At 69.7% G+C, this 54,949-nt stretch carries 54 protein-coding genes and 1 tRNA gene (1 of these 55 cut by a window edge); 23 read left to right on the forward strand and 32 right to left on the reverse strand.

From position 1 onward, the window contains the following. Positions 1–3: 3 nt before the first annotated feature. The 5 genes from N787_RS01830 to N787_RS01850 form a co-directional block, all read right to left on the reverse strand. Positions 4–1,932 carry an AsmA family protein gene (locus N787_RS01830; RefSeq protein WP_052575034.1) on the reverse strand — a complete coding sequence of 643 codons (1,929 nt, stop codon included), beginning with the start codon at positions 1,930–1,932 and terminating at the stop codon, positions 4–6. Positions 1,933–2,039: 107 nt separating this feature from the next. Continuing rightward, on the reverse strand, positions 2,040–3,830 hold the full coding sequence (locus tag N787_RS01835) for an acyl-CoA dehydrogenase C-terminal domain-containing protein (RefSeq protein ID WP_034210363.1): 1,791 nt from the start codon (positions 3,828–3,830) through the stop codon (positions 2,040–2,042). A gap of 19 nt (positions 3,831–3,849) precedes the next feature. Continuing rightward, on the reverse strand, positions 3,850–4,314 hold the full coding sequence (locus tag N787_RS01840; protein ID WP_052575035.1) for a hypothetical protein: 465 nt from the start codon (positions 4,312–4,314) through the stop codon (positions 3,850–3,852). Between the two features lie 57 nt (positions 4,315–4,371). Continuing rightward, the gene (locus N787_RS01845; RefSeq protein WP_034210366.1) at positions 4,372–4,917 is read right to left on the reverse strand and encodes a lipocalin family protein; all 546 of its coding nucleotides are present in this window, start codon (positions 4,915–4,917) and stop codon (positions 4,372–4,374) included. Positions 4,918–4,984: 67 nt separating this feature from the next. Continuing rightward, positions 4,985–5,320: a hypothetical protein gene (locus N787_RS01850; protein ID WP_052575036.1), complete on the reverse strand. Its 336-nt coding sequence runs from the start codon at positions 5,318–5,320 to the stop codon at positions 4,985–4,987. Positions 5,321–5,410: 90 nt separating this feature from the next. Here N787_RS01850 and N787_RS01855 point away from each other — a divergent pair, with 90 nt between their 5' ends. Further along, positions 5,411–6,151: a class I SAM-dependent methyltransferase gene (locus N787_RS01855; RefSeq protein ID WP_169742270.1), complete on the forward strand. Its 741-nt coding sequence runs from the start codon at positions 5,411–5,413 to the stop codon at positions 6,149–6,151. 69 nt (positions 6,152–6,220) lie between these two features. On the opposite strand, the gene N787_RS01860 is transcribed toward N787_RS01855, so the two are convergent. The 5 genes from N787_RS01860 to N787_RS01880 all read right to left on the reverse strand — a co-directional run bounded on the left by N787_RS01860 (position 6,221) and on the right by N787_RS01880 (position 12,531). Then, a complete protein-coding gene (locus N787_RS01860) occupies positions 6,221–6,880 on the reverse strand; it encodes a response regulator (protein ID WP_034210368.1) in 660 nt (219 codons plus the stop codon). Beyond that, a complete protein-coding gene (locus N787_RS01865; protein ID WP_052575037.1) occupies positions 6,877–7,638 on the reverse strand; it encodes a sensor histidine kinase in 762 nt (253 codons plus the stop codon). The genes N787_RS01860 and N787_RS01865 overlap by 4 nt, the downstream gene beginning before the upstream one ends. After that, the gene (locus tag N787_RS01870) at positions 7,635–10,784 is read right to left on the reverse strand and encodes a protein kinase domain-containing protein (protein ID WP_052575038.1); all 3,150 of its coding nucleotides are present in this window, start codon (positions 10,782–10,784) and stop codon (positions 7,635–7,637) included. Before N787_RS01870 ends, N787_RS01865 begins: the two co-directional genes overlap by 4 nt. Continuing rightward, positions 10,781–11,638 carry a GAF domain-containing protein gene (locus N787_RS01875; protein ID WP_052575039.1) on the reverse strand — a complete coding sequence of 286 codons (858 nt, stop codon included), beginning with the start codon at positions 11,636–11,638 and terminating at the stop codon, positions 10,781–10,783. The genes N787_RS01870 and N787_RS01875 overlap by 4 nt, the downstream gene beginning before the upstream one ends. A 62-nt stretch (positions 11,639–11,700) precedes the next feature. Next, entirely contained in the window at positions 11,701–12,531 is an 831-nt protein-coding gene (locus N787_RS01880; protein WP_034210369.1) for a DUF6689 family protein, read from the reverse strand. A gap of 221 nt (positions 12,532–12,752) precedes the next feature. On the opposite strand from N787_RS01880, the gene N787_RS01885 reads away from it, so the two are divergent. Beyond that, positions 12,753–15,260 carry a S8 family peptidase gene (locus N787_RS01885; RefSeq protein ID WP_034210370.1) on the forward strand — a complete coding sequence of 836 codons (2,508 nt, stop codon included), beginning with the start codon at positions 12,753–12,755 and terminating at the stop codon, positions 15,258–15,260. 95 nt (positions 15,261–15,355) lie between these two features. Here the strand turns inward: N787_RS01885 and N787_RS14585 are convergent, their stop codons facing one another. Then, complete coding sequence (locus N787_RS14585; protein WP_084590570.1) at positions 15,356–15,709, reverse strand: excalibur calcium-binding domain-containing protein; 354 nt, start codon at positions 15,707–15,709, stop codon at positions 15,356–15,358. A gap of 571 nt (positions 15,710–16,280) precedes the next feature. Between N787_RS14585 and N787_RS14590 the strand changes: the two genes are divergently transcribed. Beyond that, entirely contained in the window at positions 16,281–16,580 is a 300-nt protein-coding gene (locus N787_RS14590; protein ID WP_156968873.1) for an HNH endonuclease, read from the forward strand. Positions 16,581–17,391: 811 nt separating this feature from the next. Then, complete coding sequence (locus tag N787_RS14850; RefSeq protein WP_156968871.1) at positions 17,392–18,024, forward strand: hypothetical protein; 633 nt, start codon at positions 17,392–17,394, stop codon at positions 18,022–18,024. A 192-nt stretch (positions 18,025–18,216) separates the two neighbouring features. On the opposite strand, the gene N787_RS01895 is transcribed toward N787_RS14850, so the two are convergent. Genes N787_RS01895 through N787_RS01905 form a run of 3 tightly spaced genes read right to left on the reverse strand, consistent with a single transcriptional unit; the run spans position 18,217 to position 22,183 of the window. Beyond that, entirely contained in the window at positions 18,217–20,607 is a 2,391-nt protein-coding gene (locus N787_RS01895; RefSeq protein ID WP_034210372.1) for a TOTE conflict system archaeo-eukaryotic primase domain-containing protein, read from the reverse strand. Beyond that, a complete protein-coding gene (locus N787_RS01900) occupies positions 20,597–21,931 on the reverse strand; it encodes a type II toxin-antitoxin system HipA family toxin (RefSeq protein WP_034210373.1) in 1,335 nt (444 codons plus the stop codon). Before N787_RS01900 ends, N787_RS01895 begins: the two co-directional genes overlap by 11 nt. Before the next feature lie 3 nt (positions 21,932–21,934). Beyond that, positions 21,935–22,183 carry a helix-turn-helix domain-containing protein gene (locus N787_RS01905; protein WP_084590572.1) on the reverse strand — a complete coding sequence of 83 codons (249 nt, stop codon included), beginning with the start codon at positions 22,181–22,183 and terminating at the stop codon, positions 21,935–21,937. Positions 22,184–22,486: 303 nt separating this feature from the next. On the opposite strand from N787_RS01905, the gene N787_RS01910 reads away from it, so the two are divergent. Next, positions 22,487–23,551 (forward strand): hypothetical protein, encoded by a 1,065-nt coding sequence (locus N787_RS01910; RefSeq protein WP_034210374.1) that lies wholly within the window; start codon positions 22,487–22,489, stop codon positions 23,549–23,551. 169 nt (positions 23,552–23,720) lie between these two features. Here the strand turns inward: N787_RS01910 and N787_RS01915 are convergent. Next, positions 23,721–23,796: transfer RNA gene (locus N787_RS01915), tRNA-Phe, on the reverse strand. Positions 23,797–23,990: 194 nt separating this feature from the next. Here N787_RS01915 and N787_RS01920 point away from each other — a divergent pair. Continuing rightward, positions 23,991–24,446 (forward strand): DUF6491 family protein, encoded by a 456-nt coding sequence (locus tag N787_RS01920; RefSeq protein ID WP_156968872.1) that lies wholly within the window; start codon positions 23,991–23,993, stop codon positions 24,444–24,446. A gap of 58 nt (positions 24,447–24,504) precedes the next feature. Here the strand turns inward: N787_RS01920 and N787_RS01925 are convergent, their stop codons facing one another. Genes N787_RS01925 through ftsY form a run of 4 tightly spaced genes read right to left on the reverse strand, consistent with a single transcriptional unit; the run spans position 24,505 to position 28,091 of the window. Continuing rightward, positions 24,505–24,777 (reverse strand): oxidative damage protection protein, encoded by a 273-nt coding sequence (locus N787_RS01925; RefSeq protein WP_034210377.1) that lies wholly within the window; start codon positions 24,775–24,777, stop codon positions 24,505–24,507. Continuing rightward, entirely contained in the window at positions 24,774–25,814 is a 1,041-nt protein-coding gene (gene mutY / locus N787_RS01930; protein ID WP_245593938.1) for an A/G-specific adenine glycosylase, read from the reverse strand. Before mutY ends, N787_RS01925 begins: the two co-directional genes overlap by 4 nt. Continuing rightward, positions 25,807–27,018: an AsmA family protein gene (locus N787_RS01935; protein ID WP_034210379.1), complete on the reverse strand. Its 1,212-nt coding sequence runs from the start codon at positions 27,016–27,018 to the stop codon at positions 25,807–25,809. Before N787_RS01935 ends, mutY begins: the two co-directional genes overlap by 8 nt. Next, complete coding sequence (gene ftsY, locus N787_RS01940; RefSeq protein ID WP_245593939.1) at positions 27,018–28,091, reverse strand: signal recognition particle-docking protein FtsY; 1,074 nt, start codon at positions 28,089–28,091, stop codon at positions 27,018–27,020. The genes N787_RS01935 and ftsY overlap by 1 nt, the downstream gene beginning before the upstream one ends. Positions 28,092–28,147: 56 nt before the next feature. Between ftsY and rsmD the strand changes: the two genes are divergently transcribed. From rsmD to N787_RS01985, 9 genes are all read left to right on the forward strand, one after another. Then, positions 28,148–28,774 carry a 16S rRNA (guanine(966)-N(2))-methyltransferase RsmD gene (gene rsmD / locus N787_RS01945; RefSeq protein WP_034210381.1) on the forward strand — a complete coding sequence of 209 codons (627 nt, stop codon included), beginning with the start codon at positions 28,148–28,150 and terminating at the stop codon, positions 28,772–28,774. Further along, positions 28,771–29,268 carry a pantetheine-phosphate adenylyltransferase gene (coaD, locus tag N787_RS01950; protein ID WP_034210382.1) on the forward strand — a complete coding sequence of 166 codons (498 nt, stop codon included), beginning with the start codon at positions 28,771–28,773 and terminating at the stop codon, positions 29,266–29,268. Before rsmD ends, coaD begins: the two co-directional genes overlap by 4 nt. Positions 29,269–29,293: 25 nt before the next feature. Continuing rightward, complete coding sequence (locus N787_RS01955; RefSeq protein ID WP_034210383.1) at positions 29,294–29,797, forward strand: hypothetical protein; 504 nt, start codon at positions 29,294–29,296, stop codon at positions 29,795–29,797. Between the two features lie 46 nt (positions 29,798–29,843). Next, the gene (locus N787_RS01960; protein ID WP_034210384.1) at positions 29,844–30,101 is read left to right on the forward strand and encodes a YfhL family 4Fe-4S dicluster ferredoxin; all 258 of its coding nucleotides are present in this window, start codon (positions 29,844–29,846) and stop codon (positions 30,099–30,101) included. Between the two features lie 35 nt (positions 30,102–30,136). Next, the gene (gene ggt, locus N787_RS01965; protein WP_052575049.1) at positions 30,137–31,795 is read left to right on the forward strand and encodes a gamma-glutamyltransferase; all 1,659 of its coding nucleotides are present in this window, start codon (positions 30,137–30,139) and stop codon (positions 31,793–31,795) included. Positions 31,796–31,886: 91 nt separating this feature from the next. Beyond that, on the forward strand, positions 31,887–32,777 hold the full coding sequence (locus tag N787_RS01970; protein ID WP_034210386.1) for an MBL fold metallo-hydrolase: 891 nt from the start codon (positions 31,887–31,889) through the stop codon (positions 32,775–32,777). A 10-nt stretch (positions 32,778–32,787) separates the two neighbouring features. Then, positions 32,788–33,204 (forward strand): DUF4920 domain-containing protein, encoded by a 417-nt coding sequence (locus N787_RS14175; protein WP_052575040.1) that lies wholly within the window; start codon positions 32,788–32,790, stop codon positions 33,202–33,204. Positions 33,205–33,262: 58 nt separating this feature from the next. Then, entirely contained in the window at positions 33,263–34,669 is a 1,407-nt protein-coding gene (locus tag N787_RS01980; RefSeq protein ID WP_052575041.1) for an alkaline phosphatase PhoX, read from the forward strand. A 67-nt stretch (positions 34,670–34,736) separates the two neighbouring features. Beyond that, positions 34,737–35,132: an MAPEG family protein gene (locus N787_RS01985; protein WP_034210389.1), complete on the forward strand. Its 396-nt coding sequence runs from the start codon at positions 34,737–34,739 to the stop codon at positions 35,130–35,132. Between the two features lie 95 nt (positions 35,133–35,227). Here N787_RS01985 and N787_RS01990 read toward each other — a convergent pair whose 3' ends face one another. Genes N787_RS01990 through N787_RS02005 form a run of 4 tightly spaced genes read right to left on the reverse strand, consistent with a single transcriptional unit; the run spans position 35,228 to position 38,881 of the window. Beyond that, positions 35,228–35,548 carry an EF-hand domain-containing protein gene (locus N787_RS01990; protein ID WP_034210391.1) on the reverse strand — a complete coding sequence of 107 codons (321 nt, stop codon included), beginning with the start codon at positions 35,546–35,548 and terminating at the stop codon, positions 35,228–35,230. Then, positions 35,538–36,584 (reverse strand): 23S rRNA (cytidine(2498)-2'-O)-methyltransferase RlmM, encoded by a 1,047-nt coding sequence (rlmM, locus tag N787_RS01995; RefSeq protein ID WP_034210392.1) that lies wholly within the window; start codon positions 36,582–36,584, stop codon positions 35,538–35,540. Before rlmM ends, N787_RS01990 begins: the two co-directional genes overlap by 11 nt. After that, a complete protein-coding gene (locus N787_RS02000; RefSeq protein WP_034210394.1) occupies positions 36,574–37,131 on the reverse strand; it encodes a nucleoside deaminase in 558 nt (185 codons plus the stop codon). Before N787_RS02000 ends, rlmM begins: the two co-directional genes overlap by 11 nt. Before the next feature lies 1 nt (position 37,132). Then, positions 37,133–38,881 (reverse strand): glutamine--tRNA ligase/YqeY domain fusion protein, encoded by a 1,749-nt coding sequence (locus N787_RS02005; protein ID WP_034210396.1) that lies wholly within the window; start codon positions 38,879–38,881, stop codon positions 37,133–37,135. A 138-nt stretch (positions 38,882–39,019) separates the two neighbouring features. Between N787_RS02005 and N787_RS02010 the strand changes: the two genes are divergently transcribed. Genes N787_RS02010 through N787_RS02020 form a run of 3 tightly spaced genes read left to right on the forward strand, consistent with a single transcriptional unit; the run spans position 39,020 to position 42,382 of the window. Next, complete coding sequence (locus N787_RS02010) at positions 39,020–41,200, forward strand: diguanylate cyclase (protein ID WP_169742271.1); 2,181 nt, start codon at positions 39,020–39,022, stop codon at positions 41,198–41,200. Between the two features lie 8 nt (positions 41,201–41,208). Next, a complete protein-coding gene (locus N787_RS02015; protein ID WP_034210443.1) occupies positions 41,209–41,859 on the forward strand; it encodes a glutathione S-transferase family protein in 651 nt (216 codons plus the stop codon). A 4-nt stretch (positions 41,860–41,863) separates the two neighbouring features. Further along, positions 41,864–42,382 (forward strand): adenine phosphoribosyltransferase, encoded by a 519-nt coding sequence (locus N787_RS02020; RefSeq protein ID WP_052575042.1) that lies wholly within the window; start codon positions 41,864–41,866, stop codon positions 42,380–42,382. 1 nt (position 42,383) lies between these two features. Here N787_RS02020 and N787_RS02025 read toward each other — a convergent pair whose 3' ends face one another. The 5 genes from N787_RS02025 to oxyR all read right to left on the reverse strand — a co-directional run bounded on the left by N787_RS02025 (position 42,384) and on the right by oxyR (position 45,571). Further along, positions 42,384–43,022: a hypothetical protein gene (locus tag N787_RS02025; protein WP_052575043.1), complete on the reverse strand. Its 639-nt coding sequence runs from the start codon at positions 43,020–43,022 to the stop codon at positions 42,384–42,386. Continuing rightward, positions 43,022–43,603, reverse strand: coding sequence for a DUF3501 family protein (locus N787_RS02030; RefSeq protein ID WP_034210399.1), 582 nt, complete (start codon positions 43,601–43,603; stop codon positions 43,022–43,024). Before N787_RS02030 ends, N787_RS02025 begins: the two co-directional genes overlap by 1 nt. Before the next feature lie 7 nt (positions 43,604–43,610). Next, complete coding sequence (locus N787_RS02035) at positions 43,611–44,042, reverse strand: rubrerythrin family protein (protein ID WP_034210400.1); 432 nt, start codon at positions 44,040–44,042, stop codon at positions 43,611–43,613. Positions 44,043–44,127: 85 nt separating this feature from the next. Beyond that, positions 44,128–44,526 (reverse strand): nucleoside diphosphate kinase regulator, encoded by a 399-nt coding sequence (rnk, locus tag N787_RS02040; protein ID WP_034210449.1) that lies wholly within the window; start codon positions 44,524–44,526, stop codon positions 44,128–44,130. Between the two features lie 94 nt (positions 44,527–44,620). Continuing rightward, on the reverse strand, positions 44,621–45,571 hold the full coding sequence (oxyR, locus tag N787_RS02045; protein WP_052575044.1) for a DNA-binding transcriptional regulator OxyR: 951 nt from the start codon (positions 45,569–45,571) through the stop codon (positions 44,621–44,623). Positions 45,572–45,752: 181 nt separating this feature from the next. Here oxyR and ahpC point away from each other — a divergent pair, with 181 nt between their 5' ends. From ahpC to prmC, 4 genes are all read left to right on the forward strand, one after another. Next, a complete protein-coding gene (ahpC, locus tag N787_RS02050) occupies positions 45,753–46,316 on the forward strand; it encodes an alkyl hydroperoxide reductase subunit C (RefSeq protein ID WP_034210402.1) in 564 nt (187 codons plus the stop codon). Between the two features lie 77 nt (positions 46,317–46,393). Then, a complete protein-coding gene (ahpF, locus tag N787_RS02055) occupies positions 46,394–47,983 on the forward strand; it encodes an alkyl hydroperoxide reductase subunit F (protein WP_034210404.1) in 1,590 nt (529 codons plus the stop codon). 66 nt (positions 47,984–48,049) lie between these two features. Continuing rightward, the gene (locus N787_RS15285; protein ID WP_052575045.1) at positions 48,050–48,616 is read left to right on the forward strand and encodes a Pycsar system effector family protein; all 567 of its coding nucleotides are present in this window, start codon (positions 48,050–48,052) and stop codon (positions 48,614–48,616) included. A 4-nt stretch (positions 48,617–48,620) separates the two neighbouring features. Continuing rightward, positions 48,621–49,460, forward strand: coding sequence for a peptide chain release factor N(5)-glutamine methyltransferase (gene prmC / locus N787_RS02065; RefSeq protein ID WP_425387838.1), 840 nt, complete (start codon positions 48,621–48,623; stop codon positions 49,458–49,460). On the opposite strand, the gene dxs is transcribed toward prmC, so the two are convergent. The 3 genes from dxs to N787_RS02080 all read right to left on the reverse strand — a co-directional run bounded on the left by dxs (position 49,461) and on the right by N787_RS02080 (position 53,303). After that, the gene (gene dxs, locus N787_RS02070; RefSeq protein WP_034210408.1) at positions 49,461–51,365 is read right to left on the reverse strand and encodes a 1-deoxy-D-xylulose-5-phosphate synthase; all 1,905 of its coding nucleotides are present in this window, start codon (positions 51,363–51,365) and stop codon (positions 49,461–49,463) included. Positions 51,366–51,504: 139 nt separating this feature from the next. Then, the gene (locus N787_RS14180; protein WP_052575046.1) at positions 51,505–52,572 is read right to left on the reverse strand and encodes a hypothetical protein; all 1,068 of its coding nucleotides are present in this window, start codon (positions 52,570–52,572) and stop codon (positions 51,505–51,507) included. A gap of 83 nt (positions 52,573–52,655) precedes the next feature. Continuing rightward, entirely contained in the window at positions 52,656–53,303 is a 648-nt protein-coding gene (locus N787_RS02080; protein WP_084590575.1) for an HNH endonuclease, read from the reverse strand. Between the two features lie 89 nt (positions 53,304–53,392). Here N787_RS02080 and pip point away from each other — a divergent pair, with 89 nt between their 5' ends. After that, positions 53,393–54,334, forward strand: coding sequence for a prolyl aminopeptidase (pip, locus tag N787_RS02085; RefSeq protein ID WP_034210409.1), 942 nt, complete (start codon positions 53,393–53,395; stop codon positions 54,332–54,334). A gap of 89 nt (positions 54,335–54,423) precedes the next feature. Here pip and N787_RS02090 read toward each other — a convergent pair whose 3' ends face one another. Next, positions 54,424–54,949 carry the 3' portion of an NUDIX hydrolase gene (locus tag N787_RS02090; protein ID WP_034210410.1) on the reverse strand. 11 nt of this gene lie beyond the right edge of the window, so 526 of the gene's 537 nt are visible here — the last part of the coding sequence; its start codon lies beyond the right edge, outside the window — the gene reads right to left on this strand; its stop codon occupies positions 54,424–54,426.

The following is a 54,949-nucleotide window of genomic DNA, read 5'->3' on the forward strand; positions in this document are numbered from 1 at the left end:
GTTTCAGGGCTCGGGCGCGGTCTGGTTCAGGCAGTCGGCGTTCTCGCCGGGACCGGTTTCGACCAGGGCGAGCAGGGCGGCGGGCGGGGCCAGCGCATAGAGCGCGGCGGCCGCGGCGCTGCGCAGCAGCAGGGGTCCGCCCTGCGGGCGGATCGTCGGCGACTTGAAGGTGCCGCCGACGCGCAGCGGCGAGCGCAGGGAGAACGGGCTGCGATCCTTCGGCCGCGGTTTCAGCAGCAGGTCCAGCGATTCGTCCCCGAGGTCGGCGGTGCCTTCCGCCAGCAGCAGCGTGTCGGTGGTGTCGAAGGCGAAATTGTCGAGCGTCATCGTGCCGTCCGCCACGGTGAAATCGGCGAAGCCGCAGCGCACCGGCACCACCCGGTCCTTGCCGAGCAGGAAGCGCAGCGCCTCGGCGAAGTCCAGGCCAGCGAGCTCGAGCGTGAGGTTGCTCACCTGCCCCGGCCCCATCGCCAGGTCGAGGTCGCCATGGGCCGAAGCCATGAACTTCGCGACCGAGTTGCCGCGGCCGCGGAGTTCGATCCGCGCGCCGATGCGACCGGTGCTCTCGGGTGCGGCCTCCGGGGCCAGCTTCGGCAGCTCCAGCCGCCGCGCCGTGAGCGCGATCTCCGCCGCGATCGGGGACTGCCGCGAGTCCAGCCGCACCACCGCTTCGACCTCGCCGCCGGCGACGCCAAGCTTCAGCGGATCGAGCTTCAGTTCGCCATCGACGACCACCAGGCGCCCGTCCATGGATTCCAGCGGCAGCGTCGGCGACAGCACCCGGCGCGCACGCAGCCGGACGTCGGCATCCATCGCGCGGAGCTTGGCCAGGTCGTAGGGCTGGTCGGGGAAGAGGCGGGGGCCCGGCACCGCCGGCACGGGGCGCTGGCCCTCGCCCGCGCGTGGCTTGCCGCCGATGAAGCCGGCCAGGTCGTCGAAGTCCAGGCGCTCCGAGCGCAGGTCCGCGCGCAGCAGGGTGCGCTCCCGCGTGCCGTCGACGACCACTTCGCCGGCCAGGTCGGAATCACCCACCACGCCGGTCACGTCCCGGTAGCTCCACACGCCGTCCTGGCGCGCCAGCTGGCCTTCGAGCCGATACGCCGACGTGGTCGGGATGGCGAGGCCCAGCAGCGTGTAGAGCTCGGCCATGTCGTCGCCGCTGATCTCGAAGCCGAGGTCGAAGTCCTCGAGCTGCAGGGGCGTCGCCAGCGCGCCGGTGGCGCGTGCCCGCGTCGCACCCGCGCGCGCCTCGAGGTCGACGCGGAACGGTTCCTCCCGCTCCGCCAGCAGCAGCGGCGAATCAATGCGACCCTGCAGCTGGAAGTCGTTGCCGCGATAGGTGCCCGCGCCGCCGAGCAGGAGCGGGGCGAACGACTCGCCCTCGGCGGGGCGGCCGCTGCGCACCTCGACCGACAGGTCGGTGCGGAAGGGCTTCTCGACCAGCCGCATCCGGCTGTCGGTCAGCCAGAGCTGGTCGATGTCGGGCAGGTCGCGCGGCGCCGCATCGTCCCGCGGTTCGTCGCTGAAGCGCCAGTTCACCCGGCGCTCCTTGTCGCGCTCCAGCAGCAGCTCCGCGCCGGCCAGCCGCACCTGCGGCAGGTAGACGCGACCCGCGAACAGATGCCAGAACGCCCACTGGATCTCGACGCGCCTGGCGCGGAACATCTCGTCCTGCCCGGACCACTCCGCATTGCCAAGCACCACGTCGTGCGCGGTGATCGTGGGCCGGAAGAAGGCGAGGTCCACGTCCAGGTCGCCCTCGATCGCGAAGCTGCGGCCGGTCGCCAAAGCCACCGCGGCCTGCACCGGCCGTTTGTACCAGTTCCAGTCGAACAGCAGGACCAGCAGCACCATCAGCAGCGCGAACAGGATCCACGCGCGTCGCTGGCGCGGCGTCATCGCCGGGGCATCGGGTGCGGGCGGCAAGTTCATGGCCGCAGTCTAGTCCCGCAAAAAGAAACGGCAGCGAAACCGATACGCTGCCGTTCACTTTCGAGACCACCCCGCCCGGACGATCGGCCCCGCGCGGGGCGCCACCGTCAGCTGTCGAACAGCGCGGCGTCCAGGGCCAGGAGATTGCCGCTGCCGCTGCGCATCGCCGCCGCATGCGACTGCGTGCGCGGCAGGATGCGCGCGAAGTAGAAGCGCGCGGTCTCGCGCTTGGCGGTCTTGAACTCCGCCGGATGCGAACCCGTCTCGGCCGCGGCGACCGCCTTGGCCCACCAGAACGCCAGCGCGACATAGCCGGAGTAGAAGAGGTAGTCGACCGACGCCGCGCCCACTTCATCGGCGTTCGCCATGGCCTTCTTGCCCACTTCCATCGTCAGCTCGCCCCACTGCTTGGCGATCTCGGCCAGCGGCAGAACGAACTCGGTCATCGAGGCATCGGTGGCGTGCTCGGTGCAGAAGCCCTGGATCATCTTCAGGAACTGCTGCAGGCCGGCGCCCTGGAGCTGCATGGTCTTGCGGCCGAGCAGGTCGAGCGCCTGGATGCCGGTGGTGCCTTCGTAAATGGTGGTGATGCGGGCGTCGCGCGCCAGCTGCTCCATGCCCCACTCGCGCACGTAGCCGTGGCCGCCGAAGCACTGCAGCGCGTGGTAGGTGCACTCGTTGCCCCACTCGGTCAGCAGGCCCTTCACGATCGGCGTCAGGAAGCCCAGCAGCACGTCGGCTTCCTTGCGCTCGGCCTCGTCCTTCGAGCGCTCGAGCACGTCCACCAGCGTGGCGGCGTGCAGGGCCAGCATGCGGCCGCCCTCGGCCAGCGCCTTGCAGGTGAGCAGCATGCGGCGGATGTCGGGATGCACGATCAGCGGGTCGGCCGGCTTGTCCGGGTTCTTCGCGCCCGACAGCGAACGGCCCTGCAGGCGGTCGCGCGAGTAGTCGAGCGCGTTCTGGAAGGCGCGGTCGATCAGCGCCAGGCCCTGCAGGCCGACGGCGAGGCGGGCGGTGTTCATCATGGTGAACATCGCATTGAGGCCCTTGTTCGGCTGGCCGATCAGGTAGCCCTGGGCGCCGTCGAAGTTCATCACGCAGGTGACCGAGCCGTGGATGCCCATCTTGTGTTCGATCGAGCCGCAGCGCACCGCGTTGCGGGCGCCGACCGTGCCGTCGCGCGCCACCTGCACCTTGGGCACGATGAACAGCGAGATGCCCTTCACGCCCGCGGGCGCGTCCGGCAGGCGCGCCAGCACCAGGTGGATGATGTTGTCGGTGAAGTCGTGCTCGCCGCCGGTGATGAAGATCTTGGTGCCGCTGACCTGGTACGTGCCGTCGGCCTGCGGTTCGGCCTTGGTCTTGAGCAGGCCGAGGTCGGAGCCGCAGTGCGGCTCGGTCAGGCACATGGTGCCGGTCCACTCGCCGGCGATGATCTTCTTGAGGAAGACCTCCTTCTGCCAGTCCTCGCCGTGGTGCTTGAGCGCCTCGGTGGCGCCGTGCGAGAGCAGCGGGTAGTTGCCCCAGCTCAGGTTGGCGGCGTCGATCATTTCCTTGAGCGCGGCGCCGAAGCTTTCCGGCAGGTCCTGGCCGCCCATCGCCTCGGGCGCGGTGATGCCCGCCCAGCCACCCTCCACGAACTGCGCGTAGGCTTCCTTGAAGCCCGGCGGCGTGGTGACCGCGCCGGTGTCCTTGTCGTGCACGCAGCCGTGCTCGTCGCCGACGCCGTTGAGCGGGGCGAGCACGGACTGGGTGAACTTCGCGGCTTCTTCCATCACCGCGTCGAGCAGGTCGCGCTGGGCGTGTTCGATGCCGAGCTTGGCGTAAAGCTTGTCGGCGCCGATGACGTCGTAGAGCGCGAACTTCATGTCGCGCACGGGAGCGGTGTAGCGATTCATTCGATCGATTCCTGTGGGGTCAGCGCAGCACGCCGGCCAGGCCCGGGACCGGGTTCAGGCCGCTCTGGTAGTCGAAGGGGTGGTCGGTCTTGGGTTCGCTGGTGGCGATGCGGCCCGACAGCGCGTAGCGGACGCTGCCGCGCTTCGCCAGCGCCGCGTCCACCGCCGCGCGCGCGGCGTCGGACGGCCGGAACACGTGGGTCACCAGCTCGTTCGACCCCGGGCCGACGCTCAGGCCGGGGTCGAGGGTGAAGCGCGCGGCTTCGCCGCCGTTGACCAGCAGGGTGGCGTCGAGGCTGGAGAAGCGCATCGGCACGGTGCTGAAGTTCTGGATGCGGATGCTGGCGGCCCACTGGCCATCGGGCTGCACGCGCAGCTCCTGCAGGCTGGCCTGGGGCGGGAAGATCCGCTTGGGCGGGCCGCCGGCGCAGGCGGCGAGCAGGGCGGCCAGCAGGACCAGGGCCAGGAGTTTCACGATTCGCATCAAGGTCACCGGAAGCGTGGGGAACCGGCTGAGCATACCAGCCCGTACGTTGCAGGGTCAGTCGGCCCGGGGCGGGACGACCACGATCAGTTCGTCCAGCGAATAGCCCAGCGCGCGGGCCTTGTCCTTCAGCGCCTCGAAGGTAGCGGCGTCCATGGCCGGCTCGCGTGAAAGGAACCACAGGTACTCCCGGTCCGGCTCGCCAACCAGCGCCCAGCGGTAGTCCTCATCCAGCGCGATCACCCAGTAGTCGGCCCAGACCATCGGCAGGAAGGACAGCCAGCCCGGCGCGAAGCGCACCTCGAGCTTGGCGGGATGCTCGCCCGCGCGGCGCGCCATGCCCACCGACTGCATGCGCACGCCGTCGTCGCGCAGGCAGGCGTTGCGGACCTGGACCCGGCCGCTTTCCAGCGGGATGTAGGTCGCCGTGATGTCGCCGACGCAGCGGCGCTCGAAGTACATCGGCAGCCGCGCGATCTCGTGCCAGGTGCCGGAATAGCGCTGCAGGTCGAGCTCGGGCACGGCCTGCAGGGGCGCGGGCTCGTCGGCGGCGGCGGGGGCGGCGAGGGCGAGCAGCAGCGCGAGGGCGGGGAGGGTTTTCATGGCGGCGCTCCAATCAACCGGGGCCCACAGGGTAACGCCGCCCGCCATGGATGGACCGTGAACCGGCTCAGCGGCCGCCGGCCATCTCGCGCGCCAGCTTTTCCTGGAAGGCCTCGAAGTCCAGGCCCTCGGCGGCGGCCTCGGCGTGCGCGGCCTCGCGCAGCGGCGCCGAGAACACCAGGTCCACCGCCTTGCCCTCGGCCCGCAGCAGCGCCGCCGCGCGTTTGAGGATGGCCAGCACGTGCGCGGCGCTGTGCGAGGTGCCGGCGATCTTCCCGTCCAATCCCAGCACCCATTCGCCGTCCTTGCGGACGATGCCGCCGAGCAGCTTGCCGTCGGCGTCGCGCAGTTGCGCATGGGGTTCGCCGAGCTTGTCGGCGGGGATGGCTTGGCGAGGCTTCATGGTGTTTCCGTGGGAGGTCGGGGCCGCGGGGCAGTGGCGGCCTGCGTTAGTATCCCCCTTCCCGCCGCCGCAAGCGAAAGGACACGCCTGATGCACGCAGAACTCGACCGTACGATCCATCCGGACGACGCCATGTGGCGGCCGTCGGAACGCTGGTATTTCCGCGTCGGCCGAAGTGCCCTGCGCCTGGTGCGGGTGGCCGAACAGGTGTCGGGGCTGGAGCGCATCTCCAGCGTGCTGGACCTGCCCTGCGGCCACGGCCGTGTCTCCCGGCACCTGCGCGCGGCCTACCCCGACGCGGCGCTGTATTTCTGCGACATCAACACCGGCGGCGCGGATTTTTGTGCACAGGCCTTCCGCGGCCAGGCCATCCACTCCAAGCCGGAACTCACCGAGGTGGACCTGCCGCAGGTGGACCTGATCTGGGTCGGCTCGCTGTTTACCCATGTCGACATCGACCGCACCCGGCGTTGGTTGCACTACCTGTGCGAGCGCCTGAATCCGGGCGGCGTGCTGGTAGCCACCGTGCACGGCCCATGGAGCCAGCGCATGCACGAGGCCCACTATCCGATGATCGACCCGGACACGTGGCAGCGCATCCTGGCCAGTTACCAGACGACCGGCTACGGGTACGCGCCTTATCCTGGCGGCGCGATCGGCGACTACGGTATTTCGCTCTCGACGTCGGAGACCATCATCGGCCTGGTCCGCGGGATCCCCGGCGTGCGCCTCGCCGGTTACCTCGAGCGCGGCTGGGCCGACAACCACGACGTGGTGATGATCGCCAAGGAAGACCGGGATCGGCCGTGGACGCCGGATTTTCCCGTGTGAACGACGCGCCGGCCCGCGGCATCGCGCGGATGCCGGCGGGTAGCCGGGTTCCGTCGCTGCGTCGGTGACTCAGCGCGCGAGCCCGCGGCGGATCGCGTAGCGCACCACCTCCGCCGTGTTGCGCGCGCCCAGCTTGTGCAGCACGCGGGCGCGATGGTTCTCGGCGGTCTTGGTGCTGATGTCGAGGCGGCGCGCGATTTCCTTGGTCGTCAGGCCATCCGCGATCAGGTGGAAGACTTCGCGCTCGCGCGGCGTCAGGTCGCGGTAGGGATCCTCCAGCCCGCGCTCGGGTTGCTGCAGGTGCGTCGCCAGCACGCGGCTGGCGTCGGCGCTGAAATGGCCGCGGCCGCGGGCGATGCTGCGGATGGCCTCGATCAGCTCGCTGGCCGGGCTGTCCTTGAGCAGGAAGCCGGAGGCGCCGGCGCGCACCGACTGCAGCAGGTATTCCTCGTCCTCGTGCATGGTCAGGACCAGGGTGCGGGTGCCGGGGCACTGCTCGCGCAGGCGGCGCACGACCTCCAGTCCGTTGAGTCCCGGCATCGACAGGTCGATGACCGCGACGTCCGGCGACAGGGCCAGGCAGAGTGCGATGGCCTGCTGGCCATCGGCCGCCTGGCCGACGATGCGGCAGCAGCCGGCGGACTCCAGCACGGCGACGAGGCTTTCCCGGACCATGCGGTGGTCGTCGGCGATCAGGACGCGGATGCTGGGCGCGGCGGCGTCGCTCATGGCGCGAGTCTGCCAGCATCGCCGGCCAGCGGCACGTCGAGCCTCAGGCATGTCCCCGCGCCCGGATGCGTCACCAGCTGCAGCGTCCCGCCGTGCAGCGCCGCGCGTTCGCGCATCGCGCCCAACCCGCTGCCTTCGCCGGAACGACCGCCTTCGCGGGCACGGTCGGCATCGAAACCGCGGCCATCGTCCCAGGCCTCGAAACGCAGGCGCCCGCGCCCGGCGCTGAGCCGGAACCCGGCGTGTTCGGCGGCGGCGTGCCGGACCGAGTTGGTGAGGGCCTCCTGCGCGACCCGGAACACCAGCGTCCGGGTGTCTTCGTCCAGCTCCGGAACCTCGCCCGCCTCGATCTCCACGGACAAGCCCGCCGGCTGGGCAAGCGTGCGGCCCAGCCAGCGAAGCGCCGGCACCAGGCCGAGGTCGTCGAGCACCTGCGGGCGCAGCAGGCGCGACAGCTGCCGGGTGTCGGCCAGGGTCTGCTCGCACAGGGCGATGGCGTCGGCCAGTCGCGGCGCCGCCGTCTCCGCCGGACCCAGGCTGCCCTGCAGCAGCATCAGCTGGTGCTTGAGCGCGGTGAGGTTCTGGCCGAGGCCGTCGTGGAGGTCGCGCGCGAGGCGCCGGCGCTCGTCTTCCTGCACCCGGTACATGGCGCGGGCCAGGCGCTGGAACCGGGCCTGGTTGGCTTCCAGGCGCGCCACCAGGTCGGCGTACTCGCGGCCCAGCCGGGCCAGTTCGGCACCCGGGTCCGGGGTGGTCACGGGGAGTCCCCGGTGTCCGCGCCGGCCTGGCGCGCCAGCGCTTCAAGGGGCTCCCGGCGAAGATAGGGGCGGCCGTCGGCCAACAGCTCGCGCGCTTCGTCCAAGGCTTCGCGCGCAGCGGCCATGTCGCTGGCGGCGAGCGCCAGCGCGGCGCGGCGTTCGAGCCAGGCCAGCTGCAGCGGAAGATGGCCCAGCTGCCGCACCTCGTCGTCGAGCGCGGCGTCCGGCGCCCGGGATGCCAGCACGCGCGCTTCGAGCTGCAGCACCCGGATGCCGGCGCGCGCCGCCAGTGCGTCGGCTTCGGCGAGCGCCTGCCGTGCCTCGGCATCCCGATCCAACCCCGCCAGCGCGCGGGCCCGGAGCAGCTGTGCAAGCGTGGCTTGCTCCGGCGTGCCTGTCCCGGCGCCGCCGGCCAGTTCGTCGATCAGGTCCAACGCCTCCGCGGGTTCGCCGCGTGCCAGGGCGATCCTCGCCGCGAGCAGGGCGGCATCGGTGCGCCCGCGCTGGTCCTGCCGCGACTCGAACAGGCGGCTGGCGCGATCGAGCTGTTGTCCGGCGGCGTCGAGGTTGCCTTCGAGGATCTCCAGCTCGACCAGGTTGCGAAGGCTCACCGCCGCCTCCTCGAGCATCTGCCGCTGCTCGGCCGCCTGCAGCGATCCCTCCAGCAGCGCGCGCGCCCGCTTCCAGTCGCCGCGCGCGGTCTCCAGCAGGCCCAGGTTCTGCTCGGCCCGCACCACGCCGTTGGCGTCGTCGAGGCCAGCGAAGGCCTCGCGCGCCTGCCGCCAGAGCGCGCGCGCGTTGTCGTAGTCGCCGAGCTGGAAATGCGCGAAGCCGACGTTGTTGAGGCTCTCGGCGACGCCCAGCGGATCGCCGCTGCGCTCGCGGCTGCGCAGGCCGCGACGATACGCGGCCAGCGCCGCCTGGTAGTCGCCGCGCTCTTCCTCCAGTAGGCCGAGTTCGTTCTCGACCGCGGCGAGGCCGGCGCTGTCGCCGAGGTCGCGGAACAGGCCGCGCGCTTCGTCCAGCCGCGTGGCGGCCTGCGCCAGTCGCCCGCTGAACAGATCGATCTGGGCGAGGTTGCGCAGGCTGCTGGCGACGCCGCGCCGGTCGCCGAGTTCGCGGCGCAGCGCCAGCGCCTTTTCGTACTGCTCTTGCGCGTCGCTGGTCTGGCCCAGCCGGGCATAGCCGACGCCGAGGGCGTTCACCGTCTCGGCCTCGCCGCGCAGGTCGCGCGAACGCTTGAACAGCACCAGCGCGCGCACCAGGTGGTCTTCGACCGCGACCCGATGGTCGCCCCGGAGGATGGCGGTCTTTCCGCGCAGGAACCAGACGCGCGGATCCTGCGGGTCGTTCGCCGCGGCGACGGCGAGGCTTTCCTCGGCGACCTCGAGGTTGCCGCCGTCGAGGGCGATCTCGGCGATCCGAAGCCGGTGGCCGGGGTCGCCCTCAAGGCCCGGCGTCTCTCCGGCGGCGAGCGCGATGGCCTGCTCGGTGTCGCCCTCGAGTGCCGCGCGCCAGGCCGCCAGCGGCGAGGCGAGGGGCTGGCCGGGCAGCTGGTCGGCGAGGCGGGCGGTGTCGAGCGCCAGCGCGCGGCGACCCGAAATGCGCGCCGCCTCCACCAGCGCGGCGAGCGCCGGGGCATGGTCGCGATCGGCCGCGGTGAGTTCCACGAGGGCATCGGCCGCGTCCCCGGCGCGGCCGGCGCGCAACAGGTTCAGGGCCCGCCCGTAGGCCTCGAGGTCCTCGTCGCCCGACAGCACCGGACCGGCGGCCGGGACCGCAAGTTCGACCGCGAGCAGCGGCAGCAGGTCCCTCGCGGCCGCCGCCGGCGCGCGGCGCGGCGGGCCGGCCACCCGCTGCGGCGCGGCCTGGCCGTCGCCGCTGATCACCGCTTCGAAGGCGAGGCCGTCGCCGGACTTCACCGACCGCAGCCGCACGATGCGATTCGCCGGCAGCGCCTTCCGCAGCGCCGCGTCGTCGGCGGCGCCCTTTCCGGCCAGCCCGGATTGCGCGAGTGCCAGCCGGATCCGCTCGCCATCGGCCACGGCGACGCCGGGCTGGCCCGCCAGCCCCAGCCGCAGCGCCTCCGCCGCCCCGTCCAGCACCGGATCATCGGCACGGGTGTCCGCCATGAGCACGATCCGCGGCGGCGCCGGGGGAGTGGCCGGGGCCGGATCCCGCCAGGGCGCCAGCAGCGCCAGCGCCGCCAGGCCGGCCGCCGCGGCCAGGCCGAGCACTGGCCAGGTCGCGCGCGGCAGCGCCGCCGGGACGTGGCGCGCGTCGATGGCCCGGACCACGGCGTCGGCATCGCGCAGGCGATGGGCCGGATTGGGGCGGAGCAGGCGTGCCACCAGGCGCGCGACCCAGCGCGGCAAGCCCGCGCGCCGCGATTCGATGGGAGGCGGGCCGGAGACCATCCGCCGCGCCATCGATTCGGCGGCCGTCGCCCCGGCGAACGCGGGCTCGCCCGCCAGCATTTCGTAGAGGATCAGCCCCAGCGCGTAGAGGTCGGCCCGGGCATCGACGGTGCCGCCGCGCGCCTGCTCCGGCGCCAGGTAATCGGGGGTGCCGACGATGGCGCCGGTGTGCGTGAGGCCGGTGGAACCCAGCGAGCGCGCCACGCCGAAATCGCTGATCAGCGCATTGCCGCCGGCGTCCATCAGGATGTTCGCGGGCTTGAGGTCGCGATGGACGATGCCGCTCGCGTGCGCGGCCTGCAGTCCTTCGGCGATCTGCCGGGCGATGGCCAGCGCCTGTTCGACCTCCACCGGCCCGCGCGGGTCGAGCCACTGGTCCAGCGACTGGCCGTCCACGAAGTCCATGCTGATGAACCAGCGGTCCCCGTCCCGCGCGATGTCGTGGATGCGGACCACGCGCGGGCTCGACACCTGCCGCGCGAGCAGCAGCTCCTGCCGGAATCGCTCGAACGCCTCGGGCCGCGCGGCCAGCTCGCTGCGCAGCAGCTTCAGCGCGACCGTGATGCCCAGGTCCTCGTCGCGGGCGCGATAGACCACGCCCATGCCGCCGGTGCCGATGCGCCGCTCGATGGTGAAGCGATCCGCGAGCCGCGTGCCGGGCGCGAGGTCCGCGGCCGCGCCCGAGCCGGTCAGCGTGGGGTCGTCGCCCGGGACGAGGGCGTCGGTCATGCCGCGCCCCGGCCCGGCGACATCGCGGCCGCGCCGGGCGCGAGTGCGGCCTGGTTGCGCCGGGCGGCCAGCCAGAGCGTCGCGCGCTCGGCGAAGGCCTCCAGCAGCTCCAGGTCGATCCGCGTGATCACGGCGCCCGGGCGGCGGCTGTCGACGTAGGCGACGCCCAGCACTTCCTCGCCCAGCACCAGCGGCAGGCAGGCCAGCGCGCGCAGTCCGCCGGCGACGACCGAGGCCTGGCCCGCCAGCGCCGATTCAAGCGAAAGATCGTGGGCGACGACTGGCCGGCGCGTGCGCAGGGCCTCGGCGAGGGCCGTGGTGCTGCCGGCGAAGCGCGCCGCGTCGGCGCCCGCGGGGAATCCGCGCCACGCCTTCGGCGCCAGGCCAGTCTCCCCGGGCAGCAGCATGCCGCGCTCGGCGCCGGCGAGGTCGATGATCGCGTCCAGCGTGGCCTCCAGCAGTCCGGCGCGCGCGGGTTCGCGCGCGAGGGCGAGGGTCAGGGCGGTGGCGGCTTCCCGGCGTCGCCCGGATTCGAGACCGGTGCGGGCCAGGGTCGAGTCGTCGATGATTTCCAGTTCGCAGGCGACGTCGCCGAAACGAAGCCAGGCACCGCCGCGCCGGGGAAGCCCGTCGGCCGCGACGCCGTCGATGAAGCTGCCGTTCTTGCTGCCGGCGTCCGCGAGGATCCAGTCATCGCCGGCGAACGCCAGCGTGGCGTGCCGGCGCGAGACCGAGGCGTGGGCCAGCTGCACCGCGCATCCGTCGGCGCGACCGACCGGATGGGGCCCGTCACCGGACAGCACGAACCGTTCGGCGGCGCACTCGGGTGGGTAGGCGGTCAGGCGCGCGGGCATGGCCCCATCTTAGCGCCGCCGGGGGCCGGCGGCGCCAGCGTCAGGGCGCGCTTGCGATGGCCTCAGTCGCCGTGGTCGCGGAGGTAGCCGATGCTGAAGACCAGGGTGTCGAGGCCGGCCAGGAGCTCGCCCGCGATGTTGTCGCGGTCGCGCAGCGCGCGCCACTCCTGGGGGATGGCCAGGCCTGCCCGCGCCGACACGCGCTGGCGCATCGCCTCGGCCGCGCCGATGGCGTCCGCGTAGCGCTCGTCACCCAGTCCCGACTCGATGGCGTCGAGCTGCGCCTGTAGCGGGGCCGCCTCGATCGCCGGCAGCTTGGCCGCTTCGGCCCGCAGCCGCGCCAGCTTGGCGGAGACGACGTCGAGCGTGGGGCGGGCATCGAGCACCACGAGGAACTGCGAGAAGCCGCCGGTGGTGCCGCGCGTGCGCACGCTGCCGGCGGTAACCGAACCGGTGATGTCCCGGAAGGCGCCGCCCAGCGGCGCCTTCAGCAGCCGGTAGCGCGAGCCCGCGGTGTAGACCAGCGCATGCGTGTGCAGCTCGACGTGCACCAGGCGGCGGAACGACAGGCCACCGAGCGTGGACGGCTCGATGGTGATCATCAGCGGAAGCTCCGCCGGCACGAGCGCGCCGCCGCCCACGGGCAGGCGCGACAGCAGGGTGGCGGCGCCGGGGTTCACCAGCTCCGCGCTGATGCCCAGCGACGCGGCGCTCAGGCCGCTGGCGTCATCGAAGTCGAGGCGCAGGTCGGCCAGCGGCGCGACGGATCCGCCGATCCGCACCAGCGCGGAATTTCCGGAGACCTCGACGGTGACGGGGACGGGCTGCGCCAGCGCCGGCAGCGGCGACAGCGCGAGCAGCAGGGCGAACAGCTTTCGAGCGACGGTAGTCATCGGGAACTCCGTGGGTGGGCGCGCGTCCGATGCGTCATTTCGTCGCACCTGTGCCGGGCGACGGCCGCATCTTAGGCCAGCGGGCGGCCGCAAGTCTCTAGGGGTTTTCCCCCACGCCGGTTGGGGGCTCTGCCGGATTGGTGGCGGCCGGGGCCAGGCGGAAGCTGCCTCCCGAGCCGCACAAAACCCGAAAGCGGCTAACCCAGAACGGAGAGAGTGTGATGCCTGTCACCATTTCACGAATCGCCCGCTTGTCGGCCCTGTCGGTCGGCCTGCTCGCCAGCGGCCTCGCGGTCGCCGAGGCCCGGATCGACCCCGAACTCACCCGCCTGCTGGCCAGCACCCCGGCCACCGAGGACCTGCAGGTCATCATCAGCTACGAACAGTCCGGGCCGGTCACCACCGCCCAGGTCGCCGCGCTGCGCGACCTCGGCATCGACCGGGGCGTCCGCATGCACACGCTGCCGATCGCCGGCGCGCTGGCGACGCCCGCCGAGATCCGCGCGCTGGCCGCGCGCGACGACGTCGCCTCGATCTACTTCAACGCCCCGCTGCGCTTCTTCAACAAGGAGCAGCGCGAGATCAGCGGCGCCGCGCGCGTGGTCGAGAACCAGGCCGACTTCGGCAAGGCGATTCCCTACAGCGGCCGCGGCGTGACCGTGGTGGTGAACGACTCCGGCATCGACGCCACCCACGAGGACCTGAAGTTCGGCGAGAACGTCGTGCAGAACGTGCAGGCGCCGCAGAACATCCTCGCCAGCCTGGCCAGCGAACTCGCCGGCCCGGGCATCGTGCCGATGCTGTATGTCGAGGACCAGCTCAACACCGACCTCGGTGGATCCGGCCACGGCACCCATGTCGCCGGCACCGTCGGCGGCACCGGCGAGCGCTCGGGCGGCCTGTACCGCGGCGTCGCGCCCGGCGCGAAGCTGGTGGGCTACGGCTCGGGCGGCGCGCTCTTCATCCTCGACGCGGTCGGCGGCCTGGACTACGCGGCCACGCACCAGTTCAGCTTCGACCACCCGATCCGCGTCACCAGCAACTCCTGGGGCACGTCGGGAAAGTTCGATCCGATGCACCCGGTGAGCATTGCGACGTACGAGCTGTACAAGCGCGGCATCGTCAGCGTCTTCGCCGCCGGCAATGACGGCCCGGGCGAGGACACCCACAACCCGTACGCGCAGGCGCCGTGGGTGATCTCGGTCGGCGCGGGCGAGAAGGACGGCGTGCTGACCTCGTTCTCCTCGCGCGGCAAGCGCGGCGAAAGCGGCACCTTCACGATGCCGGACGGCAAGTCCTGGACCTACTTCAACGAGCCGACGATCGTCGCAACCGGCGTGGACATCATCTCCACCCGCGCCAGCACCAGCGCCCTCGGCGCGCTGTCGGCGGAGCAGGACGCGGCGGCGATGGCGCCGGCGCACGTGCCCTTCTACACCCACTCCAGCGGCACCTCGATGGCGACCCCGCACGTGTCGGGCATCCTGGCGCTGATGTTCGAGGCCAACCCGAACCTCACGCCGATGGAGGCCAAGTCCATCCTCGAGGAAACCGCCGCCAACATGACCGGCCGCCTGGCCTGGGAAGCGGGCGCCGGCCACGTCAACGCGTATGCCGCGGTCGCGGCGGCGCAGGGCCTGCGCACCGACTACGGCCGCACCGTCAACGTGCTGCGCGAGTTCAACAGCAATGCGCTGCTGGCGCCGGGCGGCGATCCGCTGCCGTTCTCGATCCTGTTCTCGCCGGTCGGCGAGCCGGAGGAAGTCGCGTTCGAAGTTGGCCCGGAGGTGGCCTTCGTCTCGGCCCGCGCCACCACCGACACCAACACGGTGGCGCTGGTGCTGACGGATCCCGATGGCGTGCGCTACGGCTCTTCGATCGCGCTGCCGGTGTTGGGCAGCACCATCACCACCGGCGCGCCGGGCAAGGCCGGCACCTGGAAGATATCGGTGAGCGGCATCGGCTCGGTGTCCGGCGTGGCGGTGGACCCGACCGGCAGCACCAACGGCCTGGCCGCGCCGGGCATCATCGAGGGCGAGATCAGCTTCATCAACAGCGGCGGCTACACCGGCCTCGACGACGTGAGCTCGCATCCGGCCCGCCCCGCCATCGAGTTCGCGGTCGCGAGCCGCCTGGTGGATGGCTATTCGGACAGCAAGTTCCGCCCGGACCAGCAGCTCAAGCGCAGCGAACTCGCGCAGTACCTGCTGATGGGCGCCAGCGTCCGCCAGTCGCTGCCGCTGTCGGGCGTGCCGAGCTTCACCGACGTGGCGCCGGGCACCCGCGAGTACGCCTACGCCGAAGCGGCCATCGCCAAGGGTGCGCCGCTGCGTGACCTCGGCCAGGACGACGCCGGCGTGATGCGCCTGGTGAACGGCCAGTTCAAGCCGGGCGCGAACGTCAGCCGCCTCGACCTGGCCTACGCGCTGGTGCAGGCGCAGGGCCTGCAGGACCTGGCCACGTCGTTCACGGGACCGCTGACGGTGCTGTTCAACGGCCAGCGCATCGCCATCGAAGACGCCGGTTCGATTCCCGCCAGCCAGCGCGGCTACGTGCAGTACGCGCTGGACACGGGCGTGATCAACGCGCGCTTCGCGCTGGTGCAGGGTCCGTTCGACCTGCAGCCGACCATCAAGGCCTACTTCGACCCGGGCCAGGCGGTGACGCGCGCCGCGTATGCGGTGGCCGCCAGCCGGTTCCAGGTGCAGTACCAGTCGGTCGAAGACTGATCCAACCTGTGTCACCCCAAGGCCCGGCCGGTTTGGCCGGGCCTTCTTTTTTGGTGCTGACTGCGAGCAGTGAAGGTCTGGCTGGCTAGGCGTTCTCAGCGACCGCGATAGGGCTCGCAACCGACGCCGTCGTTGTCGCGGTCAAGATGCGGACCGTAGCCCGGCTCACCCCGTCGAACCGGTGCCGCCCCGGCCGCCCGGGCTTCGTCGCAGTTCCTGTAGGCGCGCGAGCGCGACGCGTCGGCGGAGGCAGCGCCATCGGACCCGTAGACGCGTGCGACCGGTGCCGGCGCTTGCGTCGCCGTGCCGCGATGGCAGTGGTATCCGCCGGTCGCGCGCTCGTTGTGGCAGCCCTCGGAATTCAGGCCACCGCGATGCGCCCACGCCGAACCCGAAAACAGGACCGGGAACAGGGCAGCGATGATCGCGATGCTGGGAAGAAGCCTCATGGGGCTTTCCTTGTGGGTTGCGGCCACGATACTCCGTGCAAGCCGGGGGCGTGGAAATGGGGCCCAAGGCGTCGTCGGCGCGCTTTTGACACACAAACAAAAGCCGCAACTAGTGCGGCTCTCGTAAGTGCTTGACGAATATGGTGGCCGAGGACGGAATTGAACCGCCGACACGGGGATTTTCAAGGCGGCCTGAAGCCTAATTAAAACAGCCACTTACGGCGCATGCCTGATCGTGTGAAGCATCTGATGAACGGCCATGGAATCCGGCTGAGTCCCGCGTCATGGAGTTGAATAAAGCGTCCGAGCTTGATATCAATGTCCCAACGGAGCCGCGCAATGCGCTCCAGCGGAGCTGCAAAATGAGCTCTGGGCCAAGGTCGAGGATTCCTCGCCGTGGTTTCCGCCCGGTCGATTGAGTCGCCGGGTTTCGGATGTCCCCAGTAGGGGCGCCGGATCCCTTTGACTCTCTACCGGATGACACATGAAAAAAACCATGAAATTGATCCCTCTGCGGCGCCAAGCAGCTGCCGAGCGTCAGGCTGGGCGGTGCTTTTACTGCGGCGTCCTGATGTGCCGTGGCGATCTAGGCCGATTCGCCGCAAGTTTTGGCCTCTCTCCGGCGCTAGCCAGTCGACTGAGTTGCACTGCTGAACATTTACTAGCCCGTCAGGACGGTGGCAGCGACATCGTCTCCAACATCGCTGCTGCCTGCTTGCACTGCAATCAGACGCGACACCGCATGAGGCCACCTCCTGGTCCGGTGGCGTATCGCAGAATCGTGAACAAGCATCTTCAAGCCGGACAATGGCACCGAAGAAAGGTGTTCGAGGCGGGCCTATTGTGTCGCTCTAACGTCACAAGCAAATGAGGGCGACCTGCAACTCGTTGATCCCGAGAAGGGATTCGCCGACCCGGAGGTGATCTTCGAAGCGTCCTGGAGCCTGATTGAATCAGCCAATTGCGGCGGATTCCTGCACTTCAATGGGTTCCATAAGCGTTTCAGTTGTACTCCGCTTCAGTCTGCTGCTCACAGTCGGGACGTCGGCTTTACCTTTCACTCGCTTGCCTTGTACTGAAATGTACCGTCTGCGATGCTTTTCCGAACGCTCGCCACCGCCTGGTCGATTTCTGCAAGATGCGACTCTGCGCAGTGGGAAACCCGATTGGCACCGCAACTTGCGACTATGGAACTAATGAGAAAGTCAAAGTGACCGCCAGTGTTGAGTGCGGTAATAACGTAAGAGTAGGAAGAGCCTGGCCACCCGCAGCCAGTGGTAAGAGGTTCTGTTCGAGTTAGCGCTGCTATCGCGGCATGTCCGACTAGGACGCCGGGTCCAGCAATAAAGCGCGCTGCACTATGCGGTCGCTAGTTGCTACCATTTTGCTGAGTGCCTTGGAGAGACAGCCATATGACAGCTGGGCGTTTGAGCGTGTTGTTGATTCTCTTGCTGAGTTCCCCGTCGCTCGTTGCGGCGATCGATGATCGGGATCGCAAGTTCACCAACAAGTTCGTCGGAACCTAGTGCCCTTACCTAGCAAAGGAGATCGTTGCCGATGGTGGTCGGGTGAGAAAGGGAATGGAAAAGGAGTCTTTTACGAGCCCCGATGTTTCCCACTGCTTCTTGAGAGCCTCGAGATCACATTTTATCGACGACTCGATATTCAAGGGGCGCGCGCCAATGGATCAGCTGCGAGTCCGCACGTTGGGGGGCGTCAATAGTTTTCTTGATCGGAAGTGCTCGGAGGTATCCGGCCGGTTTGTTTGGGGGCCTTCTTATTTGGCCGATAACGGATCACAGCTGCAGTGGCGGGGATGTGTGGCCGGTCCTACGTACCGTTTCCTCGCCAGTGTTGAAAGAGCGCCCGTAGAAGATTGGCCGGTTTACTTTGTCCGCATCGCTGAGCCCACTGACCTCAGTCGCGCCCCGAGCCCGGAGTTTGCGGCTTACCTCGAGCGTCGCGGATTTGTCGCTCCCGAGGATCTCACGAGTGCCGACTGGGCGCGCACCTCGGTCGAGGAAGAAAGACGGATGGCGGGGCACGCGTCGGCTGCGGAGCGAATTGCTCAGGACCGAGACCGGGCTGGTGAGGCAGAGAAGCGGCGCCTTGCGCACCGAGATCGGAAGATCCTTGTCGGCGCGAGAGTTTGTCTTGAGAAGCAAGGGCTGACTTATTTCGGCTTCACAGAGCAATGCTCAGCGCAGACCGACAAGATCCAGATTCGGGTCACCGGGACCAGCAACCGGATGCTGGCGTACACGCCCGAGATTATTTGGGACCGCGTCGACAATTGGGCGCTTTGTGACCAGTAGCTCTGGCTATGTTGGTAAAGAACTTCATGGTCCGCTTTATTTATTGATACCCGCGCTGGATCGTGCTGCTGGCGGTGGCCTCGCTGGTTTGCCGCGGGCTGCCCGGGTGAATTCGCCGGAATCAGGATCCGAACAAGTTCCGCCGGATGCGATTGCCGTTGTCGCCGGCATCGCAGGGCCAGCCCTCTCACTTCAAGAGAGCATGCCCTGTACCGGGGCCGACCCGGATTCCGGCGCGAGTTCGTATCCCATGGATCGATATCCACGCTGGCGTTTTTCCCACATGCGCAGAAGGGCTGGGTGGCCGCTATCGACGAAATCCAAGATGCGCACACTGACCTTTCCCAAATGCTCGCGATGCAGCCTGCCCGCGTACTGTTGCAGGGTGCCCTTCCACGAGATCGGCATTGCCAGCACGAGCGTGTCTAGTGGCGGATGGTCGAAGCCCTCGCCGACAAGTTTGCCCGTGGCGAGCAAAGCGCGCGGGGAATCGGAGGGGAGGGCATTCAGCGCATCGAGCAGGGCCCCGCGCGCTTTCTTCGACATGCGTCCGTGCAGGCAGAAGAGATTCGGAATCCGGTCCTTCAATGCAGACTCGATGCTTGCCAGATGATCGAAGCGTTCGGTCAAAAGCAGTACCTTCCGTCCATGTTGGACGGCCTTCTCGACCTCGTCGGCGATTGCCGCAGTGCGCCGCTGATTGGATGCCAGGTGGAGGAACACATCCTGGATGCCGGCTGTCTCCGGCAACTCGATCCTTTCGTGTCTGCAAACAGGTACGACGTCGAGCTGCGAAGGTGCGTTCTCCTGGCGTGCGGCGGTATGCCGGATCGGGCCGCACTGCATGAAGATGATCGGGTGTTGGCCATCGCGACGCTGCGGTGTCGCAGTCAGGCCGTGAACATATCGGGCCCGGATGCGCTTCAGGATTAGCTCAAAGGAAACCGCCGACAGGTGGTGGCATTCATCCACGATGACCTGACCGTAGTTCTCGACTAGGGCACTGATCTCACCCTTCCTTGAGATCGACTGCATGACGGCTATGTCGACGAGGCCCGTGGGCTTGGCCTTCCCGCCACCGACCACACCGACGACGCCCTTTCCGACGCCGAGGAAGGACTGCAGGCGTTCCTGCCACTGGCGAAGTAACTCGGTGCGGTGAACGAGTACCAGTGTATTGACGCCACGACGCGCGATCAGAGCAGCTGCAGTCACGGTCTTGCCGAAGGCGGTAGGCGCGCACAGCACGCCATCGTCGTGGGCAATCAATGCCGTCAGCGCAGTCTCTTGGTCAGGTCGAAGCGCACCATGGAAACTCACGTCCAGCGGACTGCCCAGGTAGCGCTCATCCTGCAGTACGCACTCGATTCCGTTGTTGCGCAGCAACGTCACGGCAGCATCTAGGCATCCGCGCGGCAATGCGATATGTCTTGCGTGATTCTCGGCGCAGCCAATGATTCTGGGTTTGTCCCACACCGGAAAGCGCATAGCCTGCGCTTTGTAGAAATCGGGATTCTGGAATGCCGCCAGGCGGATCAGCCGATTGGCCAACGGTGGGGTCAGTGCACTCTTTTCGACATAAATGAGGTTGGCGAGTGTGAGGGTGAGCGAGGCAGGCAAGTCCCCGGGAACCCTCGAGTCATTGGGTCTTCGACGCTTCCACGGCGTCGACGCCTCGTCGTCGTCAACTTCCTGGACGTCGAGTGGGTGCACCCCGCCCGTGGCTCGGAGGATGGTTGGCTCCACATCGGAGGGAGACAGGGGGCGCATGGACGCCAGAAATGCCCATTGGTCTGGCCAGGGCTTGAACTCGTAATCCACGAATACACTGCAATCCTTGGCACGAGCCTGCTTCTGAAGTGGCAGCGCGATCAGGTTGCCGAATCCGCCCTTCGGCAGCGTGTCCTGGTTCGGGAAGATCCGATCATAGGAAGAGAACTTGAGCTGGTGGGTGCGCGCGCAGGCATGGCTGATGAGGGCGGTTCCCAGTCGGCGGGCATCTCGAGCGGGCAACGCCGCTTCAAAGAAGATCCAGGCATGAGCGCCATTTCCCGACCGGGATATCTCCAGGGCTGCAGGGACGTCCAGTTCGCGGCATGATTCCATGAACGCCGCTGAATCCTCTCTCCATTGTTCCTCGTCGAGGTCCACCGCAAGGAATCGGCAGGTATCATCGGCGAGCAGCGGATAGACGCCGATGACGTGGCGGCCCGTCAGGTGGTCGTAGATCACCTGGTCGGTCAGCGGTAGGAGCTTCCGGTTCGGGCACTCCGAGCACTTGATGCGGGGCTTTTCGCAAACGCCCGGTTTCCACTCGTTGGCACAGGCGGGCGCGTAACCGGATTTCCCCGCCTTGCTCTCCCAGCGAACCGGATAGACGTCCGTGCGTCCGCCGAACAGGCGGCGAAACATCGCGATCTTCTCGTCGGTGCTGAAATCCGCAGGGACCGTCGTGGTCTCGGTTGTGCATTGCGGCGCTGCCTGGTCGGGAGCTCGCCATTCAATGCCGTGAGCGTCCAGCAACGCGGACAGTCTCGAGTTCTCTGCAAGTAGGCTGGCGAGGGAGTCCCGATCAGCGGACATCGTCCAGCTTCCTCGCTGCGGCGCTCATCCCCGCAAAGATGGCGTCCGCGACGTTTGCTGGAAATGTTGTCGGTAGGGATGCCGTGACCTTCTCGATTGCCGTCGGCGTACTTGCCACGAGTTCGTCGATCATCCCCTGAGCGATGTCCTCGGAGATACCGCAGGCGCGCGCGGTGCTGATCCAGTGTCGGCGAAGGATGCGGTTCCATTCGTAGTGACGGTTCTGTCCCGAGGCTGCCATCGCCATACGCGCCCGTTCCGGGGCAAGTTGGTTGGTGCCGCGACCGAGGATCGGGTATGCCGACAGTACATCGTAGAGCGGTGTCAGTCGGTAACGACCCTGAGGCTCGATTGCGAGGCTGAAGTTCTTCGCGTGACCATCGGTGGCACAGAGCAGCCAGAAAACGAGCTGCGCCTTGAAAAACGTCAGCCGGTCGGCCGCGGCATCCTGCGCTCCCAGCAGCAGGTCGAGGATGGACTTGATGCCTGGTCCGCCATCGGCTTCGTATTTGACTGCCGGAGGGACGCCGAGTGCCTGGCAGCAGTCTTCCTGGGGCAAACGGAGCCAGTGCGTTCCCGCCTGGGCCATTCGGCGATCAAAGCGCTCGACGATCAGTGCCTTCTGGTCTTCGAAGACCGCGATCTCGCAAACCGCGACGGGTAGGCCAAAGGCCGCAACGATTTGTGCGCAGAGCCACTCGTTCTCAACCGACGTCGTGAAGTCCGCCTGCATGTTGCCGACTCGGCCGAGCGGCAGCTTGAAGATGTGCGTGGTGGGCGTTGCGCCGAGCGGTCGATGCCAGCTGCTTTCGTGCCGAAGTAGGGCTGTCTTCTCCTGCGCGCCAGCCAGCGAGATGCGGAAGTCGTCGTAGTCGTGCTGGCCCGGAAAGGCGGCGGTCGGCGTGCCGCGCAGAAGCCGTGCGACATCGGCATCCGTGAGTGTCTCGCCGTCGATGCGGTCCAATCCCGTCGGGGCCATGTCCATGGGAAGCAGTTGCACGGCCCCGACGCAGTCCCGCCCGATCTCGGCCAACAAGTCGAAGGCGCGCGTCGAGGCGGAATGGAAACGGGTCTGGATGCGGCGGCGAATATCACGGTTGTCGGGAAGCAGGTTGTCGAAGAAGGATTCGACAATTTCGTCCCGGTAGGGAATTCCGGAGGGTTGCAGCGGCATCGAAAGCGACAAAGGTCTGGATGCCGGCGCGTCCAGCCAGCTTTCCTCATATGCGAAGGTGTGCGCGTTGTTTGTTCCCAGCGTCCAGGTGCCGACGCGCTCGGCATTCATCCAAACCGCCAGCTGTTGGGTCTTGCGCGGGCGAGGCATCCGCTACCACTCCGAATCCGTCGGAGACTGCGGGCTCGCCTTCGGCTGCAGGACGAGTTCTAGGCCGAGGGCGGACAGCAACTTATAAAGGCTGCCGACGCTGCCCCTTTCTGGATCCGACTCGAACGCGGAAATCGTCTTGGGGAGTAATCCGACCAGGGCAGCTGCCTGCTTCTGGGTCAGCTTGCTGGCTTGGCGCTGGCCTCGCAGCACCGTGGCTAGCTGTTCGGGAGTCTGGGCGCGCAGCATCATGAGCTATCCCCTGCAGGGTATCGATACGAAATATACCTCGCAGGGTATACGCTGTCAATATCCCCTGCAGGGTTCTGGAGTGAGCCTCGCTTTTAGGCCTGAGTTGAAGCAGGAGAAGGGAACGAGGCTAGCCAGCCCGCATCAGGGGGTGGCGCCCAATGGCAGGGCATTGCGACGCTATCGGAAGGCTTGTTTTCGCTGGTGTATTCAGCTCGCGCACGCAGACCCTTGAATGAGCAAGGCCGTTGTGTGGTCTACCGCCGGCCTTTTTTACCAACCGACTGATCGGGCTAGGATTGACGCATGGACGACGAATTCTGGAAGCGCCACCTGGAAGAAACCGCGCGGTTTGCCCGCTTGGCCGACCCCTTGCGGGAGTTCAAGGCCCTCCAGAGTCCAATCCTCCGGGCCCAAGAGCAGCTTGTGGCCCTTTGTCGCGACCCGTTGGAGGACGTTCGGGCGCAGATGAAGGCGCTGACCGACCCACTCGAACAGCTGCCGGCATGGGTGAAGGACAACTACGGTCGCGATGCGTTCGCCAAGCAGCTGCAGGCGTTCACCGCCCCATTCGACCAGGTTGCCGACCAGCTCAAGGCCGCAAATGGACAGGATGCGATTGCCGAGCAGATCAAGGCTCTGCTGGAACCATTCAATGGTGCCCAAGCTTGGATCAAGGCGTTTCGATCTGAAGAAGAAGACCGCCTACGCCAGTGGTCAACGATGCTCGACGACTTCGCCCGGCAACTACGGGACTTGCCGGACGAGGTACGTGGGCAGCTGGCGGTGCTCATGGACCAAGGATGGTGCCTCGATCCCGAGATGCCGCACACGTGGGGGCGGGATCTGGTCGCAACCTTCCAAGAGGGCGAGAACGATGAGGCGCAGCAGTGGCTGATCGATTACTTCAAGGGGCGTGTGGATGAGATCGAACAGATCCTAGTCAAACGGCATCCTAATCGTAGTGCGGTCATTGCAGATGCGTTCCAGGCGCACCGGGAGCGCCGCTACCACTTGAGTATCCCGGTGTTGCTGGCCCAAGCTGATGGAGTTATCCATGATCGACACCAGCGGCAGCTGTTTTCCAAGAAGCGCACCGCCAACCTTATGGAGGTGTTGTCGGGTCTGCCAGAAGATGACATGCGTGCGATCTTCATAGCCGCGTTCTATGTCGATATCCCGCTGACCCGCAACACACAGCTGCTGCCCGACGGCTTCGATGGCTTGAACCGCCACGCAGTTTTGCACGGTACCGATCCAAACTATGGGACCGAGATCAATAGCCTACGGGCGGTGTCGATCCTGAACTTGGCCTCTTACTTGGTTGCCGAGGAAGTTGAGGTCACTACAACGGTTGATTACGCGCCATGAGCCTGACTAAACGACTGTCGGGTTCGACATTGAACTTCCTGAGGTCGATGTAGAGACATTCAGGGACCAGGCCACTTGTGAAATTTTTTGAAACGGGCACCGAACGGGCACCGATCTGGATCTGAAAAATAAAAAGGGGCTGCGATTTCTCGCAACCCCTTGTTTTGTATGGTGGCCGAGGACGGAATTGAACCGCCGACACGGGGATTTTCAATCCCCTGCTCTACCAACTGAGCTACTCGGCCAGGATTTGGCTGGCATGCGCACCGGGCGGGCCCGGGCGAGCGGCGAATCATAGCGGAAGCCGGCTGGCCGGGGCAAGCCGGTTCAGGGGCCTAAATTCCTGATGAACGCCAGGCCGGGGGCGGGGACGCATCGGCCGGGACCGGGGTTAGGGTAGGGACGTGGCCCGCTTGGGGGCCGAACAAGGAGCTGTGCAATGTCCGTCCGTCCCGTGCTTGCCGCCATGACCGCCGCCCTCGTGATCGCCTTCGCTTCCCCGGCCATGGCCCGGGAATCCAAGGAAGAGCGCGAGGCCCGCTACGCCGAGAACCTCGAGCTGGCCCGCGCCCATGCCGGCGAACCGGTCGAGGCGGTCCGCTTCCTCAACGAGCCCTACAAGTTCGACGTGCTGGGCAACCACCACCTGCTGGTGTGGCAGAACCAGCGCACCGCCTGGCTGGTCGACCTCAAGCAGGACGCGGGCTGCCGCTACATGGCCAACTCGCTGTCGATCAGCATCGACATGGTCAATGAGTTCCGGACGATGGACACCAGCCACGGCTACATCGTTGGCGGCAACGGCGAGCGCTGCAAGATCGAAGGCCTGCGCAAGGTCGACGTCGTCGCCATGCGCGCCGCCCGCGAGAGCGCCCGCAACGACAGCGCCAGCTGATCCCGGCGGACTGCCCCGAGGCACCGAGGCCCGCGCCGAAAGCGCGGGCCTCTCGTTTTCAGGCCTCGGGCGGCACGTAGCCGGCCGGCTTCTCGGCGCCGCCGCCGAACAGGAACTTCTCCATCTCGCCCTCGAGGAAGGCCCGGTGCTTGGGATCCATGGGCGAGAGGCGGTTCTCGTTGATCAGCATGGTCTGGTGCGCCAGCCACTGCTGCCAGGCCTCCCGGCCGATGTGTTCGAACACGCGCTTGCCCAGCGCGCCGGGCCAGGGCACGAAGGCCAGGCCCTCGCTGTCGCGCTGGAGTTTTTCGCAGAAAACGGTACGGCTCATGGCGTCAGGCTTCCCAGTAGTTTCTTGACGGGGGCGGGCAGGCCCACCTCGTGCAGGCGGTCGAGCGGCTGCCAGCGCAGTCCGGCATCCGCGCTGGTCGCGGCGGCGGGCTCGGCCACGCGCCAGCCCATCGGCTCGATGTGCAGGCGGTAGTGGCTGAAGGTGTGCTCGATCAGCGGCAGCGGCTCGGCGGCGTCGAAATCGAGCGCATGCGGGCGCAGGAAATCGCGGGCCTCGTCGTGGCTGCCGGCCTCGGGCAGCGACCACATCCCGGACCACACGCCGGTGTCGGGGCGGCGCGCCAGCAGCACGTGGCCGCGCGCGTCGCGCAGCAGCAGCATCAGCGTGCGGCGCTCGGGCAGCGGCTTGCCGGGCTTGGCTTCGGGCAGCTGGTCGACGCGGCCCTCGCGCCGGGCCACGCAGTCGTCCTGCAGCGGGCAGAGCACGCAGGCCGGGTCGTGGCGGGTGCACAGCGTGGCGCCGAAATCCATGATCGCCTGCGTGTAGTCGGCGAGGCGCGCCTCGGGCAGGTGCTGTTCGGCCAGCGTCCACATCTGCTTTTCCACCGGGCCGCTGCCGGGCCAGCCGCCGATGCCGTGGAAGCGCGCCAGCGTGCGCTTCACGTTGCCGTCGAGGATGGGGAAACGGTCGCCGTGCGCCTGCGCCAGGATCGCGCCGGCGGTGCTGCGGCCGATGCCGGGCAGGGCGGCCATCGCTTCGAAATCGCGCGGCAGGTCGCCGCCGTGCTGCTCCACGCACGCGCGCGCAGCCTTGTGCAGGTTGCGGGCGCGGGCGTAGTAGCCAAGGCCTGCCCACAGCGCCAGCACGCGGTCGGTGTCGGCGGCGGCGAGGTCGGGCAGGGTGGGCAGTTCCTGCAGGAAGCGCAGGTAGTACGGGATCACCGTCTGTACCTGCGTCTGCTGCAGCATGATCTCCGACAGCCACACGCGGTAGGGCGTGCGCGGGTGCTGCCAGGGCAGGTCGTGGCGGCCGTCGCGGTCGAACCACTGCAGCAGGCGGTGCGCGAACTCACTCATCGCCGTCGCCATTTGTGGGAGGGACTTCAGTCCCGATGCCCTCGGCCATCGGGACTGAAGTCCCTCCCACAGGGGGGGCGTCGAGGGTGATGCGCACGCCTTCCAGCGTCGCGCCGCCTACTTTTAGCCGCGGCGTTTGCAGTTCGCCCGACAGCGGCGGCAGCGGGTTGGCGGCGTCGGCGTCCAGCCAGGCGAGCAGCTCGGGAACGACCAGCGTGGTCTCGAGCACCGTCTCGTCGCGGCGCAGCCGCAGCGCCAGCGGGGCGCTCGCGTCGGGCGGGCCGTCGTACCGCAGCGAGAAACCGAAAGCGGCGGTGGACGACGCCAGCGGCTCGGGCAGGGCCGGCCAGCCCTCGGGCCAGCGCGGCAGTTCGCCCTCGAGCTTCAGCGAGAGCGTATCGCCGAAGTCCACGCGGCCAGCGCCGTCTAGGTCGGGCAGCGGGGATTCGGAGCGCCACTTCAGCTGGTCGAAGGCGAACGACAGGGGCTCGCCGGTCGCGTCGAGCTTGCCGGCCAGCGCCAGCGTCCACGGCGCGTCGGTGTCGCCGCTGCGCAGGCGGCCATTGGCATCCAGCGAAAGGTCGGTCGCGGTACCGGCCGGGTCCGCGGCAATTCGGCCCGCGAAGACGATCTCGGTGCTGGCCTGCACGAAGCGGCCCGAGAGCTCGGCGCTCGCCGGCGAGTCCGGCACAAGCTCGGGCAGTTCCAGTGCGAACGATTCGATCGCCCATTCCGCACCGAGGAGGCGTCCGTCGCGCACCAGCAGCCCGTCCGTGAACGTGGGCAGTTCGAAGGGCGTGTTGGACGGCGGCCGCGAGGCCTGCCAAGACGCCAGCGCGGCCAGGTCCAGTTCGGGGCGCTGCAGTTCGACGCGCGTGATCACCAGCGCATCGCCGCCCGTCAGCGTGTCCCAGGGCAGCGAAACTTCCGCGCGCTCGGCGCGCAGGATCCAGGGCGCCGCGGCGCCGGGCTGGCGAACCTTGAGGCCGGGCAGCACCAGCCGCGGCTCCGGCCGCAGCGCGTACTCGGGCGTGCCTTCGATCATGAACTCCAGCCCCAGCGCCTCGCCGGCGCGCGCCAGCACGGTGGCGGTGAGCCGGTTCGGTTCGAGCTGGCGGTTGACCCAGGTCGCGGCCAGCCCGGCCAGGACGACGAAGGCCGCCAGGATCCAGGGCCAGCGGCGCTTGCGCGGCGCGTCCGCCATCAGTCCCCGAGCGTGCCGGGCAGCAGCGCGTCCACGAAACCCTCGGGATCGAACACGCGCAGGTCCTCGGGCTTCTCGCCCAGGCCGATGAAGCGGATCGGGATGCCGAACTCACGCGCCAGCGCGAACAGCACGCCGCCCTTGGCGGTGCCGTCGAGCTTGGTGACGACCAGGCCGGTCACGTTCACCGCGGCGTGGAACTGGCGCAGCTGGTTGAGCGCGTTCTGGCCGGTGGTGCCGTCGATCACCAGCAGCACTTCGTGCGGCGCGCGCGCATCCACCTTGCCCAGCACGCGGCGGATCTTGCCCAGTTCGGCCATCAGGCCGTGCTGGGTGTGCAGTCGGCCGGCGGTGTCGGCGATCAGCACGTCGACGCCGCGCGCCTTGGCGGCCTGCAGGCCGTCGAAGGCGACCGAGGCCGGATCGGCGTCCTGGCCCTGGGCGATCACGGCGACGTTGTTGCGCTCGCCCCAGATCTTGAGCTGCTCGACCGCGGCGGCGCGGAAGGTGTCGCCCGCGGCCAGCATCAGCGTGTGGCCGTCGAGCTGGAAGCGGCGCGCCAGCTTGCCGATGGTGGTGGTCTTGCCGACGCCGTTCACGCCGACGGTGAGGATGACGAAGGGCTTGGCCGCGGCGTCGATCTCCAGCGGCTTGGCCACCGGCTTGAGCATGGCCAGCAGGTCGTTGCGCAGCGCGGTCAGCAGCGCCTGGGCGTCGGCGAAATCGCGCGCCTTCATCCGCTTGCGCATGCGCTCGAGGATCTCGCGGGTGGCGGTGACGCCGACGTCGGCGGTGATCAGCGCGGTCTCGATCTCGTCGAGCAGGTCCTCGTCGAGCTTCGGGTTGCGCGAGAACAGCCCGCCCAGGCTGCGCGCGAACAGCGTGCCGCCCAGGGTGCCGCGCATGGCCTCGCGGCCCTCGGCGCGCTCGGCCTCGAGCCGGGCCTGCTTTTCCTCCTGGTGCACGGTGAACGCGCGGGCCAGGTCCTCCGGGCTGAAGCCCGAGCGCGCGGGCGCGTCGGCGGGCCTGGCCGGCTGGGGCTTCTCGGGTTTTTTCTTGAGGAAATCGAACATCGCGCTGCTTTCGCGGACAATGCGCGGATGTTACCACCCGGCCCCCGGACTCCCCGATGAACCCGCGCCCGCCCGGCTCCGTCCGCATCATCGCCGGCCACCTGCGTGGCTCGAAGCTCGCCGTGCCCGATCGCCCGGGCCTGCGCCCGAGCAGCGACCGCGTCCGCGAAACCCTGTTCAACTGGCTGCAGGCCGCCACGCCCGGCGCCCGGGTGCTGGACCTGTTCGCGGGCACCGGGGCCCTGGGCTTCGAGGCCGCCTCGCGCGGGGCCGCCGGCGTGCTGATGGTCGAGCGCGTCCCGGCCCTGGCCGAGGCCCTGCGCGCCAACGCCGCCCGGCTGAAGGTCGCCTCGGCCCGGGTCGAGGTCGCCGATGCCCTGGCCTGGCTGCAGCGCGCGCCGGGCGAGGCCTTCGACCTGGTCTTCGTGGACCCGCCCTTCGACGCCGGCCTGTGGGACCTGGCGCTGGCCCGGCTGGGGCCGTGGCTGGCGCCCGGGGCGTGGATCTACGTCGAAAGCCCGGTGAATGCGTCGCCTTCGGTGCCCGACGGCTGGCGCCTGCACCGGGAGGGCCGGACCCGCGAGGTCCGCTTCGCGCTGTTCCAGGCCGGGAACGGCCGGGCCGAAGCGTCCGCTGATACACTTGCCGGCGACTCCACTCCGCAGGGCGAAACCCCGGAATGACCCTGGCCCGAAACCGTGTCGCGCTCTACCCCGGCACCTTCGACCCGATCACCAATGGCCACATCGACCTGGTGGCCCGGGCTTCGTCGCTGTTCGACCGGGTCATCGTCGGCGTCGCCGAAAGCCCCGGCAAGGGCCCGGCCCTGCCGCTGGCCGAGCGCGTGGAGCTGGCGCGCCTGGCGCTGTCGGAGTTCGGCAACGTCGAGGTCGCCGGCTTCAATTCGCTGCTGGCCCACTTCGTGCACGAAGTGGGCGCCGGCGTGCTGCTGCGCGGCCTGCGCGCGGTCTCGGACTTCGAGTACGAATTCCAGCTCGCCAGCATGAACCGCCACCTGATCCCCGACGTCGAGACCCTGTTCCTGACGCCGGCCGAGCAACACAGCTTCATCTCCTCCAGCCTGGTGCGTGAAGTCGCGCGCCTGGGCGGCGACGTGTCCGGGTTCGTGCACCCGGCCGTGGCCAAGGCCTTGTCGGCCCGTTGGAAGCGTCCCTGAGACCCATTACAAGAGAGGCATCACCATGAACCGCATCCTTGCTCCGCTTGCCCTGCTGCTCTCGCTCACCCTGCTCGCCGGCTGCCAGAAGGAAGAAGAGGCCGCGCCGGCCCCGGCCGCGCTGGTCGCGCCCGCCGACGGCGACGACATGGCCTGGAAGGAATACCTGGGCAAGGTCGTGGCCCAGAACCAGGCCGGCGTCACCGACCGCATCTTCCCGTACTACCTGCCCAACAACAGCGACACGCTTACTGAGTCCGACCAGGACGGCCGCACCCAGTACGCGCGCCAGCTCGAGAACGTCAGCGCCGTCGTGGCGCGCACCGTGCTGCCGGGCAACATGCTCGCCTTCGGTTCGCCGGACAGCGCCAAGATGGCCGACCTGATCGTGGCCTCCTTCACCGGCGCCGAGCCGACCGCGCTCAAGGGCTCGATCGTGCTGTTCATCGGCACCCCGGCCGACAGCGAGCGCGTGAAGCCGGTGGTCGAGGCCTCGGGCGCGACCTACGTCTTCGTCGAAGCCAAGTGAGAAACGGCGCGCGTCCCGGCCCCGGCCGGGACGCGCGTGCAAGCCAATGTCCCTGCTGATCAACCAGCTCTGCATCAACTGCGACGTCTGCGCGCCGGCCTGCCCGAACGATGCGATCAGCCAGGGTGAAACGATCTACGTGATCGACCCGCGCCGCTGCACCGAGTGCGTCGGCCACCACGACGAGCCGCAGTGCGTCGTCGTCTGCCCGGTCGAGTGCATCGACCCCGACCCGGCCCATCCCGAATCCCACGAGCAGCTGCTCGCCAAATTGCTGAACCTGCAGCAGGAGTCCGCCGCGTGACCCGAGCCTTCCTCCTTGGCCTGCTTTTCCTGCCGATGCTGGCGCTGGCCGACGCGCCCGCCGCCAAGCCGCGCCAGGCCGCCATCGCCAGCGCCAACGCCTACGCCACCGACGCCGGCATGGAAGTGCTGGCCAAGGGCGGCAACGCCTTCGACGCCGCGGTGGCGGTCAGCGCCACGCTGGGCCTGGTCGAGCCGGAGAGTTCCGGCCTGGGCGGCGGCGGCTTCATGCTGCTGCACGTGGCCAGGGACCAGCGCGACGTGTTCGTGGATGCGCGCGAGCGCGCGCCGTTCGCCGCCACCCGCGACATGTTCCTGGACGCCGAAGGCAACGCCAACCGCCGCCTGTCGGTGGACGGGGCGCTGGCCGCGGGCATCCCCGGCCTGCCCGCGGGCCTGGAGCATCTCGCCAAGCGTTACGGAAAGCTGCCGCTGTCCGAATCGCTGGCGCCCGCCATCCGCCTCGCGCGCGAAGGCTGGAAGTTCGGCCCGAAGAACGCGGCGATGATGGGCTACCGGCGCGATGCGCTCGCCGCCAACGCCGGTGCGGCCAGGCTCTTCCTGCGCGACGGCCAGGTGCCGGCGCAGGGCACGCTGATGCGCAACGAGGACTACGCCCGCACGCTGGAAGCGATCGCGCGCGAAGGTGCGGACGGCTTCTACCGCGGCGCCAACGGTCGCCGGCTGGTGGCCGGCGTGCGCAAGGCCGGCGGCATCTGGACCGCGCGCGACCTCGAGGAATACCGCGTGGTCGAGCGCGAGCCGATCCGCATCCGCCACCGCGGCGTCGAGATCGTCACCGCGCCGCCGCCGTCCTCGGGTGGCGTCGCGCTGGCGACCATCTTCAACATCCTCGACGGCTACGACTATGCGGCGATGGGCAAGGTCGCGCGCACCCACCTGGTGGTGGAAGCGATGCGCCGCGCCTACCGCGACCGCGCGATCTACCTCGGCGACCCGGATTTCGTGCAGGTGCCGGTGCCGCTGCTGGTGGGCAAGGACTACGCCGCGGGCCTGCGCGCCGGCATCAACACCGAGCGCGCCACGCCCAGCGACATGCTGCCGGGCGTCACCGTGCCGCCCTCGCGCCCGGACACCACGCATTTTTCGGTGATCGACGCGGAGGGCAACCTCGCCGCCGTCACCCAGACCGTGAACCTGCCGTACGGCAACGCGGTGGTGGTGCCGGGCACCGGCTTCCTGCTCAACAACGAGATGGACGACTTCTCGGTGAAGCCGGGCGTGCCCAACGCCTTCGGCCTGGTCGGCGAGGACGCCAACGCGATCGCGCCGGGCAAGCGCCCGCTGTCTTCGATGACGCCGACCTTCCTGCTCGGCCAGGACCGGGTCGCTGTGCTGGGCACGCCGGGCGGCAGCCGCATCGTCACGATGGTGCTGCTGGGCCTGTTCGAACTGATGGAAGGCGAGGGCGCGCAGGCCACGGCCGATGCGCCGCGCTTCCACCACCAGTACCTGCCCGACCAGCTCTCGGCCGAGCCGGAAGCCTTCACCGCCGCCGAGATCGAGGCGCTCAAGGCGCGCGGCCACGCGGTGCAGGTCGGCGACCGCAGCTGGGGCAACATGCAGGTGGTGCTGTGGCGCCGCGACACCGGCGAAGTCGAGGCCGGCACCGATCCGCGCTGGAAGGGCGTGGGCAAGGGCACTTCCTCCGACGAGTCCGCCATCTACCGCTAGCCCCTGTAGGAGGGCCTTCAGGCCCGAAGCTTTTCGCCGAAAGGCTTCGGGCCTGAAGGCCCTCCTACAGGGAGAGGGAAGGAGTATCGCTATGAAGCTTTGGTCGATCATGGGTAACTCGCAGCGCCTCGACGGCGGCGCGATGTTCGGCAACGCGCCGCGGGCGATGTGGGCGAAGTGGGTCGCGCCGGACGAGCAGAACCGCATCCCGCTGGCCTGCCGCGCGCTGCTGGCCAGCCCGCTCAACGGCAAGACGGTGCTGTTCGAGACCGGCATCGGCGCCTTCTTCGAGCCGAAGATGCGCGAGCGCTACGGCGTGGTGGAATCGGAGCACGTGCTGCTGGAGTCGCTGGCCAAGGCCGGCTTCTCGCACGAGGATGTCGACGTGGTGGTGCTCAGCCACCTGCACTTCGACCACGCCGGCGGCCTGCTGGCACCGTGGAAGGAAGGCGAGGCGCCGTCGCTGCTGTTCCCCAACGCCACCTTCGTGGTCGGCGCCGAACACTGGCAGCGCGCGGTGGACCCGCATTCGCGCGACCGCGCCAGCTTCATCCCCGAACTCGCGCCGCTGCTGGAAGCCAGCGGCCGGCTCGAGCTCGTCGACGGCCCGCACTGCCGCGCGCTCGGCGACAGCGTCCGTTTCCACCTGAGCCAGGGCCACACGCCCGGCCTGCTGCTGGCCGAGATCGTCGGCGCGCCCGATGCGAGCGGCCAGCCGCACGGCGGCCTGGTGTTCTGCGCCGACCTGATCCCGGGCCGGCACTGGGTGCACGTGCCGATCACGATGGGCTACGACCGCTTCCCCGAGATGGTCATCGACGAGAAGCGTGCCTTCCTCGAGGACAAGCTCGCCCGCAACGTGCACCTCTACTTCACCCACGACCACGAGTGCGCGCTGGCGCAGGTGACGAAGGACGAGAAGGGCCGTTTCGGCACCACCCACGAAGTCGCCGAGCTGTCGGCGCGATCCCTGGCCGCCTGAGGACACCCCGATGAAGACGATGCTGAGCCTGTGGCTGCTGTGCGCCGCCCCCGTTGCCCTCGCCGCGAACTACGGCGAGCCGATGCCCGCCGGCGAACCGGTGGCGATCTCGGCCGCCGCCGCCGACCCCGCCGCGCACGCGGACGCGCCCGCCAAGTTCAGCGGCCGCATCACCCAGGTCTGCCAGAAGAAGGGCTGCTGGGTCGTGCTCGAGGACGAGGGCAGCAGCGCCCGCGTGATGGCCAAGGACCACGGCTTCGAAGTGCCCAAGGACGCCAGCGGCCGCGCCGTGGCCTACGGCCAGCTGCAGATGGAGCCGATCAGCGAAGAGCACGCCCGCCACCTGGTGGAAGACGACGGCGCCGCGGCGCCGGCCGAGCGCGAGCTGCGCATCGTCGCCACCGCGATCTACATCCCTGAAGCCTGAGCGTCATACCGGCGGGCGATGATGGTCCGCTGGATTCCAGCTGATCAGGGAGAGGGTTTTGGCTGAGGACATCGAGGCGCCGCGCATCAGCCGCCGGCGCCTGCTCAAGGGCGGGCTGGGCCTGGGCGTGACGACCGCGCTGGGCCTGGGCCCGGTGGGCAAGCTGATGGCGCAGGCCGGCAGCGGCCTGGGTATATCCGCCGGTTACGGCCCGTTGGCGCCGGTGGCCGACCGCGCCACCGGCCTCCCGCTGCTGCAGCTGCCGGCGGGCTTCGAATACGTGAGCTTCGCCTGGACCGGCGAGGAAATCGCGCCCGGCCAGGCCTGCCCGCGCAAGCACGACGGCATGGGAGTGGTGCGGGCCGACGGCGACATCGTCACCTTGGTGCGCAACCACGAGATCACCGAGGACCCGGGCGGTAGCTTCGCGCCGGCCTCGGCCACCTACGATCCTGACTGCCGCGGCGGTACCGTGACACTGCGCTTCGACACTGCGCGCGGCGCCTTCGTCGATGCGCGGCCGTCGCTCTCGGGCACCCTGGTTAACTGCGCCGGCGGCACCACGCCCTGGGGCAGCTGGCTGTCGTGCGAGGAGATCGTGCTCGACCGGGGGCAGGTGGTCGAAGTGGAAGGGCAGGAGTACACGATCCAGCACAGCCACGGTTTCATCTTCGAGGTGCCCGGCGACGGCCTGTCCAATGCCGAGCCGCTGATGGCCATGGGCCAGATGAAGCACGAGGCGGCCTGCGTGGACCCGCGCGACGGCATCGTCTACCTCACCGAGGACCACAAGCCGTTCGCGGGCTTTTATCGGTTCATCCCTAGGGTCCAGGGCGAACTGGCCCGCGGCGGCCGCTTGCAGATGCTGGCCGCCGAGGGCGTGCGCGACCTGCGCAAGGGCCGCCGCGTGGGTGAGCGGCTGCGTGTGCGCTGGGTGGACATCGACGAACCCACCCGCGGCTGCGATGCCGACGGTGGACCGGGCGGCCTGGTGCGCCAGGGCCTGGCCAACGGCGGCTCGGCCTTCATCCGCCTCGAGGGCGTGGTGGTCGCCGATGAGCGCGTGTACTTCACATCCACTAGCGGCGGCGACGCCGAATGTGGCCAGCTTTGGGCCTACCACCCGCGCGCGGGGCTGCTCGAGCTGGTGTTCGAGTCGCCGGGGCGCGACGTGCTCGATTATCCCGACAACATCATCGCCAGCCCGCGTGGCGGCCTGGTGATCTGCGAGGACTCCGACCAGCCGGTGCAGCGCCTGTATGGCCTCGACCGCGACGGCGGCCTGTTCGAGTTCTGTCGCAACAACGTGCAGCTGGATGGGCACCGGGGCTTTAGCGGAGACTTCCGCGAAGAGGAATGGGCGGGTGCCTGCTTCTCGCCGGACGGCCGCTGGCTGTTCGCCAACGTCTACGCGCCGGGCTTCACGGTGGCGATCACGGGTCCCTGGCGCAACGGGCTGATCTGAGCCCGGGATTGCGGTCGCCGGGGCCGCCATCGGATCATGCTGGCCACGCCCACCGGATGCACCGACGATGATCACCCTTCTTTACGCCGCGCTTTGCACCCTGCTGGTCCTGTTCCTGGCCGGGCGCGTGATGGCGTTCCGCGTCAAGCACAAGGTCGGCCTGGGCGATGGCGGCCACGGCGAGCTCAACCGGCGCGTGCGCGCGCACGCCAACGCCGTCGAGTACCTGCCGCTGGCGCTGATCCTGCTCGGCGGCATGGAGCTCAACGGCTACTCGGACGCGGTGATCCATGCCTTCGGCGCGACGCTGCTGGTCTCGCGCCTGCTGCACGCCTGGGGCCTGAGCCGCAGCGCCGGCACCAGCCCGGGCCGCTTCCTCGGCACGCTGCTCACGCTGCTGCTGATGATCGCGATGGCCCTCTTCGCCATCCACGGCTTCATCACCCAGCTTTCGGCGGGGTGATTTTTCAGACGCGGATTAACGCGGATAAACGCGGATAGAGCAGAGAAAAGATCGAGATTCTTTTGCCCTATCCGCGTTAATCCGCGTCTAGAGAATCAGCGGCGGGGTGGGGCGAGGAGTTCGGCGGGGGTGAGGTGGCCGTCGCCGTTGGCGTCCTGGCGGTGGAACTGCGCGGTGAAGCGCTCGTGGTGTTCGGCCAGCGTGATCGTGGGCGCGTTCGGGATGTGCTGCTCGCCGGGCTCGAGCACGTCGTTGAGGTTCGCGTCCATCTGCCGGAACGCGAAGCTCATGCGCTCGAGGAATTCCGGCAGCGAAACCCGCCCGTCGCCATCGGTGTCCACCTGCGCGAAGTAAGCGTCCGTCGCCGCGACCGGCGCGGCGAGCAGCAGCACGAGCAGGGCGAGGCTAGCCCGCATACACCGTGATCTCTTCGCGGTCGTGGTAGAGCTGCTTCGCGCGCAGCGTCAGCGGCCGGCCGGCGTGGTCGACGAAATGCTGCAGGCAGTCGCGGGTCTCGTCCCAGCGCTTCTTCATCGGCAGCTTGAGGTTGAAGATCGCGTGCTTGCACCAGCCCTCGCGGAACCAGGTGGCCATGCGGTCGGCGACCTTGCGCGGCGACTCAACCATGTCGCAGACCATCCAGTCCAGCGGCTTGGGCGGCTGCCAGCGGAAACCGTCGGCGCGGATGTGCTCGATCACCGGCATGTCCAGCGCGCTCTGCGCCATCGGGCCGTTGTCCACCGAGAACACGCGGATGTGCTGGCGCGCCAGCACCCAGCTCCAGCCGCCGGGCGCGGCGCCCAGGTCGGCGGCGAACATGCCGGGCTTGATGAACTCGGCGCGCTCCTTCTCGGTCAGCAGCATCATCAGCGCTTCCTCGAGCTTGAGCGCCGAGCGGCTGGGCGCGTCGGCGTGCGCCCGCAGGCGCGGCACGCCCAGCGGCCAGGGCGAAGCGTCCTTCGGGTCGGCGCTGCCGAGCATCGCGTGGTCGCCGGCCAGCATCAGCACGTGCAGCCGCGGCAGCCGGAGGTCTTCCTTCTCGGTGATCAGGCCGCGCTGGCGCAGGGCGGGGCGCAGCGCGTTGCCGAAGGAGCGCGCCAGGCCGGCGAGCTGCTTGCCTTCGTCGGAATCGGGGTGTTCGACCCAGACGTCGCCGTGGCGGCCGCGGCCGCCGAGCGCGTCCATGATCGGCGCGATGCGGTCCTTCGGGTCCATGCCCGGCAGGTCGGCGAGCAGGCGCAGCTTCTGGCGCGCGAAGATCAGGGTGGACCAGGGCAGCGCCTTCGCCAGCCCGGCGCCGTCCTCCACGCCGAGGAACTGCACGTAGCCGGAGTTGCGCTCGGTGCGGGCATAGCCCGGGAAGCCGGCGATCGCGGCGCGTTCGCTCAGTTCGGCGGCGAGCTCGGGCTCGAAGCCGGGGCGGCAGTAGGCCAGCAGGCCGTCAGTAGACAAGTCCGGATTCCCCGTAGTCGCGCAGCACGTCGCGCGCGTGGTCGCGCATCAGGTCGGTGTGCACGGCGATGCCGCGCTTCTCGAGTTCGCCCTTCCAGTCGGCGGGCAGCGGGCCTTCGTCGAAGCCGGCCAGCGTCTGCACGTCGTCGGCGCGCGCCGCGATCAGCAGTTCGTCGATGCCGGCCCAGATCAGCGCGCCGTAGCACATGCTGCAGGGCTGGGCCGAGGTGGCGAGCGTGATGCGGCCACCGGCCTGGTTCAGGCGGAAGCTCTGCACGCGCTGCTGGCTGGTGGTCAGCGCCATCACCTCGGCGTGCGCGGCCGAGCAGTTGTGCGGCACCACGCGGTTCACGCCGACGCCGATCAGGCGGCCTTCCTCGTTGAACACGGCGGCGCCGAACGGACCGCCGCTGCGGTGGTCGACGTTGCGGCGCGAGAGCTGGATCGCCAGCGCGATGCGGCTGTCGGTGTCCGGATAGCGCCGCTGGGCGTCCACTTCCTCGTGGACCCAGGCCGGCAGGGTGAGGTGCAGCTGCGCGTACAGCACGTCAGGCGCCGCCCTTCGCGGCCCAGGTGTCGCGCAGGGTGACGGTGCGGTTGAACACCGGCGCGGCCGGCGCGTGGTCGCGGCGGTCGGCGGTGAAGAAGCCGAGGCGCTCGAACTGCACCGGCGCTTCCGGCGCCAGCGTCGCCGCCGACGGCTCGAGCCAGCCGCGCACGGCGCGCACCGAATCCGGGTTCAGGTAATCGCGGTAGGTCTTGCCGGCCTCGTCCTTGTCCGGGTCGGGCACGCTGAACAGGCGGTCGTACAGGCGCACTTCGGCGGCGACCGCGGTGGCGGCGGCGACCCAGTGGATGGTGCCCTTGACCTTGCGGTTGGCGCCTTCCATGCCGGCGCGCGATTCGGGGTCGAGCGTGCAGCGCAGTTCGACGATCGTGTCGCCGTCCTTCACCACCTCGTCGCAGCGGACGATGCCGACGCCGCGCAGGCGCACTTCGCCGCCGGGCACCAGGCGGTGGAAGCCCTTGGGCGGCACCTCCATGAAGTCCTCGCGCTCGATCCAGACCTCGCGCGAGAACGGCACCGCGCGCTCGCCGAAGGCCGGGTCCTTGGGATGGTTGGCGAACACCAGCGACTCGGCGTGGCCTTCCGGCAGGTTGGTGACCACCAGCTTCACCGGGTCGATCACCGCCATGCGGCGCGGCGCCGCGGCGTCCATGACTTCGCGGATGCAGCCCTCGAGCACCGAGAAGTCGATCAGCGAGTTCTGCTTGCTGATGCCCACGCGGTCGGCCAGCAGGCGCAGCGCCGCCGGCGGGCAGCCGCGGCGGCGCAGGCCCTGCAGGGTCGGCAGGCGCGGGTCGTCCCAGCCGTTCACCAGGCCCTCGTCCACCAGCGCGAGCAGCTTGCGCTTGCTCATCACGGTGTAGTTGATGTTCAGGCGCGAGAACTCGATCTGGCGCGGCTTGGCGGCCGGCACGGCGAAGCCCGCGTCCACCAGCGGCTGGTACAGGTGCGGGTTGCGCACCAGGTCGACGTGGTCGACGCACCAGTCGTACAGCGGGCGGTGGTCCTCGAACTCCAGCGTGCACAGCGAGTGCGTGATGCCCTCCAGCGCGTCGCTCAGGCAGTGCGCGTAGTCGTACATCGGGTAGATCGGCCAGGCGTTGCCGGTGTTCTGGTGCTCGACGTGCTTGATGCGGTAGATCGCCGGGTCGCGCAGGTTGATGTTACCGCTGGCCATGTCGATCTTGGCGCGCAGGGTGCGGGCGCCGTCGGGGAATTCGCCGGCGCGCATGCGCGTGAACAGGTCGAGGTTCTCGGCGACGCTGCGCTCGCGGAACGGCGAGTTTCGGCCCGGCTCGGTCAGCGTGCCGCGGTACTCGCGCACCTGCTCGGCGTTGAGGTCGCAGACATAGGCCTTGCCGTCCTCGATCAGCTTGATCGCGCTGCGGTAGAACACTTCGAAGTAGTCGGACGCATGGCGCAGCTCGGCCCACTCGAAGCCGAGCCAGCGCACGTCTTCCTTGATGGCCTCGACGTACTCGGGGTCTTCCTTGGCCGGGTTGGTGTCGTCGAAGCGCAGGTTCACCGGCCCGCCGAACTCGCGGCCGATGCCGAAGTTCAGGCAGATCGACTTGGCGTGGCCGATGTGCAGGTAGCCGTTGGGCTCGGGCGGGAAGCGGGTGCGGACCGCGGCGTGCTTACCCGAGGCCAGGTCCTCGCGGATGATCTGGCGGATGAAGTCGTTCTTCTCCGGCGCGGTGGCGTCGGTGGGGGCGGGCGTGGCGGTCATGCGTCCGGGGATGGCTGGCTGGGGTCGCCCAGTTTACCGGCTCGGGCGCCCCGGCGTTCCCGGGCTGAACGCAGGGGCCGGGGCGAGTATAGAATCGGGCGGGCCGGGGGGCGCCAAGACCACATGGGGAGTTCGAGCTTGCGTTACTTGCCGGCGTTCCTGATCGCGAGCCTCCTGGCCCTGTGGCTGTCGGCAGCGCCCGCGCGGGCCGCCGCCCCGGCGCCGGCGCTAGACCTGGCGGTGATGGAAACGCCGGTGGGCACCACGCTGGACGACATCCTCACGGGGCGCGCCCAGCCCGGATTCACGCCGGTGCTGACGCCCGGCTTCTCGTTCCAGGCCCGCCCCGACCGCGACCTCTGGGTGCGCATCCGCACCGAACTGCCCGAAGCGGGCGGCACCGACTGGCGGCTCGCCATCGTCCGCGCCCCGCTGGACCGGATCCAGCTGAAGCTGCTGCCCGACGCCCGCGTGGTGGCGGAGGAGAGCTTCTTCCACGCGGCCGGGGACGACAATCCGTGGCCGGCGAATTTCCTGCTGCCGCTGCCGGCCGAACTGGCGGGCAAGAGCGAGTTCTACCTGCAGCTGCAGGGCAAGGTGAACGGCGGGCTGCACCTGCGGCTGCAGGACGCCGCCACCGCCCGCGCGTCGGAAGCGCAGGCGCGCCGGTTCTTCCGCTTCACCTACGGCGTCCTGCTGCTGGTGGCGGTGCTGTCGCTGGTGCGCCACGTCGAGGACAACCGGTCCGGGGCGCCGGCGGTCGGCGGCGCCGCGCTGGGCATCTGGCTGGCCTGCCTCGGCATCAACGGCCACCTGTACTCGCTGCCGGAGTTGTCCCTGCTGGCCGATCGCGGCGCGACGGTGCCGCAGGCCCTGCTGCTGCTCTGCGCCGGGCCGATGGTGCTGGCCACGCGCTACTACAGCGGCCTGGGCAAGGCCGCGCCCGGCCTGGTGCCCTGGGCCCGCGGACTGGGCTGGGGCCTGGTGCTGCTCGCGCTCTGGGGCATGCTGGGCGGGGTGCTGACGCCGCTGGCCACGCAGTGGCTGGCCTGGGTTGGCAACGGCGTGGCGCTGACGGCCTGCCTGGTGATGCTGCTGATGGATTCGCGCAGCTACCGCTGGGCGCCGCTGCTCACGCTGCTCGGCGCGGCGGTGGCGGTGCTGCTGCGGGTGCTGGCCGATGCCCAGGTGCTGGCGCCGACGCTGTTCAACCTCTATGGCTGGCAGCCGATGCTGGCCGCCACCGTGGCGCTGTACCTGGCCCTGCCGTGGATCCGCGCCCGGCTGCAGCGCTGGGCCATCCGCAAGCGGGCCGAGGCGCCCGAGCCGACCGCCGCCGAGAAGATCCAGCTGGCCCGCGAGCGCCTGGTCGAAAGCCTGCAGGCGGGCCTGAAATCGGCGGCCGACGGCGACCTCAAGTGGATCGCGTTCCGGCGCCTGCTCGATGGCCTCAAGCCCGTGCTCAGCCAGACCTCGGCGGCGGTGGTGGCGATGCATTTCCACGGCGAGGACCTCATGCAGGTGGAGCCGCCCTCGGCCGAAGGCCGCTACCGCGAACTGCTCGCCCAGCGCACGACCCTGCTCAAGAACCTCAGCCGCCTGCGCGCCCCGCAGCAGCTGGGCATCGATTTCGACGGGCCGGTGGGTCCGCTCGGCCAGGTGCAGCTGGCGGTGATCCCGCTGCCGATCCCGAAGCCGGGCTGGGGTGCGCTGCTGATCGAGCGCCAGGCCGACGTGACCTACAGCGACGCCGAGCTGGCGCTGTGCGCCGAGTTCGCCGCGGTCGCGATCATGGCCGGCGAAGAGGCCGCCGGCGCGGTGAAGGCGCAGAAGTCGGCCGAAACCGATCCGGCCACCGGCGTGCTGCGGGTCGAGGCCCTGCGCCAGCGGCTGGACAAGCACATGGAGACCGCGCGCCTCAAGCAGACCCCGCTCAGCCTGCTCTGCATCCAGCTCGACCAGGCGGCCGCGCTGCGCGAGGGCAGCGGCGAGGTCGGCGCCACCGCCGGCCTGCGCCCGGTGGCCGAGCTGCTGTTGGAGGAAATCGAGTATGGCGACGTGATCGGCCGCTCGGGTCCCGATGGTTTCCTGGTGCTGGCGCCCGGCCGCAAGCTGCTGCAGGCGCGCGATTACGCCGAGCGCCTGCGTGCCGCCATCAGCCGGCTCCGCATCGACCCGCGCATCGCGCCCAGCCTCAGCGTCAGCGTCGGCGTCGCCCAGGCCGGTCCCGACGAACGCGACCCCGCCGGCATCCTCGAGCGCGCCGCCCGCGCCGCCCAGATCGCCAACAAGAACGGCGGCAACCAGATCTTCAACTGAGGCGCCCGATGTCCACCACGCTCGTGATCGGCAACAAGAACTACTCGTCCTGGTCGCTGCGGCCCTGGCTGCTGCTGCGGCACGCCGGCGTGTCCTTCGACGAGGTGCGGCTGCCGCTCGATACGCCGGAGTTCCGCGATCAGGTCGGGCGATGGTCGCCCAGCCGGCGGGTGCCGGTGCTGCATGACGGCGAGCTGGCGGTCTGGGATTCGCTGGCGATCTGCGAGTACGCCAACGAGCGCTGGCTCGCCGGCGAAGGCTGGCCGGCCGATGCGGCGGCCCGCGCCGTCGCGCGCAGCGCCGCGGCGGAAATGCATTCGGGCTTCGGGGCGCTGCGCGCCCAGCTGCCGATGAACCTGCGCCGGCAGCCGCGCGGCAAGCACTGGGATGCCGACGCCGACCGCGACATCGCCCGCGTGCAGGGGCTTTGGCGCGAGCTGCGCAGCCGGTTCGGCGCGGGCGGGCCCTTCCTCTGCGGGCGCTTCGGCATCGTCGATGCGATGTTCGCGCCGGTCTGCGTTCGCTTCCGCGGCTACGGCGTCGAGTGCGACGACACCGCGCGCGCTTTCATGGATGCGATTTTCGCGCTGCCGGCGATGCAGGAGTGGGAAGCCGCCGGCCTGGCCGAAACCGAGCGCGTCGGCGCGGACGAGGCCTGAGCCGGTGGCGCCGTTCGCGTCGCTGGTGCGCGAGATCGTCGACTTCCCCAAGCCGGGCATCCGGTTCAAGGACATCAGTCCGCTGTTGGCCGACGGGCCCGGTTTCGCGGCCGCCATCAGCGCGATGGCCGAGCCGTGGCGCGATGCGCGCCTGCAGGCGGTGGTCGGCATCGAGGCGCGGGGCTTTATCCTCGGTGCGCCCTTGGCCCGCGAGCTCGGCGTCGGCTTCGTGCCGGTGCGCAAGCCGGGCAAGCTGCCGGGCGCGGTGATCGAGGAAAGCTACGCGCTCGAGTACGGCACCGACCGCCTGCAGGTTCACCGCGACGCCTTGCCCGCCGGCGCGCGCGTGCTGCTGGTGGACGACGTGCTGGCCACGGGCGGCACGCTGGCGGCCGCGGCACGGCTGGTGTCCCGGCTGGGGCTGGAGCTGGTGGGTGGCGCGGTGCTGATGGAGCTGGCCGTGCTCGACGGTCGCCGCCACTGGACCTCGAGCGCGCCGCTGCTGGCCACGCTGCGCTACTGAGTCAGTACGACGCCAGCGCGCACACGTACACCACTTCGCAGCCGCCGTTGCCGCTGTCCTCGCGGCTGAGCGAGCTGCGCCAGGTCCAGCCATCGGCGCCGCGCACTTCCACCAGCCAGCCGCGCAGGCGCACGGTCTGGCCTGGCCGCACCCGCGACAGCGCTTCGGCGACGCTCGCATCGGCGGGGATCATGTGCATGTTGGCGCTGCTGGCGATGATCTCGTCCAGCGGCAGCGGCGGGCCGTCGCTGCCCCAGCGGTAGAAATACCAGCGGCCCGACTGCCAGATGTCCAGCGGTTCGTAGAACTCCTCGCGCGCCATGCGGCCCCAGCCCAGCGCGAGGTCGGTGGGCGAGAGCGCCGCGTTGCGATCGAAGCGGTAGTCCTCGCGCGCCAGCACCCTGGCCTCGATCGCGAAGCCGGCGAGTGGCGAGACCTCGTGCCCGGCGAGCCGGAACGGCGGCATCGCCGGCGAGGCGGGCGTCTGCAGGGGCGCGCGGAGATCCACCTGGCCTTCCGGCGGCACGCAGCGCACCGCGGCACCCTCGCGCATCGCCCGCGGCGCGTCGTCGTCGCGTGCGCCGGCCCACAGCAGCGCCGCCAGCGCCGCCGCGATCAGGATCCAGAGCCAGCGCGGCATCAGTCGAAATCCTCGGCCAGCGCTTCGCGCGTGATCGCGTCGAGCGTGGTTTCCACGGGCAGGCGGTCGTCGGCGATGCCGAAGGCGAGGGCGTCGCCGGCACGGATCGCGGCGATCGCGGCCGGCGCGAATTCGAAGCGCAGGAAATGAACGGCCGAGGTCTTGCCGCCCTCGCTGCGCGGCAGGTCTTCGTCGGCGATCGCGAACACCGGCGTCCGCGCGCCGACCCGCGCATAGACGCGGTGCTCGACGCCGCCCAGCGCGCCCAGCGCCTGCTGGCGCGCAGCCGCATCGGCAAAGGCGAACATCAGCGTGGCCTTGAGGTTGGCGCCGTCGGGCACCAGCGGGTTGTAGGCGGCCAGCTCGTCGTCGATGGCACCGGCGTCGGCCAGGCGTTCGACCCGCAGCATTTCCTGCACCTGGAACTGCACCGTCAGCCGGTCCTCGAACAGCAAAGTGGCGTAATCGCCCAGCGCGACCCGGCGCCGCTGCTTGTGCGCGGCCAGGCGCGCGCGCAGTGCCGGGCGCACCGCCGCGTACGCCTCGGGCGAGAGCAGGCCGGCGCGGGTCAGCTTCTGCATCGGGGGTTCAGGGCGTGGCCTGTGCCGCCAGCTCGTCGAGCGCCTTCTGGAAGCGGTTGGCGTGCGAGCGCTCGGCCTTGGCCAGGGTCTCGAACCAGTCGGCGATCTCGTCGAAGCCTTCCTCGCGCGCGGTGCGGGCCATGCCGGGGTACATGTCGGCGTATTCGTGGGTCTCGCCGGCGATCGCCGAGCGCAGGTTGTCGAGCGTGCCGCCGAAGGGCAGGCCGGTGGCGGGGTCGCTGCAGGACTCGAGGTATTCGAGGTGGCCGTGCGCGTGGCCGGTCTCGCCCTCGGCGGTGGAGCGGAACACCGAGGCGATGTCGGTGTGGCCCTCGACGTCGGCCTTCTGCGCGAAGTAGAGGTAGCGGCGGTTGGCCTCGGCCTCGCGGGTGAAGGCCAGCTTGAGGTTTTCCTCGGTGCGGGTGCCCTTGGGGCTCATCGTGTCACCTGTTCGCGGGGCCGGGGCGGGGCCCGGAGGCCCCGACTATTGCCGCGCCCGGCCGGCGATGCAAGACACCCTTGGCTCAGGCCGCGGCGACCACCGAGGTCACGCGCAGGCGCAGCGCCCGGCCGCCCGGCGCCTGCCAGTCGATGGCCTGGCCGACCGACAGCCCCAGCAGCGCGCTGCCCACCGGGGCCAGCACCGACACGCGGCCGGTGGCCACGTCCGCGTCCTGCGGGAAAACCAGCGTGAACTGGTGCGTTTCGCCGCTCACCTCGTCGACGCAGGTGACGGTGGCGTTCATGGTCACCACGTCGCCCGGCACCTGTTCGGCCGGCAGCACGCGCGCGCGCTCGAGCTCGGCGCCGAGCGACTGCGCCGCGGGCAGGCCGCGCAGCGCCGGCGACTCCAGCATCTGCTCGAGGCGGGCGAGGTCGACGTTGCCCAGGGTGATCGGGGGCAGGGTGGTCTGCGATGGCATGGCGTCCTCCAAAAAGTAAACGGGCGGCGCGCCTGGCGCACCGCCCGGGTGTGTACGAATTGTTCGGATACCGTAGCCCGCGCGGCCGTGGGGTTCAAGCCCCGGCGCGGCGCTTGCCGCGCGCGGCGGCGCTGGTCTGCTTCGGCGGATCGAGCAGGCCGGGCGGCAGGTCGCGCAGCACTTCGGCCAGCTGGTGCAGGAAGCCGCCCATCGCCGAACTCTTGCGCCAGGCCAGGGCGAGCTTGCGCGATGGCGGCGGGTTGCCGAACTCGAGCAGCCGGATGTTCTCGGACGGCGACACCGGCGGCTTCACCGCGAGCATCGGCAGCAGCGTCACGCCGACGCCGGCCGCGACCATCTGGCGCAGGGTCTCCAGGCTGGTGGCGCGGAAGCCCTCCTTTTCGCCGGCGCCGGCCAGGCTGCACACGGCCAGTGCCTGGTCGCGCAGGCAGTGGCCTTCCTCGAGCAGCAGCAGGTGCTGGTCGCTGAGTTCGGCCAGGCGCAGGTCGCGGTGGCCGGCGAGCGGGTGGCCCTCGGGCACGGCGAGCATGAAGGGTTCCTCGAACAGGAAAGCCGTCTCCAGCCAGTCCTCGTGCAGCGGCAGCGCCAGCACGGCGGCGTCGAGCTTGCCGTCGCGCAGCAGGTGCAGCACGGCCTCGGTTTTTTCTTCCACCAGCAGCAGTTCGAGGCGCGGGAAACGGGCGCGTATGCGCGGCACCACGTGCGGCAGCAGGTAGGGGCCGAGCGTGGGGAAGAAGCCGATGCGCACGCTGCCCGCTTCGGGGTCGCTGGTGCGGCGCGCGGTTTCGCGCATCTGCTCGACCTCGGCCAGCACGCGGCGGGCGCGGGCGGCGATGTCGTGGCCGGCCGGCGTCAGCATCACGTGCCGCGGCGCGCGCTCGACCAGCGAGACGCCGAGCTCGTCCTCGAGCTTCTTGATCTGCGTGGACAGGGTGGGCTGGCTCACGTGGCAAGCGTCGGCGGCGCGCCCGAAATGCCGCAGTTCCGCCAGGGCCACCAGGTATCGCAGGTCGCGCAGGTTCATCGGGATTGCCGCCGCCTATGGATGCGGAGCCAGTAATGCGCCTTGGAAATGGGTTTGTCGAGCCATAAATATACAAAACCTATCAAAATGATTGAATCAATCTAATTTTCACATTGATAGGTTTTGTCTAATATTCACGCAAGTTTCGATTTACCTCCCCCTCCAACCCAAGGAACCCCCCATGTCCCTGATCAATACCGAAGTGAAGCCGTTCAAGGCCCAGGCCTTCCACAACGGCAAGTTCGTCGAAGTGACCGAGGCCAGCCTGAAGGGCAAGTGGTCCGTGCTGATCTTCATGCCGGCCGCCTTCACCTTCAACTGCCCGACCGAGGTCGAGGACGCGGCCGCGAACTACGGCGAGTTCCAGGCCTCCGGCGCCGAGGTCTACATCGTCACCACCGACACCCACTTCTCGCACAAGGTTTGGCACGAGACCTCGCCGGCCGTGGGCAAGGCGAAGTTCCCGCTGGTCGGCGACCCGACCCACCAGCTGACCCGCGCCTTCGACGTGCACATCGAGGAAGAGGGCCTGGCCCTGCGCGGCACCTTCATCATCAATCCGGAAGGCGTGATCAAGACCGCCGAGGTCCACGACAACGCCATCGCCCGCGACGTCACCGAGACCCTGCGCAAGCTCAAGGCCGCGCAGTTCGTCGCCGCCAACCCCGGCCAGGTCTGCCCGGCCAAGTGGAAGGAAGGCCAGAAGACCCTCGCCCCGTCGCTGGACCTGGTCGGCAAGATCTGACCCCCGCAGCAAGGACGGGGTCAGGTCCGGTACCTGGCCCCGTTTTTTTTTCGCCCCCCATTCCCCGGAGCCACGCCATGCTCGACGCCACCCTGAAGACGCAGCTTTCGGCCTACCTCGAGAAGCTGCAGCTGCCCATCGAACTGCGCGCCTCGCTAGACGACGGCGACGCGTCGCGGGAGCTGCAGGCGCTGCTCGTGGAGATCGCCTCCCTTTCCGACAAGATCACCTTCGCGCGCACCGACGACGATGCGCGCCGGCCCTCGTTCGAGATCCTGCGCAGCGGCACCGACACCTCGGTGCGTTTCGCCGGCATCCCGATGGGCCATGAATTCACTTCGCTCGTGCTCGCGCTGCTGCAGGTCGGCGGCCATCCCTCGCGCGAATCCCAGGAGCTGCTGGCGCAGATCGCCGCGCTCGAGGGCGAGCACCGCTTCGAATGCTATTTCTCGCAGTCCTGCCAGAACTGCCCCGACGTGGTGCAGGCGCTGAACCTGATGGCGGTGCTGAACCCGGGCATCACCCACGTGGCGATCGATGGCGCGCTGTTCCAGGCCGAGGTCGAGGCGCGCCAGGTGATGGCCGTGCCCACGGTCTACCTCAACGGCGAGGTGTTCGGCGCCGGGCGCATGAGCCTGGCCGAGATCGTCGGCAAGCTCGACACCGGTGCCGCCGCCCGCGAGGCGCGCGCGCTCGACGAAAAGGCGCCCTTCGACGTGCTGGTGGTCGGCGGCGGCCCCGCCGGCGCCGCGGCGGCGATCTACGCCGCGCGCAAGGGCATCCGCACCGGCGTCGCGGCCGAGCGCTTCGGCGGGCAGGTGCTGGACACGATGGGCATCGAGAACCTGATCTCGGTAGCCGAGACGGAAGGGCCGAAGCTCGCCGCCGCGCTGGAGCAGAACGTGCGCGCCAACGACGTGGACGTGATGAACGGCCAGCGCGCGGCGAAGCTGCTGCCCGCGGGTGACGACGGCCTCATCCGGGTCGAGCTGGCCAGCGGCGCCGTGCTCAAGTCGCGCACCGTCGTGCTCGGCACCGGCGCCCGCTGGCGCCAGATGGGCGTGCCGGGCGAGGAGCAGTACCGCAACAAGGGCGTGGCCTACTGCCCGCACTGCGATGGCCCGCTGTTCAAGGGCAAGCGCGTGGCGGTGATCGGCGGCGGCAACTCCGGCGTCGAGGCCGCGATCGACCTGGCCGGCATCGTCGCCCACGTCACCCTGGTCGAGTTTGACTCCAGGCTGCGCGCCGACGAGGTGCTGCAGCGCAAGCTGCGCAGCCTGGCCAACGTCACCGTGCTGGTGAACGCGCAGACCACCGAAGTGCTGGGCGACGGCGGCAAGGTCAGCGGCCTGGCCTGGCGCGACCGCCTGCTGGGCAGCGAGCACCGGCTCGAGCTCGAGGGAATCTTCGTGCAGATCGGCCTGCTGCCGAACACCGAATGGCTCATGGGCACGGTCGAGCTCAGTGCCCGCGGCGAGATCGTCATCGACGAGCGCGGCCAGACGTCGGTGCCTGGCGTCTTCGCCGCCGGCGATGCCACCACGGTGCCGTACAAGCAGATCGTGGTCGCGATGGGCGCGGGTTCGACCGCGGCGCTCGGCGCGTTCGACCACCTGATCCGCGCCCCGCTCCGGTCGGTCGGCGGCACGTTGTCGGCCGCGGCCTGAGCCGGGCAATCGCGCCGGCCCGCGCGGCCGGCGCTATGATGGCGCGGTCCCGAGAGGATCGCGCCCATGCCCCCCGCTGAAACACCCACGCCGGCCGAGGTCGAGAAGCTGTTCGCGGCCGTGCCCGAGCGCAACACCGGCGACACCCTGCTGCGCACGATGCAGATGCACCACGTGCAGCTGTCGGCGATGGCCGACACCAAGGCCAACATCATCATCACCATGTCGTCGATCGTGCTGACGCTGGTGCTGGGCCGCCTGAACGACCCGGTGCTGCGCACCGCCTCGCTCACGCTGGCCGCCTTCACCCTGCTGGCGCTGCTGCTGGCCGTGCTGGCGGTGCTGCCCAAGTACCGGCCGCTGAAGCTGGTGGACGACAAGATCCCGCCGCAGTTCAACCTGCTGTTCTTCGGCCACTTCGCCGAGCTGCCGCGCGAGCGCTTCCTGGCCGAGATCGCCGGCGCGCTGAAGTCCGACGGTTCGGCGTACGAGACCATGGCGCGCGACACCTATGCGCTGGGCTGGTACCTGGCGCACCACAAGTACCGCTACCTGCGGCTTTCGTATCTCTTCTTCCTGGCCGGCTTCCTGCTGGCCTGCATGGTCCAGGTCGCCAGCCTGCTGGCGGGTTGAGTTGGTGACGCTCGCCAACGCCTTGCGCGACGCCGCGTCGCGACTGCCCGGCGACGCCGCGCGGCTGGAGGCCGAGCTGCTGCTCGCGCACGCCATGCAGCGCCCGCGCAGCTGGTTCTACGCGCACGCCAGCGACGTGCTCGATGCCGCCGATGCGGAGGCGTTCGAGGCGCTGGTGCGGCGCCGGCTGCACGGCGAGCCGGTGGCGCAGATCACCGGCCAGCGCGGCTTCTGGTCGCTCGAACTCGCCGTCACCGCCGACACCCTGATCCCGCGCCCCGAAACCGAGCGGCTGGTCGAGCTGGCGCTGGACCGGATGCCGCGCGCGGAGCCGCTGCGCGTGCTCGACCTTGGCACCGGCACCGGCGCCATCGCGCTGGCGATCGCCAGCGAGCGGCCGCTGGCCGAGGTCACCGCCACCGACGCCAGCGCCGCCGCGCTCGCGGTGGCCGCCGGCAACGCGCGCGATGCCGGGTTGCCGGTGCGCTTCCTGCCCGGCGACTGGTTCGCCGCCGTCCCGCGCGAACAGTTCGACCTCGTGCTGAGCAATCCGCCCTATCTCGCCGACGACGACCCGCACCTGCAGCAGGGAGACCTTCGCTTCGAGCCGCGCAGTGCGCTGGCGTCCGGCGCCGACGGGCTGGACGCCATCCGCGCGATCAGCGCCGGTGCGCCCGCGCACCTGGCGCCGGGCGGCTGGCTGCTGGTCGAGCATGGATTCGAGCAGGGCGAGGCGGTGCGCGCCCTGTTCCGTGCGGCCGGGCTGGAGCAGGTGGCGACCGAGCGCGACCTCGAGCACCGCGACCGCGTCACGCTGGGCCGCAGGCCGCGCGACGCCGGCTGATCAGCCGGCCTGCACCCGCGGCGCGGCCGAGGCCAGGGCGGGCCAGCGCGCGAGCAGCGAAGCGCGGATGCCTTCGGCGTCGAGGCCGGCCTCGGCCAGCAGCTGTTCGCGGCTGGCGTGTTCCTGGTAGCGGTCCGGCAGGCCCAGGTGCAGCACGGGCAGGGTGATGCCTTCGGCGGCCAGCAGCTCGGCGACGCCGCTGCCGGCGCCGCCCATGATCGCGTTGTCCTCGAGCGTCACGATCGCATCGTGGCTGCGCGCCAGTTCGAGCACCAGCGTGCGGTCGAGCGGCTTGACGAAGCGCATGTTGGCGACCGTGAGGCCCAACTCCTTGCCGACCTTTTCCGCCGGCGGCACCAGCGCGCCGAACGCCAGCAGCGCGACGCGGCCGCCGCGCTGGCGCAGCTCGGCCTTGCCGATCGGGAGTACGTCGAGCGAGGGCTGCACGGCCACGCCCGGGCCGGTGCCGCGCGGGTAGCGCACCGCGGCCGGGCCGGGGTGGCGGTAGCCGGTGCTCAGCATCTGCCGGCACTCGTTCTCGTCGGCTGGCGCCATCACCACCATGTTCGGGATGCAGCGCAGGAAGCTGAGGTCGAAGCTGCCGGCGTGGGTGGCGCCGTCCGGGCCGACCACGCCGCCGCGGTCGATCGCGAACAGCACGTCCAGGCCCTGCAGCGCCACGTCGTGCACCAGCTGGTCGTAGCCGCGCTGCAGGAAGGTGGAATAGATCGCGACCACGGGCTTGGCGCCTTCGCAGGCCATGCCCGCGGCCAGCGTCACCGCGTGCTGCTCGGCGATGGCGACGTCGAAGTAGCGCGCCGGGTATTCCCTGCTGAAGCGCACCAGGCCCGAGCCCTCGCGCATCGCCGGGGTGATGCCCATCAACTGCGCGTCGGCCGCGGCCATGTCGCAGAGCCAGTCGCCGAACACCTGGGTGTAGGTGGGCTTGGCCGGCGCAGCCTTCTTGACGATGCCGACGCTGGGGTCGAAGGGACCCACCGCGTGGTATTCGATCTGGTCGCCCTCGGCCAGCTCGTAGCCCTTGCCCTTGGTGGTGATCACGTGGATCAGCTGCGGGCCCTTGAGGCCCTTGAGCGTCTTCAGCGCGGCCAGCATCGCCGGGATGTCGTGGCCGTCGATCGGGCCGGTGTAGTGGAAGCCCATTTCCTCGAACAGCGTGGAGGGCACGAACATGCCCTTCCAGTGTTCTTCCCAGCGGCGCATGAAGCGCGCGGCGGGGCGGCGCTTGTCGCCGAGCAGCTTCTTGCCGCTTTCGCGGATGGCGTTGAGCGTGCGGCTGCCCGAGAGCCGGCCGAGCATGCGGGTCAGGCCGCCCACGTTCTCGGAGATCGACATGCGGTTGTCGTTGAGCACCACCAGCAGGTTCGGCTCGGGATCCATGCCGCCGCCGTGGTTGAGCGCCTCGAAGGCCATGCCGGCGGTCATCGCGCCGTCGCCGATCACGGCCACCACCTTGCGCTCGTCGCCGCGCGCCTGCAGCGCGATCGCCATGCCCAGCGCGGCCGAGATCGAGGTCGAACTGTGGCCGACCCCGAAGGTGTCGTACTCGCTTTCCTCGCGGCGCGGGAACGGCGCCACGCCGTCCTTCTGCTTGACGGTGTGGATGCTGTCTCGGCGGCCGGTGAGGATCTTGTGCGGGTAGCACTGGTGGCCGACGTCCCAGACCAGGCGGTCGACCGGGGTGTCGTAGAGGTAGTGCAGGGCGACGGTCAGCTCGATCACGCCCAGGCCGGCACCGAAGTGGCCGCCCGACTGGGACACGGTCTCGATCAGGTAGGCACGCAGTTCGTCGGCGATCGCGGGCAGTTCGGCTTCGGGGAACTGGCGCAGGTCGGCCGGGTGCGTGATCTTCGAGAGGCGCGGGTAGCGCTGGGAGTCCATCAGGGCTCGGGCGTGGAAGGGTGGTGCAAATTGTCCGGCACCCGCCCCGGGGGAGCAAGGCGAAGGCGCGGCCCGCGTTCAGGCTCGCGGCGTGCGACGGTATGGAACACGGGGGCGGTCTCGCGACCGGCCCCCGCGGATGTCAGCGGCGGAAGCGGCCCAGCAGGCCACCCTTGGCGGCATCGGCGGCCGGCGGCGGACCGCTTTCCGGTTCGGCCACGCCGGTGGCAAGGCAGGCGTTGACGTAATCGATCACCTCGGCCAGCGTCACGCCGCTCTGCTCGGCGATCTCGGTGAGCAGGGCCGGGCCCTTCATCATCACGGTGGCGATGCGGAAGTGCTTGGGGAATTCGCGCTCGGTCTGCGGCCAGCGCAGCAGCTTGTATTTCTCGTTCGGGCCGAAGCCCGGGGCGAGCGCACCGTTGCCGCCGCTGAGCGCGCACAGCCAGGCCAGGCGCGACCAGGGCTGGCTGCCGCCGAGGCTGGCGGCCAGCGCGGGCAGTTCCGCCGCGGGCACCGGCGCCAGGTCGGACTCGCGGATCACGGCGGCGCAGTAGGGCAGCAGCGGCTTCAGCGCGGAACCGGACAGGTAGGTCTGGGTGCCCGGATCAAGCACCAGGTCCGGCGCGCCCGCCCGCTGCAGCCGCACGGGGCCGGCGAGGGCACCCGGACGCAGGTAATCCGCGAGGCGCGGATCGGCCGGCGGCGGGACGAAGGCGGGCTGTTCCGAGGTCGTCCGCGCGGCGACCGGCGCGGGCTCGGCCGGCGCGGGGGCCGGTGCGGCTGCCGGCGCAGGTGCCGCCGGGGCGGCCACGGGTTCGGGCTGGGGTGCGGCCGCGGCGGGCACCGGCGCGGGGGCCGCCGGCGTCGCTTCGGGGCGCAGTGCCGACACCGGGTCCGGCGTGCCGGCCTCGATCTGCTTGAACAGCGCGGCAATCGCCTCGGCGGTCACCGGGCGGTGCAGCACGTAGTCGGTATCCACGCGGCCGCCGGCGGTCAGCGCCACCAGCACCTTGCCGCTGCCGATGGCCTTCATCAGGCTCATCTGGCCGTACATGGAGTCCATGTCGATGACGAGGACGCCGGCTTCGGTCTCCGGCGTGAGCAACCAGCGGTTGCCGGTGCTGGCGTTGGCCTGCTTGAAGCGGGCGGTGACTTCGGCCTCTTCCGCTTTCGACAGGCCGGCGAAACAAATGCTGTGAGTGGTCATTACTGGTCTTCCCCCTGATCACGCCCGGCGTCGCGGCGTGAAGGCCGGCAGTGTCGGTTGCCGGCCCGGGCCGCGTCAAATGCTCAGCTGAGCCGGGGCGGGCGCTTGGGCAGGTGGTGCTTCAGGAAGGCCATCTGGTCGGCCAGGATGTGGCGGTTCGACAGGATCAGGTGCTCGACCCAGCTGGGCCGGTAGGGCACGGCCAGGAGCGGCATGCCCGCCTGCTGCGGGGTGCGGCCGCCCTTGCGGGAATTGCAGTGGAAGCAGGCGCAGACCACGTTCTCCCAGATGTCGCGGCCGCCGCGGGAGACCGGGACCACGTGGTCGCGGGTCAGCGAGTGGCGGCCGAACTCGCGGCCGCAGTACAGGCAGAGGTTGGCATCGCGGGCGAACAGCGCCGTGTTGGTGAGCGCGGGCGAGGGCGACAGGCCGGTGCTGCGGGCGTGACTGCGCCCGGCGACGATCGGATGCAGCTGGATGATGCTCTGCTCGCCGCTGAGCCGGTTGGTACCGCCGTGCACGGTGAGGCAGGGGTCGCCGAGGGTCCAGGCCACCGCGCCGCGCACGTACAGGCAAACGGCATCCTGCCAGTGCATCCAGTCGAGTATGCGGCCGTGGGCATCGAGGGAAAGGACGCGGGGCAGTCGGCTTTCACGGGCGGAAGCGGGCCCGGCCGGGGGGAGTGCGGTCCCGGAACCCACCAGACTCAGATGCGTTGGCCCTGTGCCCATGACAGGCCGAGCATACGCCATGCCGATGACAGTTCAAGGGGTGCGCGCGGGCTAGAATCAGCGCGGACTCCAGCCAACGAGGCGACCGAATGCGCGGCCTGTACCCCGAGATCGAACCCTACGACAGCGGCACCCTCGCGGTGGACGGCCGGCACCGGATCTTCTACGAACAGTGCGGCAACCCCGCCGGCAAGCCGGTGGTGCTGCTGCACGGCGGCCCCGGTGCGGGCTGCGGCGCCAAGATGCGCCGCTTCCACGACCCGTCGCGCTACCGGATCATCCTGTTCGACCAGCGCGGCAGCGGCCGCTCGACGCCGCACGCCGACCTCGTCGACAACACCACGTGGGACCTGGTCGCCGACATCGAGAAACTGCGCAAGCACCTGGGCGTCGACCGCTGGCAGGTGTTCGGCGGCAGCTGGGGTTCCACCCTGGCGCTGGCCTACGCCGAGGCGCACCCGGGCCAGGTCACCGAGTTGGTGCTGCGCGGCATCTTCATGCTGCGACGCTGGGAGCTGGAGTGGTTCTACCAGGAGGGCGCGTCGCGCCTGTTCCCGGAGGCGTGGGACAAGTACCTGGCGCCGATCCCGGTGGTCGAGCGCCACGACCTGATGAGCGCCTACCACCGCCGGCTCACTTCCGATGACGAGGCCACGCGCCTGGCCGCGGCGCGGGCCTGGTCGGTGTGGGAGGCAAGCACCAGCTTCCTGCGCCAGGACGAGGCCTTCATCAACAGCCACGAGGATGCGCACTTCGCGCTCAGCTTCGCCCGCATCGAGTGCCACTACTTCGTCAACGGCGGCTTCTTCGACGCCGACGACCAGCTGCTGCGCGATGCGCACCGCCTCAAGGGCATCCCGGGCGTTATCGCGCACGGCCGCTACGACGTGGTGTGCCCGGTGCAGAACGCCTGGGACCTGAAGAAAGCCTGGCCCGAGGCGAAGCTGGAGATCGCCCCGAATTCCGGCCACTCCGCCTTCGAGGAAGAACTCACCGACATCCTGGTCCGCGCCACCGACGCCTTCCGCTGACACTTCCCGCTCCCTGTGGGAGGGACTTCAGTCCCGAAGCTTTTTGACGAAGGGCTTCGGGACTGAAGTCCCTCCCACAGGGAGCGGGATCAGGCCGGGCTGCCGTCGGGGTTCTTGTCGAGCAGCCAGAGGCCGGCCCAGAGCTTCGGGTCCATCGAATAGCCCTCGGCCATCTTGGCGGTGAGCCAGCGCGGGGCGTCGGCGACCGGCACTTCGTGCACGGTGATGTTCTCGGAGGCGTCGCCGCCGCCGGCGTGGATGCGGGTGAGGCCGCGGGCGCGCACGAAGGCGATCATCTCGTTGCTCATGCCCGAGCTGGTAGGGCCGACCATCAGCACCTTCACTTCGTCGGCCTGCCAGCCGGTTTCCTCGAGCAGCTCGCGGCGCGCGGCGGCTTCCATCGTGTCGTGCGCGTCGAGGTCGCCGACCAGGCCGGCGGGCATCTCGATGGTGGGCGCATTCATCGGGATGCGGAACTGTTCGACGAACAGCAGCTTGTCCTCCGGCGTCACCGCGATGACGATCACCGCGCTGCCGGCGTTGGTGCGCTCGGCGTATTCCCAGTGGCCCTTGCGCACCAGCCGCAGGTACTGGCCTTCGCACATCGTGGTCGCG

This window comes from Arenimonas metalli CF5-1 (genome assembly GCF_000747155.1).
Classification (GTDB): domain Bacteria; phylum Pseudomonadota; class Gammaproteobacteria; order Xanthomonadales; family Xanthomonadaceae; genus Arenimonas; species Arenimonas metalli.

Bases quoted from the DNA above. Each gene is read 5' to 3' on its own strand.
- N787_RS01885 (WP_034210370.1), top strand. From the start codon at position 12,753: ATGCCTGTCACCATTTCACGAATCGCCCGCTTGTCGGCCCTGTCGGTC.
- N787_RS01875 (WP_052575039.1), bottom strand. From the start codon at position 11,638: ATGCCCGCGCGCCTGACCGCCTACCCACCCGAGTGCGCCGCCGAACGG.
- N787_RS01960 (WP_034210384.1), top strand. From the start codon at position 29,844: ATGTCCCTGCTGATCAACCAGCTCTGCATCAACTGCGACGTCTGCGCG.
- N787_RS01935 (WP_034210379.1), bottom strand. From the start codon at position 27,018: ATGGCGGACGCGCCGCGCAAGCGCCGCTGGCCCTGGATCCTGGCGGCC.
- N787_RS01900 (WP_034210373.1), bottom strand. From the start codon at position 21,931: ATGCCTCGCCCGCGCAAGACCCAACAGCTGGCGGTTTGGATGAATGCC.
- N787_RS14590 (WP_156968873.1), top strand. From the start codon at position 16,281: ATGTGCCGTGGCGATCTAGGCCGATTCGCCGCAAGTTTTGGCCTCTCT.
- ggt (WP_052575049.1), top strand. From the start codon at position 30,137: ATGCTGGCGCTGGCCGACGCGCCCGCCGCCAAGCCGCGCCAGGCCGCC.
- N787_RS02030 (WP_034210399.1), bottom strand. From the start codon at position 43,603: ATGCAGAAGCTGACCCGCGCCGGCCTGCTCTCGCCCGAGGCGTACGCG.
- N787_RS01985 (WP_034210389.1), top strand. From the start codon at position 34,737: ATGATCACCCTTCTTTACGCCGCGCTTTGCACCCTGCTGGTCCTGTTC.
- N787_RS14175 (WP_052575040.1), top strand. From the start codon at position 32,788: ATGAAGACGATGCTGAGCCTGTGGCTGCTGTGCGCCGCCCCCGTTGCC.
- N787_RS14585 (WP_084590570.1), bottom strand. From the start codon at position 15,709: ATGAGGCTTCTTCCCAGCATCGCGATCATCGCTGCCCTGTTCCCGGTC.
- rsmD (WP_034210381.1), top strand. From the start codon at position 28,148: ATGAACCCGCGCCCGCCCGGCTCCGTCCGCATCATCGCCGGCCACCTG.
- N787_RS02005 (WP_034210396.1), bottom strand. From the start codon at position 38,881: ATGACCGCCACGCCCGCCCCCACCGACGCCACCGCGCCGGAGAAGAAC.
- N787_RS01830 (WP_052575034.1), bottom strand. From the start codon at position 1,932: ATGAACTTGCCGCCCGCACCCGATGCCCCGGCGATGACGCCGCGCCAG.
- N787_RS01860 (WP_034210368.1), bottom strand. From the start codon at position 6,880: ATGAGCGACGCCGCCGCGCCCAGCATCCGCGTCCTGATCGCCGACGAC.
- N787_RS01840 (WP_052575035.1), bottom strand. From the start codon at position 4,314: ATGCGAATCGTGAAACTCCTGGCCCTGGTCCTGCTGGCCGCCCTGCTC.
- ahpC (WP_034210402.1), top strand. From the start codon at position 45,753: ATGTCCCTGATCAATACCGAAGTGAAGCCGTTCAAGGCCCAGGCCTTC.
- N787_RS14180 (WP_052575046.1), bottom strand. From the start codon at position 52,572: ATGACCACTCACAGCATTTGTTTCGCCGGCCTGTCGAAAGCGGAAGAG.
- N787_RS02080 (WP_084590575.1), bottom strand. From the start codon at position 53,303: ATGGGCACAGGGCCAACGCATCTGAGTCTGGTGGGTTCCGGGACCGCA.
- N787_RS02015 (WP_034210443.1), top strand. From the start codon at position 41,209: ATGTCCACCACGCTCGTGATCGGCAACAAGAACTACTCGTCCTGGTCG.
- N787_RS15285 (WP_052575045.1), top strand. From the start codon at position 48,050: ATGCCCCCCGCTGAAACACCCACGCCGGCCGAGGTCGAGAAGCTGTTC.
- ahpF (WP_034210404.1), top strand. From the start codon at position 46,394: ATGCTCGACGCCACCCTGAAGACGCAGCTTTCGGCCTACCTCGAGAAG.
- N787_RS01970 (WP_034210386.1), top strand. From the start codon at position 31,887: ATGAAGCTTTGGTCGATCATGGGTAACTCGCAGCGCCTCGACGGCGGC.
- N787_RS01870 (WP_052575038.1), bottom strand. From the start codon at position 10,784: ATGACCGACGCCCTCGTCCCGGGCGACGACCCCACGCTGACCGGCTCG.
- oxyR (WP_052575044.1), bottom strand. From the start codon at position 45,571: ATGAACCTGCGCGACCTGCGATACCTGGTGGCCCTGGCGGAACTGCGG.
- N787_RS01855 (WP_169742270.1), top strand. From the start codon at position 5,411: ATGCACGCAGAACTCGACCGTACGATCCATCCGGACGACGCCATGTGG.
- N787_RS01925 (WP_034210377.1), bottom strand. From the start codon at position 24,777: ATGAGCCGTACCGTTTTCTGCGAAAAACTCCAGCGCGACAGCGAGGGC.
- N787_RS01845 (WP_034210366.1), bottom strand. From the start codon at position 4,917: ATGAAAACCCTCCCCGCCCTCGCGCTGCTGCTCGCCCTCGCCGCCCCC.
- N787_RS01955 (WP_034210383.1), top strand. From the start codon at position 29,294: ATGAACCGCATCCTTGCTCCGCTTGCCCTGCTGCTCTCGCTCACCCTG.
- pip (WP_034210409.1), top strand. From the start codon at position 53,393: ATGCGCGGCCTGTACCCCGAGATCGAACCCTACGACAGCGGCACCCTC.
- ftsY (WP_245593939.1), bottom strand. From the start codon at position 28,091: ATGTTCGATTTCCTCAAGAAAAAACCCGAGAAGCCCCAGCCGGCCAGG.
- coaD (WP_034210382.1), top strand. From the start codon at position 28,771: ATGACCCTGGCCCGAAACCGTGTCGCGCTCTACCCCGGCACCTTCGAC.
- rnk (WP_034210449.1), bottom strand. From the start codon at position 44,526: ATGCCATCGCAGACCACCCTGCCCCCGATCACCCTGGGCAACGTCGAC.
- N787_RS02035 (WP_034210400.1), bottom strand. From the start codon at position 44,042: ATGAGCCCCAAGGGCACCCGCACCGAGGAAAACCTCAAGCTGGCCTTC.
- N787_RS01850 (WP_052575036.1), bottom strand. From the start codon at position 5,320: ATGAAGCCTCGCCAAGCCATCCCCGCCGACAAGCTCGGCGAACCCCAT.
- N787_RS14850 (WP_156968871.1), top strand. From the start codon at position 17,392: ATGGATCAGCTGCGAGTCCGCACGTTGGGGGGCGTCAATAGTTTTCTT.
- N787_RS02025 (WP_052575043.1), bottom strand. From the start codon at position 43,022: ATGCCGCGCTGGCTCTGGATCCTGATCGCGGCGGCGCTGGCGGCGCTG.
- mutY (WP_245593938.1), bottom strand. From the start codon at position 25,814: ATGAGTGAGTTCGCGCACCGCCTGCTGCAGTGGTTCGACCGCGACGGC.
- N787_RS01990 (WP_034210391.1), bottom strand. From the start codon at position 35,548: ATGCGGGCTAGCCTCGCCCTGCTCGTGCTGCTGCTCGCCGCGCCGGTC.
- N787_RS01880 (WP_034210369.1), bottom strand. From the start codon at position 12,531: ATGACTACCGTCGCTCGAAAGCTGTTCGCCCTGCTGCTCGCGCTGTCG.
- N787_RS01910 (WP_034210374.1), top strand. From the start codon at position 22,487: ATGGACGACGAATTCTGGAAGCGCCACCTGGAAGAAACCGCGCGGTTT.
- N787_RS01895 (WP_034210372.1), bottom strand. From the start codon at position 20,607: ATGTCCGCTGATCGGGACTCCCTCGCCAGCCTACTTGCAGAGAACTCG.
- N787_RS01905 (WP_084590572.1), bottom strand. From the start codon at position 22,183: ATGATGCTGCGCGCCCAGACTCCCGAACAGCTAGCCACGGTGCTGCGA.
- N787_RS01835 (WP_034210363.1), bottom strand. From the start codon at position 3,830: ATGAATCGCTACACCGCTCCCGTGCGCGACATGAAGTTCGCGCTCTAC.
- N787_RS01920 (WP_156968872.1), top strand. From the start codon at position 23,991: ATGTCCGTCCGTCCCGTGCTTGCCGCCATGACCGCCGCCCTCGTGATC.